At 40.1% G+C, this 57,671-nt stretch carries 58 protein-coding genes (2 of these 58 running past the window's edge); 44 read left to right on the forward strand and 14 right to left on the reverse strand.

Annotated features, from left to right (window positions below; translation table 11 throughout):
• Positions 1-159 carry the 3' end of a DUF6159 family protein gene (locus tag VGT41_01260; GenBank protein ID HEV2600902.1) on the forward strand. Its footprint begins 588 nt before the window's first position, so only the last 159 of its 747 coding nucleotides appear in the window; the start codon falls outside the window, past its left edge; its stop codon occupies positions 157-159.
• Between the two features lie 133 nt (positions 160-292).
• Here the strand turns inward: VGT41_01260 and VGT41_01265 are convergent, their stop codons facing one another.
• Positions 293-2,023 (reverse strand): DEAD/DEAH box helicase, encoded by a 1,731-nt coding sequence (locus tag VGT41_01265; protein HEV2600903.1) that lies wholly within the window; start codon positions 2,021-2,023, stop codon positions 293-295.
• Positions 2,024-2,328: 305 nt separating this feature from the next.
• Between VGT41_01265 and VGT41_01270 the strand changes: the two genes are divergently transcribed.
• From VGT41_01270 to VGT41_01355, 18 genes are all read left to right on the forward strand, one after another.
• Positions 2,329-4,161, forward strand: coding sequence for a 30S ribosomal protein S1 (locus VGT41_01270; protein HEV2600904.1), 1,833 nt, complete (start codon positions 2,329-2,331; stop codon positions 4,159-4,161).
• 30 nt (positions 4,162-4,191) lie between these two features.
• Complete coding sequence (ndk, locus tag VGT41_01275; GenBank protein HEV2600905.1) at positions 4,192-4,707, forward strand: nucleoside-diphosphate kinase; 516 nt, start codon at positions 4,192-4,194, stop codon at positions 4,705-4,707.
• A gap of 177 nt (positions 4,708-4,884) precedes the next feature.
• Positions 4,885-5,337 (forward strand): hypothetical protein, encoded by a 453-nt coding sequence (locus VGT41_01280; GenBank protein HEV2600906.1) that lies wholly within the window; start codon positions 4,885-4,887, stop codon positions 5,335-5,337.
• Between the two features lie 161 nt (positions 5,338-5,498).
• Positions 5,499-6,257 (forward strand): hypothetical protein, encoded by a 759-nt coding sequence (locus tag VGT41_01285; GenBank protein HEV2600907.1) that lies wholly within the window; start codon positions 5,499-5,501, stop codon positions 6,255-6,257.
• Between the two features lie 365 nt (positions 6,258-6,622).
• Positions 6,623-7,111, forward strand: coding sequence for a hypothetical protein (locus tag VGT41_01290; protein ID HEV2600908.1), 489 nt, complete (start codon positions 6,623-6,625; stop codon positions 7,109-7,111).
• A 61-nt stretch (positions 7,112-7,172) separates the two neighbouring features.
• Positions 7,173-7,643, forward strand: a complete 471-nt coding sequence (locus VGT41_01295) for a hypothetical protein (GenBank protein HEV2600909.1) — start codon at positions 7,173-7,175, stop codon at positions 7,641-7,643.
• A 479-nt stretch (positions 7,644-8,122) separates the two neighbouring features.
• The gene (locus tag VGT41_01300) at positions 8,123-9,487 is read left to right on the forward strand and encodes a hypothetical protein (protein HEV2600910.1); all 1,365 of its coding nucleotides are present in this window, start codon (positions 8,123-8,125) and stop codon (positions 9,485-9,487) included.
• A 233-nt stretch (positions 9,488-9,720) separates the two neighbouring features.
• The gene (locus VGT41_01305; protein HEV2600911.1) at positions 9,721-10,392 is read left to right on the forward strand and encodes a hypothetical protein; all 672 of its coding nucleotides are present in this window, start codon (positions 9,721-9,723) and stop codon (positions 10,390-10,392) included.
• 649 nt (positions 10,393-11,041) lie between these two features.
• Positions 11,042-12,109: a hypothetical protein gene (locus VGT41_01310; GenBank protein ID HEV2600912.1), complete on the forward strand. Its 1,068-nt coding sequence runs from the start codon at positions 11,042-11,044 to the stop codon at positions 12,107-12,109.
• A gap of 157 nt (positions 12,110-12,266) precedes the next feature.
• A complete protein-coding gene (locus VGT41_01315) occupies positions 12,267-12,812 on the forward strand; it encodes a hypothetical protein (GenBank protein HEV2600913.1) in 546 nt (181 codons plus the stop codon).
• A gap of 39 nt (positions 12,813-12,851) precedes the next feature.
• Positions 12,852-13,634 (forward strand): hypothetical protein, encoded by a 783-nt coding sequence (locus VGT41_01320; GenBank protein ID HEV2600914.1) that lies wholly within the window; start codon positions 12,852-12,854, stop codon positions 13,632-13,634.
• A 92-nt stretch (positions 13,635-13,726) separates the two neighbouring features.
• Complete coding sequence (locus VGT41_01325) at positions 13,727-14,380, forward strand: hypothetical protein (protein HEV2600915.1); 654 nt, start codon at positions 13,727-13,729, stop codon at positions 14,378-14,380.
• A 176-nt stretch (positions 14,381-14,556) separates the two neighbouring features.
• Positions 14,557-15,036 carry a hypothetical protein gene (locus tag VGT41_01330; GenBank protein ID HEV2600916.1) on the forward strand — a complete coding sequence of 160 codons (480 nt, stop codon included), beginning with the start codon at positions 14,557-14,559 and terminating at the stop codon, positions 15,034-15,036.
• Positions 15,037-15,105: 69 nt separating this feature from the next.
• Entirely contained in the window at positions 15,106-16,071 is a 966-nt protein-coding gene (locus tag VGT41_01335; protein HEV2600917.1) for a hypothetical protein, read from the forward strand.
• A 76-nt stretch (positions 16,072-16,147) separates the two neighbouring features.
• A complete protein-coding gene (locus VGT41_01340; protein HEV2600918.1) occupies positions 16,148-17,131 on the forward strand; it encodes a hypothetical protein in 984 nt (327 codons plus the stop codon).
• Between the two features lies 1 nt (position 17,132).
• On the forward strand, positions 17,133-17,450 hold the full coding sequence (locus tag VGT41_01345) for a hypothetical protein (protein ID HEV2600919.1): 318 nt from the start codon (positions 17,133-17,135) through the stop codon (positions 17,448-17,450).
• 88 nt (positions 17,451-17,538) lie between these two features.
• A complete protein-coding gene (locus VGT41_01350) occupies positions 17,539-18,240 on the forward strand; it encodes a hypothetical protein (GenBank protein ID HEV2600920.1) in 702 nt (233 codons plus the stop codon).
• Between the two features lie 94 nt (positions 18,241-18,334).
• Entirely contained in the window at positions 18,335-20,233 is a 1,899-nt protein-coding gene (locus tag VGT41_01355; GenBank protein HEV2600921.1) for an ABC-F family ATP-binding cassette domain-containing protein, read from the forward strand.
• Between the two features lie 51 nt (positions 20,234-20,284).
• Here the strand turns inward: VGT41_01355 and VGT41_01360 are convergent, their stop codons facing one another.
• Complete coding sequence (locus VGT41_01360) at positions 20,285-22,171, reverse strand: transketolase (protein HEV2600922.1); 1,887 nt, start codon at positions 22,169-22,171, stop codon at positions 20,285-20,287.
• A gap of 23 nt (positions 22,172-22,194) precedes the next feature.
• Positions 22,195-22,395, reverse strand: a complete 201-nt coding sequence (locus VGT41_01365) for a hypothetical protein (GenBank protein HEV2600923.1) — start codon at positions 22,393-22,395, stop codon at positions 22,195-22,197.
• Positions 22,396-22,516: 121 nt separating this feature from the next.
• Here VGT41_01365 and VGT41_01370 point away from each other — a divergent pair, with 121 nt between their 5' ends.
• The 11 genes from VGT41_01370 to VGT41_01420 all read left to right on the forward strand — a co-directional run bounded on the left by VGT41_01370 (position 22,517) and on the right by VGT41_01420 (position 33,009).
• Positions 22,517-23,542, forward strand: a complete 1,026-nt coding sequence (locus VGT41_01370; GenBank protein ID HEV2600924.1) for a hypothetical protein — start codon at positions 22,517-22,519, stop codon at positions 23,540-23,542.
• Positions 23,543-23,583: 41 nt separating this feature from the next.
• Entirely contained in the window at positions 23,584-24,108 is a 525-nt protein-coding gene (locus VGT41_01375; protein ID HEV2600925.1) for a DJ-1/PfpI family protein, read from the forward strand.
• A 174-nt stretch (positions 24,109-24,282) separates the two neighbouring features.
• The gene (locus VGT41_01380) at positions 24,283-24,846 is read left to right on the forward strand and encodes a hypothetical protein (protein ID HEV2600926.1); all 564 of its coding nucleotides are present in this window, start codon (positions 24,283-24,285) and stop codon (positions 24,844-24,846) included.
• Between the two features lie 5 nt (positions 24,847-24,851).
• A complete protein-coding gene (locus VGT41_01385) occupies positions 24,852-25,037 on the forward strand; it encodes a hypothetical protein (GenBank protein HEV2600927.1) in 186 nt (61 codons plus the stop codon).
• 448 nt (positions 25,038-25,485) lie between these two features.
• Entirely contained in the window at positions 25,486-26,448 is a 963-nt protein-coding gene (locus tag VGT41_01390) for a hypothetical protein (GenBank protein ID HEV2600928.1), read from the forward strand.
• Between the two features lie 188 nt (positions 26,449-26,636).
• A complete protein-coding gene (locus VGT41_01395) occupies positions 26,637-27,866 on the forward strand; it encodes a hypothetical protein (protein ID HEV2600929.1) in 1,230 nt (409 codons plus the stop codon).
• Positions 27,867-27,903: 37 nt separating this feature from the next.
• Complete coding sequence (locus VGT41_01400) at positions 27,904-29,049, forward strand: WD40 repeat domain-containing protein (protein ID HEV2600930.1); 1,146 nt, start codon at positions 27,904-27,906, stop codon at positions 29,047-29,049.
• A 111-nt stretch (positions 29,050-29,160) separates the two neighbouring features.
• Positions 29,161-29,457 carry a hypothetical protein gene (locus VGT41_01405; GenBank protein HEV2600931.1) on the forward strand — a complete coding sequence of 99 codons (297 nt, stop codon included), beginning with the start codon at positions 29,161-29,163 and terminating at the stop codon, positions 29,455-29,457.
• 318 nt (positions 29,458-29,775) lie between these two features.
• Positions 29,776-31,392: a WD40 repeat domain-containing protein gene (locus VGT41_01410; protein ID HEV2600932.1), complete on the forward strand. Its 1,617-nt coding sequence runs from the start codon at positions 29,776-29,778 to the stop codon at positions 31,390-31,392.
• Between the two features lie 173 nt (positions 31,393-31,565).
• Positions 31,566-32,345 (forward strand): hypothetical protein, encoded by a 780-nt coding sequence (locus VGT41_01415; protein HEV2600933.1) that lies wholly within the window; start codon positions 31,566-31,568, stop codon positions 32,343-32,345.
• A 145-nt stretch (positions 32,346-32,490) separates the two neighbouring features.
• A complete protein-coding gene (locus VGT41_01420) occupies positions 32,491-33,009 on the forward strand; it encodes a hypothetical protein (GenBank protein HEV2600934.1) in 519 nt (172 codons plus the stop codon).
• Between the two features lie 80 nt (positions 33,010-33,089).
• Here the strand turns inward: VGT41_01420 and VGT41_01425 are convergent, their stop codons facing one another.
• From VGT41_01425 to VGT41_01440, 4 genes are read right to left on the reverse strand one after another with little or no spacing between them, the layout of a single operon-like run.
• Entirely contained in the window at positions 33,090-33,713 is a 624-nt protein-coding gene (locus VGT41_01425; GenBank protein ID HEV2600935.1) for a cyclase family protein, read from the reverse strand.
• A gap of 17 nt (positions 33,714-33,730) precedes the next feature.
• The gene (gnd, locus tag VGT41_01430) at positions 33,731-34,630 is read right to left on the reverse strand and encodes a decarboxylating 6-phosphogluconate dehydrogenase (GenBank protein HEV2600936.1); all 900 of its coding nucleotides are present in this window, start codon (positions 34,628-34,630) and stop codon (positions 33,731-33,733) included.
• On the reverse strand, positions 34,627-36,027 hold the full coding sequence (gene zwf, locus VGT41_01435) for a glucose-6-phosphate dehydrogenase (protein HEV2600937.1): 1,401 nt from the start codon (positions 36,025-36,027) through the stop codon (positions 34,627-34,629). Before zwf ends, gnd begins: the two co-directional genes overlap by 4 nt.
• Positions 36,014-37,336, reverse strand: a complete 1,323-nt coding sequence (locus VGT41_01440; GenBank protein ID HEV2600938.1) for a hypothetical protein — start codon at positions 37,334-37,336, stop codon at positions 36,014-36,016. Before VGT41_01440 ends, zwf begins: the two co-directional genes overlap by 14 nt.
• A 158-nt stretch (positions 37,337-37,494) precedes the next feature.
• On the opposite strand from VGT41_01440, the gene VGT41_01445 reads away from it, so the two are divergent.
• Entirely contained in the window at positions 37,495-39,075 is a 1,581-nt protein-coding gene (locus tag VGT41_01445) for an AAA family ATPase (protein ID HEV2600939.1), read from the forward strand.
• 24 nt (positions 39,076-39,099) lie between these two features.
• Positions 39,100-39,576: a hypothetical protein gene (locus VGT41_01450; GenBank protein ID HEV2600940.1), complete on the forward strand. Its 477-nt coding sequence runs from the start codon at positions 39,100-39,102 to the stop codon at positions 39,574-39,576.
• A 30-nt stretch (positions 39,577-39,606) separates the two neighbouring features.
• On the opposite strand, the gene VGT41_01455 is transcribed toward VGT41_01450, so the two are convergent.
• Positions 39,607-40,695: a Fic family protein gene (locus VGT41_01455; protein HEV2600941.1), complete on the reverse strand. Its 1,089-nt coding sequence runs from the start codon at positions 40,693-40,695 to the stop codon at positions 39,607-39,609.
• 176 nt (positions 40,696-40,871) lie between these two features.
• Positions 40,872-42,845: a sodium-translocating pyrophosphatase gene (locus VGT41_01460; GenBank protein HEV2600942.1), complete on the reverse strand. Its 1,974-nt coding sequence runs from the start codon at positions 42,843-42,845 to the stop codon at positions 40,872-40,874.
• A gap of 94 nt (positions 42,846-42,939) precedes the next feature.
• Between VGT41_01460 and VGT41_01465 the strand changes: the two genes are divergently transcribed.
• Complete coding sequence (locus VGT41_01465) at positions 42,940-44,199, forward strand: glycosyltransferase family 2 protein (protein ID HEV2600943.1); 1,260 nt, start codon at positions 42,940-42,942, stop codon at positions 44,197-44,199.
• Here the strand turns inward: VGT41_01465 and VGT41_01470 are convergent.
• On the reverse strand, positions 44,186-45,106 hold the full coding sequence (locus tag VGT41_01470; protein HEV2600944.1) for a hypothetical protein: 921 nt from the start codon (positions 45,104-45,106) through the stop codon (positions 44,186-44,188). The two genes, VGT41_01465 and VGT41_01470, sit on opposite strands and share 14 nt — an antisense overlap.
• 236 nt (positions 45,107-45,342) lie before the next feature.
• Here VGT41_01470 and VGT41_01475 point away from each other — a divergent pair, with 236 nt between their 5' ends.
• The 10 genes from VGT41_01475 to VGT41_01520 all read left to right on the forward strand — a co-directional run bounded on the left by VGT41_01475 (position 45,343) and on the right by VGT41_01520 (position 51,967).
• On the forward strand, positions 45,343-45,807 hold the full coding sequence (locus tag VGT41_01475) for a hypothetical protein (GenBank protein HEV2600945.1): 465 nt from the start codon (positions 45,343-45,345) through the stop codon (positions 45,805-45,807).
• A gap of 176 nt (positions 45,808-45,983) precedes the next feature.
• On the forward strand, positions 45,984-47,105 hold the full coding sequence (locus tag VGT41_01480; protein HEV2600946.1) for a hypothetical protein: 1,122 nt from the start codon (positions 45,984-45,986) through the stop codon (positions 47,103-47,105).
• A gap of 11 nt (positions 47,106-47,116) precedes the next feature.
• Positions 47,117-47,440, forward strand: a complete 324-nt coding sequence (locus tag VGT41_01485; protein HEV2600947.1) for a hypothetical protein — start codon at positions 47,117-47,119, stop codon at positions 47,438-47,440.
• A 22-nt stretch (positions 47,441-47,462) separates the two neighbouring features.
• Entirely contained in the window at positions 47,463-47,924 is a 462-nt protein-coding gene (locus tag VGT41_01490; protein ID HEV2600948.1) for a hypothetical protein, read from the forward strand.
• Between the two features lie 28 nt (positions 47,925-47,952).
• Entirely contained in the window at positions 47,953-48,294 is a 342-nt protein-coding gene (locus VGT41_01495; protein ID HEV2600949.1) for a hypothetical protein, read from the forward strand.
• 31 nt (positions 48,295-48,325) lie between these two features.
• Positions 48,326-48,763, forward strand: a complete 438-nt coding sequence (locus tag VGT41_01500) for a hypothetical protein (GenBank protein ID HEV2600950.1) — start codon at positions 48,326-48,328, stop codon at positions 48,761-48,763.
• A 173-nt stretch (positions 48,764-48,936) separates the two neighbouring features.
• Positions 48,937-50,088: a hypothetical protein gene (locus tag VGT41_01505; protein ID HEV2600951.1), complete on the forward strand. Its 1,152-nt coding sequence runs from the start codon at positions 48,937-48,939 to the stop codon at positions 50,086-50,088.
• 66 nt (positions 50,089-50,154) lie between these two features.
• Positions 50,155-50,523 (forward strand): hypothetical protein, encoded by a 369-nt coding sequence (locus tag VGT41_01510; GenBank protein ID HEV2600952.1) that lies wholly within the window; start codon positions 50,155-50,157, stop codon positions 50,521-50,523.
• A gap of 43 nt (positions 50,524-50,566) precedes the next feature.
• Positions 50,567-51,139 (forward strand): hypothetical protein, encoded by a 573-nt coding sequence (locus VGT41_01515; protein ID HEV2600953.1) that lies wholly within the window; start codon positions 50,567-50,569, stop codon positions 51,137-51,139.
• A gap of 576 nt (positions 51,140-51,715) precedes the next feature.
• On the forward strand, positions 51,716-51,967 hold the full coding sequence (locus VGT41_01520) for a hypothetical protein (protein HEV2600954.1): 252 nt from the start codon (positions 51,716-51,718) through the stop codon (positions 51,965-51,967).
• A 410-nt stretch (positions 51,968-52,377) separates the two neighbouring features.
• Here the strand turns inward: VGT41_01520 and tyrS are convergent, their stop codons facing one another.
• The 4 genes from tyrS to VGT41_01540 all read right to left on the reverse strand — a co-directional run bounded on the left by tyrS (position 52,378) and on the right by VGT41_01540 (position 57,234).
• Positions 52,378-53,574, reverse strand: coding sequence for a tyrosine--tRNA ligase (gene tyrS, locus VGT41_01525; protein ID HEV2600955.1), 1,197 nt, complete (start codon positions 53,572-53,574; stop codon positions 52,378-52,380).
• A 16-nt stretch (positions 53,575-53,590) separates the two neighbouring features.
• Positions 53,591-54,274: a hypothetical protein gene (locus VGT41_01530; protein ID HEV2600956.1), complete on the reverse strand. Its 684-nt coding sequence runs from the start codon at positions 54,272-54,274 to the stop codon at positions 53,591-53,593.
• Between the two features lie 189 nt (positions 54,275-54,463).
• Positions 54,464-54,775 (reverse strand): hypothetical protein, encoded by a 312-nt coding sequence (locus VGT41_01535; protein HEV2600957.1) that lies wholly within the window; start codon positions 54,773-54,775, stop codon positions 54,464-54,466.
• Positions 54,776-54,789: 14 nt separating this feature from the next.
• Positions 54,790-57,234 (reverse strand): hypothetical protein, encoded by a 2,445-nt coding sequence (locus VGT41_01540; protein ID HEV2600958.1) that lies wholly within the window; start codon positions 57,232-57,234, stop codon positions 54,790-54,792.
• Positions 57,235-57,450: 216 nt separating this feature from the next.
• Between VGT41_01540 and VGT41_01545 the strand changes: the two genes are divergently transcribed.
• Positions 57,451-57,671, forward strand: partial view of a tetratricopeptide repeat protein gene (locus VGT41_01545; GenBank protein HEV2600959.1) — the 5' end (the start) only. It continues 1,678 nt past the right edge of the window; only the first 221 of its 1,899 coding nucleotides appear in the window; it begins with the start codon at positions 57,451-57,453; its stop codon lies off the right edge, out of view.

A 57,671-nucleotide genomic window follows, 5' to 3' on the forward strand; every position in this document is an offset into this window, starting at 1 on the left:
CTACTTGCAACAATAATTCCATCCCCACTCGCTGTAGCTTTTTTAATGAGCACGCTTTCAACAACCATTGCTATCTTCCAAACAAAGCTCTACTACAATCATGAGAAAAACACGCTACAAGAACTAGAAGAACTGCAACGAGAAAGCTTATTCGAATAATGAAGGCCTTAGTTCATCGACCGCACTCTTTTGCCACGAGAATTCGCACCAAAGGAAAAGCCACCCCCAAAGGGAGTGGCTTTATTATATTACATTTATATGCGTATTTTCAGATAAACTCTAAAAAATAGAACTATCGCTGTGCAATGTTAACACGAACTTTCTTACCACAAAGATGCACACTTTTCAGTTGCTGCAACAATGCTGGTACAACTTTCGTTGGCACGTGAACAAAACTACGTTTTTGAATAATACGGATTTTGCCAATTGCATCATTAGTAACTGCACGCGATTGTGTCAAAAACTGAATAAGATCTGATTTGGTAACTCCATCAAGCGATCCTGCATGAACCATGATTTCTTTGCTATTAGGGTCAACTTCATAACGACCACCACCATCGCGACTACCACCATCATCTGAACGACGATCTGACGATCTACCACCACGACGAGGTTTATCAGAATCAAAATCACGGTCTCTTGAAAAATCACCACCACGGGATCTACCAGAAGAAGAACGTTCTGTTGATTTTTCTACAGCGAACGAAATATCTTTCTGCTCATCAACACCTTGCAAGATTGTTGTGTACAACAATGCATGCAACGCACTTGATCGCTGCGTAGGTGTATATTGCTCAAGCAATGTTGTTAGTTTTTCTGTATGGATTGATGGCGTAAGATTTTTTTCAATCAACTCAGTCACGTAATTTTTTACTTTTTCTAAGCGAACTTGTGCAATCGATTCAATGCTCGGCACTTCAATTTGATTAATCGTCATGTTAAAACGATTTCCAATTGCTTGCATACGACGCACATCACGAGCTCCCGCAAATGTAATTGCCACACCTTGTTTACCTGCACGGCCAGTTCGACCAACACGATGCACGTAACTTTCTTGATCATCAGGTATACAATAGTTCACGACATGCGAAAGACTATCAACGTCAATACCACGAGCTGCCACATCAGTTGCAACTAACACTGAGAATTTTTTTGCTTTAAATGCTGCGATAACGCTATTACGCATAGTCTGATTTATATCACCATGCAATGCACGCGCAGAGTACCCTTTTTTACCAAGTTCTTGTGCAATTTCAGCTGCCAATATTTTGGTCCGACAGAACACAATACCATAAAATTCTGGTTCACTATCAATAAAGCGCACTAACGCCTGTAATTTATATTTAGTTGGCACCACGCAATAAAATTGCTGCGTATTTACTGAACCAACCTGCTCTCTGCTCGCCTGAACAATTACCGGATCTTTCATATACTGCTTCTTGATTGCAGTAATTCCAGGTTTTACTGTTGCAGAGAATAACCAAATTTGTCTGTCATATGATGCATTTGCCAAGATCTCATCAACTTCCTCTTTAAAGCCCATATCAAGCATGATATCCGCTTCATCAAGAACCAAAGTCTTTAATCCTTTAAGAGATAATGTGCGACGACGAATATGGTCATTAAGACGCCCTGGGGTACCTACAACAATATGAGCCTTGCCGCGCAATGCCTGCATTTGTCGCTCAATAGACACACCGCCATAAACGGTTACAATGGTGCATCCGGTATTTCGAGCAACAGACTGTAAACTTTCTGCGATTTGTAAGACCAATTCACGAGTAGGGGCAACAATCAAGCCCTGAACAGCTGAGCTGCTTGGATCGATCGATTGAATTAAAGGAATACCAAAAGCAAGGGTTTTCCCTGTTCCTGTTTGTGCCTGACCATGGAAATCTATACGGTCTTTAGAGAGAAGATGGGCAAATGCCTTTTCTTGAATTTGTGTGGGAGTCGTGAAGCCCTGCTCGCTAAGAGCAGCGAGAATTAGAGAATTAATAGGAAAATCATTAAACGTTTTCATAAAAGCCACCATGTTTTAGCTGGTTACTGCCCGCATGATAGACGCCTATTACATTTTCTTATTAAACGATCATACAAGCATATTGATATATTGAATTAAATACAGAAGTCCACTTTCATGGACTGATTAATACCATAACAGAATTAATACTTTTTGTCAAAATGTCCCATAGATCCCATTATTTGTAAATATTTAATTCTTATGATAGATTTCCATTGTTATTATATTATAATCCTTTTACCCTCCTTAATCTATAATAAGGAGTAGGCTACACCCAAGCGGTGATAGTCACGGAGCTATATCACATGTCAAAAACAGTCATACGTCCTAATCAATTTGCCAAAGTCGATGTTGCCATGCTGGCAGTCCATGACGATCTTGCCTTAAACCAGGCACAAATTGATGAGCTTTCCCAGTTATATGGCGAAGCGCTCAACAGTTTAAAATCAGGAAAACTGGTTACTGGAAGAATCATCAGAATCGATTCTGATGGAGTTCTTGTAAACATCGAATACAAATCTGATGGACTTATCTCACGACAAGAATTTTCTGAGCATGAACTAAAACAGTTAAAAGTTGGCGATCCAATTGAAGTCATACTTGATAACTTAGAAAATGCTCAAGGTAATGTCATCCTCTCTTACGAGAAAGCAAAAGCAGTTAAAGCATGGGATGCTATTACAAAACTATTTGAAGAAAATAAGCCGGTTGAAGGTGTGGTAACACACAAAGTTAAAGGTGGATTAAACGTTGATATCGGAATCCCAGCCTTTTTACCTGGTTCACAAATTGATCTACACCGTGTACTTGATTTTGATCAATACGTTGGACAAACAATCGTTGCAAACATCCTTAAGATCAACAAAAAACGTGGTAACGTTATTATCTCTCGTCGTAAATACCTTTCTGAAATGCGATCCGAAGAGCGTAAGAAGATCCTTGATACGCTTACTGAAGGACAAATTATCCAAGGTGTTGTTAAAAATATCACCAACTATGGTGTATTTATCGACATCGGTGGCGTAGATGGCCTTCTCCATATTACTGATATGACCTGGGGACGCATCTCTCATCCAAGCGAGCTTGTACATATCGGCGACACCATTTCCGTGAAAGTACTTTCATTTGATAAAACAAATGAGAAAATCTCTCTAGGATTGAAGCAACTCAGCGACAACCCATGGAAAAAAGTAAGTGAAACACTCAAAGAAGGTTCACGTATCAAAGGTAGAATCTCAAGCATCACTGATTATGGTCTATTTGTAGAAGTAGAAAAAGGGGTAGAAGGACTTATCCATATCTCTGAAATCTCATGGACTGAACGTATCAGCGATCTTTCTAAACGATTCCACGTTGGTCAAGAAATCGAAGCACTTGTTGTTTCATTTGATAAAGACAACAGACGTATGTCGCTCAGCATCAAACAATTGAATAAAAACCCATGGGAATCTCTGCATGAACAGTTTGCAGTTGGCCAAAAAATTAAAGGCGCAATTAGCAACATTACCGATTTTGGTATCTTCATCCAGATCTTACCAGGTATCGATGGTTTAGTGCATATCTCTGATCTTTCATGGACTGAGCATATTGATCACCCAAGCGACATGTTCAAAAAGGGTGATGAAGTTGAAGCGATCATCCTGAACATTGATAAAGACAACAAGAAGATCTCTCTTGGTATCAAACAGTTAACTGAAGATCCATGGGAATTGATTGAAAAACAGTATCCTGTTGGTGCTATCATCGAAGGTGAAGTTTCTAAAATCACTAATTTTGGTGCGTTTATCAAGCTTGCATCGGGCGTTGAAGGACTCGTACATATCTCTGAATTATCAAACGAAACTGTTGATAAAGTAGAAGATATATTAAAGGTTGGTCAAAAAACCCAGTTCCGCGTGATCAATGTTAACAAAAATGATCGCAAACTTGGTCTCAGCTTGAAACTAACTCCTTCTCAACCAAAAGAAGAGAAAGAGCACGCTGCACCAAAAACACAAGCTGCTCCTAAAAAACAGGCTGCACGCAAAGAAGTACCGCAACAACCAGTTCAGCCAAAAACAAAAAGCCAGTTCCAGCTTGAACTAGAAAAGCATACTTCTCGCCCACGCCAAGATGATGAAACAACAAGCGAAGAATAATATATAACGCACATAACAAGACGGTGAATTATGAATAAAACAACAATATCAATAATCATACTTACAGCTTTTGTAGTGATTGCAGCAGTGATTTATTCTATTCACCGTCAACAAAAACAAGGAGCATCCACCGTGGTTGAAAAAACATTTGCAATAATTAAACCTGATGCAGTTGCTGCAAAAAATAGTGGCCCTATCATTGCCGCTATTGAGCAAAACGGTTTCAATATCGTTGGCATGCGTAAACTACAGATGAACAAAGAAACTGCAGAAACATTTTATGCAGTTCACGCAGCTCGTCCATTTTTTGGCGAGTTAGTGGAGTTCATTATCTCTGGTCCAGTGGTGGTCCTTGCGCTTGAAAAAGAAAACGCTATCAAAGCATGGCGTGATCTTATGGGCGCAACCGATCCAAAGCAGGCTGCTGAAGGAACATTGCGTAAGCAATTTGGTGCTAACATTGGCAACAATGCTCTGCACGGTTCAGATGCACCAGAAACAGCTGCCACAGAATTAGGCATCTTCTTTCCTGAGCTGAACAAATAAGATCTGAATAAGATCTACCGATTCGAAAAAGAGCAGAAATATTTCTGCTCTTTTTTTTGGCGCATTGCACTCAATCATAAAAATGATATACATATAAACCATTGTCTTTCTGATGAATGTATGCTAAAAATTGAAGCACATTTATACACATTAACCACAATTCATTAAAGGAAAGATATGAAACTTTTGAAACAATCTTTATTATTTGTTATCGCTATCACCATCATTACCACTTCACCTGTATGCGCTATGTCACCGGGTGAAGATGATAACGACAACTCATGTGCTTCTATCCCCCTTGATCAGTGGGAAATCGCATTCCAGATACACAACATCTTATCCGAAAAAACTTACCAAAATCCTTTATTAACTGCTGGCGCAGGAGGAGTGGTCTATAAAGGCTTGGGTTATGTATCGCCTCGCAATCCCATGATCCGCCATCTTAAAAACGCTGTTGCGTTCGCTACAGTTGCAAAAACTGGAATAGAAATAGGAACAATGCTTGCTAATCAGGGAGAGAACTACAAAAAATCAGAGTTGCATCAAAGTTACGTAATAGCCAAACAACGGAATGGTCAAAAAGCTGCATTACAACTACTGCAACCCTCAAGACAAAACCAAGCAAGATAAGAAAAACTTTCATCGACAAAATCATAAAAAAGGGTTGCCTCATGCAATCCTTTTTTTATATCCAAAATTCCTAATTTTTTAATCATATCTTGACTCATATATCATTTTCATGCATTGTAGTGCCACCAACTGTTTTTAAACCTAATTACAAAAGGATAATAATGAAAATCAAAAACTCTATTGTACCGTTGGTAATTGCGATATTCACTATCGTCAGCACTCCTTTACACAGCGCAAATGAAGAAAGATTTGACGGACGCCGATCACAGCGCTCAGGCTCTTATGCCCCCGGATATAATGTACTTAATGATGCTCAACAAGGAAGCCTTGGCTCCTCAAAACACGGCTCAACATACGGCGTAACACCTCTGCAGGAAGAACAACAAAGAACTCCAATACAAAACCCTCATCTCCCAACTGAAAATGATAGTGAAAATGATGGTGAAAATGAAGGCGATGATGAAGGCGATGAGAGTGAAACTGGTGGCGGCACATCTCGCAAAAAAAAGAAAAAGCCACAACCGCAACCAAAAGGTCGAGAAGAAGACGCCAAAGAAGAGCTCACATGGTTTGACTCTCTCTGTATATTCGCACGCGCTACAGCGTGGACCACTCCGCCTAGGGGAGATGGAACAGTTGCATGGCCGGCACCAATAATACCTGCTATTCTTGTGAAACCGACATTACAAAGAACGCAAAATCAGGGCACTACTATCAAATGGCTCGGACGCGCTGCTGCCGCAGGGGAAGTTGGGTTCGCTGCGCACCTTCTACGTAGCCGGTGGGGTGCCGCAAGAGCAAATCATATACAATGGCTTGATGAGCAAAAAAAGGCAAGTCAACAGAGCCTGCGCGATCCACGCTCAAGCCAACGCTCAAGCCAACGCTCAAGCCAACGTTCAGACCGTGACCGCAGATAATACAGTAATATACGAGTAATCACGTACAAACAGGGTTGGCAAACGTCAGCCCTGTTTTATTACAAATGCCTCCACCCCCTTTTGCCAACTGCACGCCCGGAAATGTACCACTCCCCGAAGGCTTCTAACTTAATCGCCATATAACAAACAAATTGATTGTTTTATTTTTTATATGTATTATTTTTCCGCACTCATTGAAACAATCGCTATCACAAAGGCATAAAATAATTGTTAGAAAAAGCTTCAGACAGAAACAAGCGCATCTTGAGTCGAACTGCTACCATTGCACATGATAAAGATCCTTGTATGGTTTATAACGACTAATTATAATGGGTATCAAAAACCATTACACTCAAAGGATTTTAATGAATACAATACGGATTTTGCTACTAGTAATCACACTCTCCCCTTGTGTACTTTCAATGCATGCCACCGCACCTGAGGCAACAAAAACTACACTCGAAAAAAAACAGAATGACGCAACCAATAATTCAGGAAGAGCCAGTAGATTATTAAAACAAAGTGCAGACGGAATCCACTGGTTCGCAAAACATCTTGAAGCCAATCCCGACAGTGTAAACTTTCTCGCAAAGGCTGTGTGTTGCGTAGCTGCTCAAGCCCCTTACCTATTATTACCCCAAGATACGGCACCCATCATAAGAACCTTGGCTCTCCATCTGTCACGTTGCGGCAGATATTATATGTTTGTTGAAACGGCCATAAAAACGCTACCTCATCTATCACAAAATATAAAAATAAAAATGCCTAATAACATACATTCTCGGATAACAGCATTGATTAATTATGGCATAGCGGATGATACCAAAACAAAACCAGTAATTGATTCAAAATAATACGAAATTTTTACACCATTATTTAAGCAATATTTTATTAACTCATATCAAAAGGACTCATATGAATATTTCAAAACAATTTGTTTTATTGGCACTACTTTCAGTAGTTGTTATACCGATGGAAGCAGCGCATAACCATCGCGGCGGCAGACCTACTACTTTCCAAAGATTTATTGGATTAGGAACTCGATTGTTTCTCGGAGAAGGAAACAGGAGCGCAGAAGTGCACATGGAAGAACTCGCTCACCAAGGAGCCGACCTCGCACAGTCAGCAAAAAACAGAACTAAAAAGACTGGCAATATGATTGTAGCTGGCGGTGTAGCAGCTCTCGGATTCGGTACAAAAGTACTTAAAACAGCTGGCAACCGTCCCGCTCTTGGTAATCCTTTTGTGTGGCTTGCTGGCGCTGCCGGTCTAGTAGTCTATGATCAAGCAACTCCTAAACAAAAGAAATTAGTTAAACAAGGTGCCGTAGGAGCCTCTGTCGGACTTCTTATCCTCAATATTGGATTAGCGGCTACTGGTGCATAATTCGTATTACATTGCACGTTATTGGGAGTGATCACCAGTCACTCCCTTTTTCATAGCCGTTTATATGATGGTATAACCTTCCTACTTTCCTCTCTCATCTTTGCTTGAGAATATTTTATATCAAATCAGGATTTCTCAAGTTATGCAGCCAATCGCCATCCTAAATCCCCCTGCTTTCTATGCGCTTTGGTCGAGACCCGTGGCCGCAAGGGCCGGCCTTCCCATATTTTTTACAAAACGCAACCAAAAACCACCCTCAAAAAACCACTAAAATGCTGGACAAATCGACATTTTGGGCATATCCTGTGTCATCAAATGGCTTGAATCCGAACAAATTTTTTTTCTTTTTTAAGCAAAAATGTCACCATTTGACAATAAATCCAAATCGGCCTACGATAAATACATGTAGAAATAAATTAACAACACCAATGCATTATTTTTAATAAAAATATTATTAATTCAAAATAAAGGGATAAAAAATGAATTTTATCAAAAAATTATCGCTTCTGGCGGCTTTGCTCGCCACATTCAACGCACAGGTACAGGCGGCGGCAGCGCCAGGGGATCAAGCGCCAAAACCAACTGCCCAAGAGCAAATGCAAAATCTATTACAATCAATCAGCCAATTGCCTAGAGCCATACAGGCGAATGTACAGGCGGAACTAGCTGGGCTAAATGCTCTAGTTGCTCGATTAGAGCAAAACCCTGCAGTCACTGAAGCTGACCTTCATGCAGTAGATCAGGCTGTTGAAACATCATTGAGACAGCACTCTCGATCAGTAGAGCAACTTGCAGACTCAAATCGCGAGCTTATCGCTACCTCGCATGCGAATACAGCTGATGTGCGGTCAGTGTTAAAAATAAATGCAACTGAAATTCGAGAAAAGCTAACAGAATTAGAAAGACAGGTTCAAGAACTTGCAGCCGCAAAAAAAGATAATGGCGCAATGGAAAGTAGCTTAAGCAATCTCCTTAAAGCAACGATTAAAAATTTGACCCTACAGCCTGAGAATATAAAGCAAGCAATAACGAACGTAAATCAACAAAATGCAAATCTCACGAGAACGTTACAAGAACACTGTGTATACGCACGGGAGGCAACAACCGAATTACATCGTGCCGTAGCAGAATCCGCTACGGAAATTAGAACAGCAGGCCAAGATCTCATTAACGCGCAAAGACAATTGCAAGAAGATCAAAAAGAGCACGGTGAGCATGCAGAATTATTTATGCAACATCTTGATAATCATTCGAGGGCGATTGGGGGGTTGCATGCAAATCAATCAGCTGCCCAACAGACTCTGACAGAAGTGCTGGCTGCTCTTGCTACTATAAACGCACGTCAAGAAGCACTAGAAAAAAAACATGATGACTCTTCAGCTCTGTTACTACTAGGAATCGAGCGCCTTGAACAGGCAAGCCTATTGCTTTTCGATCAACAAAAAACCAACGCAGATGCACAAGCAGAAATACAAAGACAAGCAGCCGCACAAGCAGATGCCGAAATTGATGCGCAAGTACTGCAACAAAACACCCGATTTAATCGTGTAAAGCGAGCAGGATGGGCAATATTTGAGCGAAATCTTCGGGTAACAACGCCGAGAGGTCTTCTCACTAATCCGTTGGCTAACGCTGCGGGCGGTGTAGCAGTACATGAACTTCTGCCTGAGACTCCTATCAGAAATCTAGCCGCTGCTGGCCTTTTAGGTAATGCAGTTGTTCAATTTGGACTCAGCGTAAGAAATGCCTATACGCAAGTTAAGCAATTTGAGAGCATCACAAGAAATGCTGTTGTAGCAGAGCGCCAACAAAGACTACTGCAACATAGTAACAAGCAAAAGTAAATCCGCTTACGGATCCATGCACAGCATGATTGCTATGATGCAATTATAGTAATGTGAATAAATAAGGTGCCCCCGCTTTCTATGAAGGCGGGGGCACCTTATTTACAAAAGCTCTGGACAAATTGGCCTTTTGCTCATATCATAGCTCCTCATTACGAACACCCACAATACAAACAACATTGTTTACTATTAATGCACATATTTTAACCACAACAAAAAAAGGTATTCTCTATATGATTTTCAAAAAATCTCTTTTACCATTACTAACATTATTACTTTCTATTACTCATCTAGACGTTCAAGCGGCAGCAGCAGGCGATTTGAATGCAGCGGCGGCGGTTGATGTTACAGGAAATCCAATAGTACAGCTTAGCACTCTCTTAGCTACTAATACTGATGAGATTACCGCTCTATCAAGAGGAGAACAGTTCGCATTGATAATGCAATTGAAACAGCTTCAAGCATTAGAGGCCCAGCTCAAATTGATGGCAAGCAGCAACACAAATGGCGAGAATGACACCGAGGAAAAAGAAAAGGGCGATACAGTAACAAACGCTATGGATGCACTCAAACGCATGCCAAGAGGAGAATTCGCTAGCAAGCACTTAAGGGATCTAAAAGTATCTCCTGTTATTCCTGGATTGCTAACGGCCGTGACCGGTGGACTGAGCTTAACGGATAGGATTTCATCTGGAGCTAGAACAAAATTGAGAACCCTTGCTCTTGTATCTGGTGTTGTTACTGCCGCATCTGGTTTGTATACTGTTGCACGTACAATTGTACCACCATACAGCAAAGCAGCAGCACAAACTCCTCCTTTGCTGGCGGCAGGGTCTAGAAGACAAAGTTTGTCATCATCAAGCAACTCTAGTAGTCAGTTGACCACAAACAACGTGAGGAAATAACTTACATTAAATTACTAAAGACGAGGGACAGAAAGTGTATTATATCTTTCTGTCCCTCGTCTTTATATTTCGAATGAACTGCGAACTAAGAGCTTATCCGAAAACTAATCCATGGTGCAAAATGTTGCAATAGATGAATATTGTAGAATGCTTTTGACATCCGATCGTCTTCACGAGTGTATACGTGGTGATCCAGGAAATCGTGCGCCGGTAAGGCGCGACAAAATAGTTTATTATTTAATTGAATTCACTTAAATATCTCTTTATTAACCTGGATCGCCACGCACGCCAATGGCGGCTCGCGAAGACGATCGGAGGATCTTTCTCTTTAATACTATGACAAGAATTTTCGGATGAACTCTTAGATCGAACTCACGTTACTTAGGAGCCATACGAAGCCAACTGTGCATTAATCTTCGTAAGGCAGAGTGTGGCGATCCATTTTTACAGGAAACAATGTTAGCGGTGGTAACAAACGATCATAACAAACTAGTTTGTTATTAACACGAAACAACCTTGGCTCATCACAAGAAATTCTAGACAAGTCCCCTTTTACATCATATCCTTTTCCCCCAACATACACACTGCAATGTTAATAATTGCTTATTATTAATCTCATTTTTTTAATTCTAACAGGGAGGAGTCCTTTATGATTCTCAAAAAAATATCCTTAATGTTGTTGACGGTGCTGTTTTCTACTTCTTGTCTGGAAATTAAGGGCGCAGACGACACGCCTGGGCATGCATCCAGCTCATCTAGCGCTCATGCAACTCCACCTCATATAACTGTTGATACACCACCTCAAACCCCTGCAAGTCCAGGAGCCCCGGATCTTTTGAGCGCTCGTACTAATCAAGCTGAAGAAGGTCACGCTCAAAAATTATCAGGAAGCGCTGATAGCGAAGCAGAGACTGATGAGGAAACAAAAGCAGCGCATGAAGCTGCACGCGCATCAAATGCTCTACTCCAAATATTGCGGGAACAAACTGAATCGCTAGGACAACTCCCAGCACAATCCGTACGGCTATGTGCAGCTTTAGAAAGAATTGCACAGGCAACAGAAGAGCATGCACGGGCGTCAAAAGCATCTGAAGAAACACAAAAGCAACAACTGTATACACAAAAAAAACAATTCGCTCTCGAAGTAGCCATAGCGCTGCAAGACGTTTCACCAGAAACAGATGTAACCGACATTTATAGCCGGATAGAGCAAGACCCCCTCTTTCTCGCTAAAATTAACTACGCTGCACGTCTAGAAGAAGAGCAAAAAGAGCGGCGGCAGAATCCGAAACCCGAACCAATACCGGGAAATGGTCCTGGTGCTGGAAGCCCTATAGTTCCTGACGACTTGCCGCCAGCAATACCAACACGGTGGGCAGCGTTTAAATATAGTCTAACTTACGTACCTTATTCTCCAGCAGCTTATGGATTTGTAACAGCGGTCGCGCATACTGCGAGTAATTCTTCTCGGGTACCACAAGCTATTAGAGAGAAATTATCATTGTTGACTCTCGGTAGTGGGTTTGCTACCGGTCTAGCAACGGTGAGAACTCTTGCGCATACTGTATCCCCACAAAGATCTGATCTCTTGAAAAGACTAAAGGCTGCGCACGCGAAACAACAACTAAATGGTTCACAATCAGGACTGAGAGGCTCTGCTCTTAGTAAGAGTCTCACAAGCCAACCGACTGGTTTCACTGATACGGTCAGAAATTAATACACCATAGATGGCGCAATACAACGCAAGCGTTTAAAGGAAAGAGGCCGAGGTTAAAATCAGCCTCTTTCTTTTTTGCAACCGTATCACATCGCAACAGGCTCTCTGATAGAATTTAGTCACTCGCTTATATCACAAATCGTCATAGGGAAAAATAATGAAATCACTCGTCATTTTTTTTAGCATCATATTGCCTGTTTTACCACTCTCATCGCTCCATGCTGCCGCAGAGGAAGTACCTCCTGCCAACGAACAAGAACTCGCTCAAGAAATGTTAGGCTTATTTCAAAACCCTGAACTATTACTTTCTGTACTAAGAACATCACTCGCATTAGCGCAGACCAAAGCCGATGCCGTCACAAAAATGTTGCTCGCGCAATCAATCAGTATAGTAGAAGAAAAAGAACCTGCGTCTGATCCAGCGCAGCAAGAACATGAACAAAACATTCACTATGCTACGATGTTAAGCGTACAAAAACAACGCCTTACTAATTGGTGCAATCATCTGAAGACTCCTGATTGGGGAAAACACTCACCAGAACAAAAAATAGCACTGTTAACACAGATGCTTAATGCAGAAAGAACATCTGTCAAAGCAATCCTCAGCTCAACCCCGAAAGGTAGAGCTGACGGATCCGCTGCCGCTTATCAATTACAACCAAAACCACGATCAAGTCTTTACGCACCATATCAAGAAAAATAATAATAAATTATTACTACACACCACCGCAAAAGGGAAAAAATGAATTTTAAAAAACAATTTTTTTTATTGTTAATCAGCGTTGTTTTCAATTGTAGTCCATTGCTGGGCGCTGAGCTTCCTATAGTGACTGCTGCTAACGCAGCCATAGCCGCTCTTAAAGCTGATTCAACGCTCACATTTTCAGGACTCCTAAATTATACGACGGCCAACTGCTCTTTACAGCTTGATGCAGCACGCAGGACATCCCCTGATGACGATACCCCTGTTGCAACCACAGAAGAAATAGCTTTAGGATCTGCACTTGAAAGATTAGAAGCAGCCCACCTCGCACTCAACTATACAACAACATGGCCTGAAGAAGAAACGAAAGATAGCCAGGATGCTGGACACACGCCTCTTCGACATTGCTTAAATGATATCCATACGGAAACCTTAGGACATAAAAAAATGTTACAAAAGGATTCAAGCAACTACAATGATTCTGGAACTATAATAAGCACATACGGCGAAATACTTGCGACCGCATGCAATGAGTTAAACATCAAGCCAAAAACCCCAACTGCGCCATCACTACGGCAAATATTACTATCAACTGGCCTACCCTCAAGAGCGAACGGTCCTGGTTTTCTCGCCAATCCGACCCTCGGCCTGATGGGAGCGGTTGCTTCTTTCGGCATTGCAGATAAGGCTTTAAGAAGACTCGTTGGAACTGCATCGCTCGTACAAATTGCCTGTGGCGCAACCTATCATCTTGGCAAATGCATACAGCAATACAATGCTCTTATCGCTAACAACCACGTTATACCAAAAGCAAAAAAATAGTCGCAATTCTCCTGGGCACCTCTATAGAATGAACGTGCCCATCTATCCCGTAATCGAATAGCTTCCACCCAACACACATTAATAGGAATGTCATGAAAGTAAAATTCACCCATTACGTGACCGTGCTATTGTTTACAACATACATGCAAGCGTCCCTATTTGCATCATCCGATCAACCACATGAAAGTACCACACACCAATCTTCTCCAAAGCTGGAGTTAACCAAAAAACTGACGAAAAACGATAATACATCTTGCGAATCAGAAGCAGAAAAATCTGCTTCCACACACCACCTACAAATCAACTGGCCCGATAAATCAGCCTCCCACTTAAGTGGCGCACAATTTACTATAAAACTCCCTCGACAACCAAACGATATGAGCAATCCATTGCAGCCTGGTTCTACTGGCCACCATTTTTATGGAACATTAATTTCTAAACTCAAAAGAACACAAGAAGTTCTGGACCATATGAACTCTGACCAATGGAACAACTTATCCGCAGCAGCACAAGAAGAATTCATTGATAATCATTACGCACAAGAGCAGCAAGAGATCGCACATCTGCAGAAAAAACCCTCTATTTTAAAAAGATTATTTACACAACCATTTGTAGGTGTTGCTTTATTTATGTTATCAAACACAAAGGCCCTTACTAACCATGCGCCATTATTAGAACATGCCAATATACAAGCAGTTGCATGCATACAGGCTGTCGCAAGCATGATATATCAGCTGCTACTATAACGTGGCTCTATATCAGAAGATGGTAAATACCTCCGAATATGGTGCGTTCGCCGAGGCTCTCTTCCGTCTTCGTTAAAATTCCGCATGCAAAAAATAACGTCTGACTCCATAGACAAAAGCACTGAATGTAATTATATTGCTGCAAGTAAATTCAACCCAATACTACAAGGAATCAGATGAAAAAAATAACCCTCACCGCATTATTGCTTTCTACATACGCATGTACCAATGCACATCAACAAAAGGCAACAGTGGCATATGATGAGAGCGAAACAGATACAACCAAAACAGAAGTGCAAACCCCTGCCGCCAGCCCATCTACTCCCCTGCAAACAAATTCTGCTACTCCATCGAACACATTACAATCATCGACTAAGCAACCGCTGACTGTGGATGCATCATTCCATGCCATTTTAGACACAGAGATGACAGCAGCACAGGATCAAATAGCATTCTTGACATCACCTCATTGGAAGATTCTCACACCAGAACAGAAATCACAGGTAATCATTGAACATCACGCAAAACAAAAAAGCGCATACAACAAATTATTTAATATTAAAGAAAAATCTAAGTTCAGGAGATTTGCAGAAATGGCTTGGGTGGGTGTGATAGGCTACTTTGCTGGAAACGCGTTCCCTTTGAAAAGAAGATAATTCATCTATCGAAAATCCCTATCCGTTATTGCTAGACTAAGAAAAAAAGTAGCAATATGGGTAGGGAATATGGTAAAAAAGAGAGTATTATATATAATTTTTCTGTGCAGCATAACGGTACTGCACTATGTTGATGCAAAAAAAACGCATATTAAAAAAACAGTTATCATAACTGGTACTAATCAACAGAAATCTCCCGCACCTACTAACACAGAAAACATATCCACAGCTCCAATCACCATCACCATTTGGATACATGGCACGACTCCATCAATTGCAAAACTACCGATCAACAGTATTCAACAGTTTTTTTATACTAAGCAGGGTATTTTTGACCCACGCACCTTGAATCCTACAACTCACCGTCATCAAATTGGCACAACGCTCACCGAAAGCCCTCTCTTTCCTGCGCAACATTTTTACATGTTTGGTTGGTCCGGAACATTATCATTTGCTGCTCGGCAAAAAGCCGCTGAACAGCTCTACGCAGAGCTCATTACACTCTGCGATCACTATCAAAAAACATATAGTACAACCCCACGCGTCCGGCTGATCACGCATAGCCACGGTGGAAATGTCGCTCTGAATATGGCAACCATGACGCAACGCCCAACAGATCCTCTGGCGATCGACGAACTTATCCTCCTTGCATGCCCCGTACAAGATCACACCGCACAGCACATCAATAACCCCATGTTCAAACAGATATATTCGCTTTATTCCACCAAAGATTTTTTACAAATAATCGACCCGCAACAGTTATATAGCCCCACCAAAACATCCTCTTTCTTTTCTCGACGGCGCTTTACGCCCCATCAAAAAATACGCCAAGTGAAAATTCAGATAAATAAACGATCTATCTCTCACATTGAATTCATTTTATCCCGTTTTGTCCGTATGCTACCCAAGGTCTTATCTGAAATAAAAACATGGGCATCTGACGCCTGGGATGATCCGTCCACCGAGCATACACTCCGTATCTCAACCCATAACCAGAAAAAAAGAAAGTTTCAGAGCGAAAACCCATCTGTTTGACAAGACAGCAATAATGAGGAAAGATGAACTTATATAATCAGAGTAATTGAATATAATTTTATACGGTTGTTAAATCATGAACCAACGCAATTTTTTTCGTAAACCATATCTCACCCTTTTAACGTTTACCGCGATGCTTTCTGGTTGCGCTGGCTCATCTGCTAAAAAACAACAAGTTAAAAAAACGATCTGGATGGCCGATTCTACCCCCCGCAAACAACATGCTCCAATCCAGAATGATATCTCTGCACCACAAACCAACTGCCAGCAAATGGTAACTATTTGGGTCCACGGGACCTGTAAAACCTATCATTTTGCACCATATGGCCCGATTAAAAAGTTCTTTTATACTAAGCCAGGTATCTTTGACCCACGAACCCTTACCACTGACATGCACCATCACACCATCGGTAAAAAAATATGCCAAAGCGCACCTGAACAGTTCCCTGCAGATCATTTTTATATGTTTGGATGGTCAGGAATATTATCATTTGAGGCACGAGAAGAAGCTGCACATCAGCTCTACCAAGAAATTATCACACTGCTTGAACAGTATGAGCAAACACATGGCTACCGTCCACGCATTCGTCTCATAACCCATAGTCATGGCGGGAATGTGGCACTAAATCTTGCCCGAATTGCCTCTCAATACAGTACACCGCTCCGCATAGATGAACTCGTCTTGCTTGCATGTCCCGTACAAGACCTCACGGCACCATACACACAAGATCCAATGTTTACTACAATATATTCACTCTATTCCAGCACCGATTTGATTCAAATTGCAGACCCACAGGGTTTATATGCGCAGCAAAAAAATCATACCACTTCCCTCTTTTCTCGCCGCAAATTCAGCCATCATCCAAAGATTCGTCAAGTGAAAATTCAAATCAATAAACGATCTCTGGCACACGTAGAGTTTATACTATCTCAATTTGTAGATATGCTTCCCCATCTATTAGATGAGATCGATACATGGTCAGAAGAAATATGGCATAATGAAGAAGCACAACCAACGTTGTCTATTATGACGAATAAAAATGAGAAAAAAGGGAATTGAGATGTTAAAATCGCTGCCTCTGGCCACTATCTACTTAGCTCTGCTGAGCACAGCAATGGTGCATGCTGCAAATCCAGGAGAACGATTTGTTCCAAATTCGTCACGATGGGTTGATCCAGAATCCGGCGAAATACAGAGCTCGTCACCGATAAGATCATATGCAGAATCGCAGCGTTTGCTACTTTTCGAAAGCCAACTCCGTTGGCGCCTTACCGATCGCCCAAATCCGAAACGTCGATTAAGCGAAAGTGACACAACTCTGAACGCCTGCCGATTGACATCCGAACTCATAAGACCACGCACGAAATCATTGAGCTAAAATAAAAAATAGACAGCCTCTCTTTTTGCCTATAATATACCCAACCGCACTATCAGTTTTACCTATACAAAAATAGAAAGAGGACCCGATGAAACTAAATTTACTGACGTTAACCGCGATACCGTTACTGATTATTACTACCAGAGCCCTACCTGCCGCTGGCAACCTATTAGAAGAAGCATTTATACATGCAGAGGCATTAGGCGCAGATGGACTTGAGGCAGCTTATGCAGGAGCAGCCGATGCTGCGGAACAAGCAATAACTCGCGGCTTGATACAGATCTTTGGGGATGGAAATGCAAAAAGACTAGCATGGCAACTCAATGAAGCAGGCGCTGCTATACTTGCTGACCCAGACCAAAGCGATGACACAAGAAGCACTGTGACGCGTTTGATGGCAATACATGCCATAGTAACTACACCGTTTGACTCTGAACAGTTTGATAATAAAAGTGAACCACAATCTCCAACTTCTTTTTTTGAAGATATTTTAGGTAGACAAGAAGCAGAACTGGCTGCAAAAAGAGCTTTTTTACTATCACCGCAATGGCGTGAACTATCACCATCAATACAAAAAAAAAGAGTGAGAAAAATGCTCCGTCTCGATCTCTCTACAACAACGAAAGACTTAAGCGCTGCTCTACAACAGTTTCCCCTAGCACCTCTACCGGCGCATAAACACAAAAGAAACGGCAGCGTCAGCCCACAAAGAAGATTATCTGACTCACCGTCAACGCCTCGCGCTCGATCAGCAAGCGCTCCATCAAGTCCTCGCTTGCAACAGAACTAAATATATATAATTTGATTAAAAGAGGGGCTTGCAATGTCCCTTTTTTAATTTTTACCGTTGTTTCCTCACAAATATATGGTATAATAGACGTATTATGATACACGCAGATAATATTAATCTTTCATTCGGATCACAAGTAGTCTTCAACGATATATCGTTCACTGTTCAACAGGATCAAAAAGTTGGACTCGTTGGCCGCAATGGATCAGGAAAATCAACCTTACTTCATGCAATTATTGATAATTCACAACTGGATAGCGGATCGCTAAAATATTTAACCAGTAAAAAAATTGCATATCTCCCCCAAAACGTGGTCCTCGAATCTGACCGCTCGATCATCGATGAGACAGTGCGAGCGATTAAGGAAATTGCAGACTTACTTGATAAAGCAGCTCTTTTGCAACATCAAATGACATCGAGCAATGACACTGCAATAGCAATCGAATATGCACAAGTGCAAGCAACTTTGGCTGATTATAACCTCGAGCAAATGCAGGCGCAAGCAAAGCGAATTTTACAAGGCCTTGGACTTTCTACAGAGCAATTTGACATGCCCGTATCTACGCTGAGCGTAGGATGGAAAATGCGTGTTGTACTTGCAAAGCTCCTTCTGCAAGATGCTGATTTCTATCTATTTGACGAACCGACAAACCACCTTGATTTAATTGCAAAAGAGTGGTTTTTAGAATTTTTAAAGAATGCATCTTTTGGATTTATGATTGTTTGCCACGAACGGTACTTTTTGGATGAACTCTGTAGCCATATCTTAAGCCTTGAACGAGGCAAGGGCATTATGTATACCGGAAATTATTCAAAATTCCTTGCGCAAAAAGAACATAATGACGCATTATTACGATCTGCATACGTGAACCAACAAAAAGAGATCAAACAGAAAAAAGAAACTATTGAGCGATTCCGCGCATCTGCAAGCAAAGCAAAGATGGCGCAAAGCATGATCAAAGCGCTCGATAAAATAGAAATCATTGAACTACCACCTTCTGACAAGATTATTACATTCAACTTTGGATCAATAAAGCCTTCAAGCCGAACCGTGCTGGAAGTGAAAAATGTTGCTCACTCATTTGGCGACAAACAGATTTTTAAAAATGTATCATGTGAAATTGAACGAGGACAAAAAGTAGCCATCGTTGCTGCTAACGGTGTCGGTAAAACAACATTGCTTAACATCATCAACGGTAAAATTCCTTGCCAACAAGGCACGATCAATGTCGGTGGACAAGTAACTTCTGCTTTATTTGAGCAAGATCAAAACAAAATGCTCAACAAAGATATGAGCATTTTAGAAAATGTAACTCAAAGAGCTCGAGAAAAAACAGAACAGGCTGTACGATCTCTTCTTGGTGCATTTTTATTTAGTAATGATGATGTAAAGAAAAAAGTTGGCGTACTGAGCGGTGGAGAAAAAAACCGGGTTGGTATGGTGTGCACGCTCCTGAATGACGCAAATCTACTTATGCTTGATGAGCCCACCAACCATTTGGATATTCAATCAAAAGAGATTTTGCTCCGTGCGCTGAAAACGTACACCGGTACTATGATCTTTGTTTCTCACGATCGTGATTTTGTGAATGATCTTGCAACTCACATTCTTGAACTTACTCCTACTGGCGCATTTTTATACCATGGCAACTTTGATTCATTCTTGTACCAAAAAAAATATGCAACAACTCCTGGAGCAGAATCGAACGGAGCTAAGCCATCGAATAAGCAAAAAGATTTTAAAGAAGAGCTAAGCGCTGGTCCTAAGAAATCAAACAAAGAACTCTTCTTACTCCGAAAAGAATCGAACCGTCTTGAAAGAATGGTTACCAAAGCTGAACAGAAAGCTGCTGATCTACAAACTGCGATCACTGCGGCAACATGGGGTTCAGATGAGGCTACTGCACTACAAAAACAGTTAGTCGATGCTAAAGCAACCCTTCAAAAGTTAACTGCTGAATGGGAAGCGGTAGAAAAGTCGATCAACGAGTAAATAATAGATATCTCCAGAAAACGGTACCAGGAAATCTCCCGGTACCGTTTTTTATTTCTTCTTTTTCACCGCACGCATGATTCCTGCGGCATCAATACCAGCCCATGCAAGCAGCTCTTCCGGCAATCCAGATCGAGGCAACGCGGTGACCGCCAAACAATCAACCGTGATACCACTATTTCTTAACGCATAGGTAACTAACTGTCCCATGCCACCCTGCAGATAATGATCTTCCACCGTAATAAGACGATTGCCTGATTTTTGAGCAACCGAAAGCACCGTTTTATAATCGAGCGGCTTGATTGAATATAAATCAATCACAGCAATGGAAATTCCTTCTCGCAGTAATTGATCATATGCTGCAAGTGCTTGGTGCAGGGTGACCCCGGCAGCAACTACGCATGCAGCATCCTGATCGCTCTGGCGCACTACTTTGCATCCACCAATATAAAAATCTTCGTACGTTGGATACAGCACTGGCGTTTCCATGCGCGTGGTACGCAAATAACTAATTCCCTGATTATATTCAGCCATTGCACCAACTAACACATGCGTACTAATTGCATCACTCGGATACAGCACCACAGAACCTGGCAATGCCGCCATTAACGCAATATCTTCCAACCCCATTTGCGAAGGGCCATCTTGACCGATCGAGATTCCCGCATGGGAACCAACCAGGCGTAGATTTGCATTGCTGATTGCAGCCATTCGAATCTGATCATATGCACGACTGAAAAAAACTGAAAATGTAGAAATGAATGGCATTTTACCCCGTCGCTCAAGTCCAACCCCCATGCTCACCATATTTTGTTCTGCGACAAAACATTGTATAAATCGTTTTGGAAAACGATGTTCGAAAATCTCTGCGAAAGTAGAATTTTTTACTTCTGCATCCAAACAGATCACCTGCTCACAAACACGCCCAAGGGCGGTCACCGCATCTCCATATGCTTTACGCGTTGCGACCATATCACCAAGTGCATACACCGGATCGTGAAAATCAACCCCCACGCATCCAGCTGGTACCGTTTTTTTTATTACCTGCGGCAATTGTGGCGCCCACACATACTCATCATTTTTATACTGCGCTGCAGCTGGAAATGTATGCGCAAGTTGTGTCACCGCAACAGCAAGCTGTTGTTCATCTAATGCTTTGCCATGAAAGTTTTCTTTATTTTCAAACAGTTGTACCCCATGGCCTTTAAATGTTTTTGCCAAAATAATAACCGGCTGATCAGACTGATCCGCATGGGCAAGAGCTCGATGTAAGGTGCCAATAATCTCCTGCATATCGTGACCATCTATACTATACGTCTGACAACCAAATGCTTTAAATTTATCGGCAAATCGCTGAACATGATGACCGTGTAATGATTCATCACTCTGCCCCAACCGATTACAGTCAACAATGCCAATCAAATTATTGAGCTTATAATGTGCAGCGAGTTCAACCGCCTCCCAAATTGATCCCTCTGCTATCTCAGCATCCCCCATCAACACAAACGTACGATAGTTCCGTGCATCCATTTTGGCGGCCAATGCCATACCTGCACCAATTGATAGTCCAATACCCAGCGAACCGGTTGCGCTTTCAGTATATTTAAAACGACGCGTTGGATGGCCTTCTAACTCAGAATCAAACCGGCGGTAAGAAAGTAAATCGTGCTCAGTCAGCACACCGGCCTCTTTCCATGCTGCATACAAAATAGGCGCTGCATGCCCCTTTGATAAGATAAATCGATCATTATCAGGATTGTCAGGATCACGCGGGTCATACTGCATTGCATCAAAAAAAAGTGCTGCCACAATATCTGCTGCAGAAAGACATGACGTTACATGCCCTGATCCGGCTTTTGTGGTCATTATCAAAGAAGAAAGGCGCATGTTATACGCCTTATATTCAAGAAATAGTTTTTTTGTATCCGGTGCGCCCATTGCAATTCTCCAAAAACAAAAACCTATTTTTTATCATTACGATGATTATGCTGATAATGATCATGTTGACTGTGATGCTGGTGCTCACGCTTACGCCAGTTTTCCTTACGCGCATACCCAATCATCTTTGCAATCCCTTCAGCACCACGGGATATTTTACAATGCACTGAATCCACAGTACTTCTCCAATAATCTCTCAATTTGCTAGATCGTATATTTTTCATCCGCTCTCCTTTACCTATTACTACCCAAGATTAACAGACCGTCACCAGGATAATGACACAATCAACCAAACAGCAATAGTTATACTGACTTACCCAATAAATCATGCTACTATACAGCTGTATGAACATAGGAAATTATACACGCAAAACTACTGAGTGGTTGCAAAACTGGTTGTTAGATTTTTTGCAATTACAACTATTTCTGACCATTTTTTCTTTACCGATTTTGGTCGCATGGGGTCTACCCGTATCTGCATTAACTATTTTGGGTAATTTGATTTTTACCCCATTTCTAACCGTTTTCTTATCACTCTCTTGCCTCATCTTTTTTTGCGAGCTGCTGTATATTCCGCAAGGATGGCTTATCTATGCGCTAGAAAAAATCACTATAGTATGGTTCAAAATACTGAACATCCCACAACTTGATTGGCTCGTCGGATTTATCGCACCACCAATGCCGCTCTTACTTCTTCTGCCAATTGTGGCACTTTTTATTATAATTCATCAGAAAACTCGCACCCAATGGTTGAGCATTATCTGTTTTATCGCCCTTTTAATTACCATCTGCGGATATAGCTACTTTGCACGGCCAGCAAACAACCACACCACCATTGCATGTAATAAAGGACAGCTCCATATCATATCTAAAAATAACTGCACTACCGTTATTGATCCTGGTTATCTTGGACAACGCATTTCCGCCGAATCATGGGTGCAGTACCGATTTTTACCGCAGTTCATGCAACAGACAGGTCAAACAACCATCGATCATCTGATCCTACTACAGCCAGGAATCAGCTTATTTAACGCCATTACGCGCCTTACCCATTGCGTTACCATTAAAAATATCTATCTAGTCTGCTGGGAGGAGACCATGAAAAAATCTGGGTTATATGCTTATGGAGCTATGCGAAGAGCATGTATCGAAAAAAAAATAAATCTTGTACGATTTGCGCAACACTCGGTAAGCATCCCAATGTCACCAGACACCACAATTGTCATAACCCCATTATCAGAAAAGATTAAGACTCCCACCATTTCATATCCCGCGTGTGCCATCCATACACAGATTGACAACAACGACATTACCTTCTATTCTGCAAAGTATATAAACAATAAAGAACTATCCGATAATCGTTTATCTTAGTGACAGTAGCAACCTTCTTTGTAGAAAAACGAAAGTGAACAATGGCGACAAATACTATTCTTTTTGTTATTGCACATCAGGGATATCAACCAGTTGAATATGAAGTTCCCAGAAAGCTCATTGAGCAGGCAGGGTTTCAAATATTCACCGCAAGCAATAACCTCGGCACTGCGGTCGCCTCTGACGGCTCGACTACTGAAGTTGATTTTTTAATTAATAGTGTGAATGCTGCAAATTACGATGGCATTTTTTTCATCGGCGGCCCCGGAGCATTAGAAAATCTTGATAATCAAGATAGTTATAATCTGCTTACCGCTGCAGCGCATCAAAAAAAAGTAATCGGAGCAATTTGCATCTCTACTCGCATCCTTGCACACGCAGAAATCCTAAAAGGAAGACATGCAACTGGATGGAATGGTGATAATCTTCTGGGCGGAATTTATAAAGAATATGATGTACACTATGACCCAAAAGAAGTAATTGTTGATGACGCAATCATCACGGCAATCGGTCCAAGCGCCGCACGCGAATTTGGTGAACGCATCATTACCCTGCTACAGGGATAAGAGTTTCTGCAGATTTAAAACATGTGATTAGGTAATACACCCGTATAAAAGCGGGTGTATTTTTGTATATCAAAGCACAAAACCCTTGTTTTATTACCACGAATCATGATACTATGTTTTCATATAGAATAATCCATAGTTAAATAAAAAGACCATTCAAACAAAAGGATAATTATGAAAATGACAAAAAAATGGTATTTTATGAGCTTTGTTGGCCTCACTTTGTTGTCAGGCGTAATGCAATCAGCGTATGATCTTTATAATGAGGAATCAGGATACCAATCTGAAGAGGAAGATCCTGAGGTAAGAGCATTATTGGCATCTACAAGACAAGAATATGAAGAGAAACAACGCGAAGACTATAAACGCGCACAAAGAGCTGGTGGCAGGGCTGAAGAAGAAGAAGAAGAAGAGAAAGAATCCGAGGCTACCGTCCATCCTAGACAGCAAACACTATATGGCGAAATGGGCCAAAGAGTCCTTGCAGACATTCAAGATAAATTAACGCAAGCCGCAGGCATGGCATACTTCCCCGTATTCAACAAAAATATGCTCAATCGCTATCAAACACATATTTTAAATGGCAGTTATCAGGCGCAAGACCTCTCCAAAATTTCAAAGACCGTTAATGATTTATTTGAAGCCGGAATCGAGGTACAGCATAAGGAAGTTCTTGAAAGAAAAAACCCGCCTAAGGAAGAAGAATTGCCATCATACTTCGATACAGCTGGTTTCTAGTCGACATGTATTTTACGGTAATTATCATTACTATTTCCCTTATTATTATGCTTCAGAAAAGGATTCTTAATGACAAGTCTATTAAAAATGAACTTGAGAACGGAAAAGTAGCCGCTGAGCACCTCAAAAAACAAAAACATCAACAAGCTGATTTTGCTGCTGATATAACGGGCATGGGCGGATTTTATTAATAGCGATATACACACAACGCTTTTTATAGCATAAGAATTGATAATCGGTTGCCTAAAAAACAACCGATTATTTTTTTCAGATCATCATTTGCAAGCACTTATTTTCTATCAGTCCTTGTTTTGTTTGCATATTTTAAGCATAATTAAGCCCGTACAAACATATAAAACATCTTACAAATCAAAAAAATATGCTTACCAATAAAACAACACGCGCTCTGCTATTCAGCTTCTGCACGCGAATTTGGTGAACGCATCATTACCCTGCTACAGGGATAAGAGTTTCTGCAGATTTAAAACATGTGATTAGGTAATACACCCGTGTAAAAACGGGTGTATTTGCATTTTTAAACATACAAAACACTGTCTTTTTATCATTACTTTTGCTATTATCATTCAGATGAAAAATTTTTAATCACAAATAAAAACGCAATATCAAAGGATTTTTTCTATGAACATTACAAACAAGCGATACCTCGTTGCCAGCTTAGCAGCTCTCCTTTTTGCACCATGCATAATACAATCTGCTGCGGAAGCCGCGGAAGAAGTTGATCCAGAACTACAACATGTGCTCGCTCTCTCTCAGCAAGCATATGAAGAGGAAACCGCACGATATAACCAAGAATTAGAACGAACATTCTGGCGAAATTGGGCAACAACCCAGCTCGAGGACGACGAAGAAAGAAAAGAACGAAATGCAGCGGCAGCCATTCCAGCAGCACATGAGGATGAAAGAAAAGAGCAAGACAACATTGACCCAGAAGTATCAAGTGATGAAGATGAGCGCCCTGAAGTCATAGAGCTGCGTACCGGAACCCGTTACACACCAGAACGATATATAGGCTACCAACCCGAAGTCATTAGACCGAGGGTAGCGCAGCTACTTGCTGCTGCCAGAAACGCGGCTTCTGCTATGTTGCAACAGGCTACCTATCTCTCCTCTGAAGAAGCAGTTCACCGTGCAATAAAACAAGATATAGAGGACTTTAGCACACTCCCTTTTGAATTTTATCAGACAGAACGTCGTTCGCTCTTTGATGCTATTAATCGAGAAATTTCTCTTCTACACGATTCCATTGAACAAAGATTAGTGGTACCAAGAGCAGAGCATCTAAGAAATATTATCATTCGGGAAGCCCAAGACAATATTCAAGAAGCACAAGCAACCGAGCATTTTAATGAAAGCACTGTTGGACAAATGCAGCAAGATTTAGCCAGATTACAACGTCAAACCAACGTTGTTAGAGACATAAAAGCGTTTAAAACATCTCTCACAACAAACAGAAAGCTTATTCAAGAAACACTTGCCATAGGAAAAGTAGCCGCTGCTGAAAAATCTCAGCAACTCAAAGCCCAGCAACAACAACGGGCTGATTTTGCTGCTGATATAACGGGCATGGGAGGACTCTATTAATAGCGATATACACACAACGCTTTTTATAGCATAAGAATTGATAATCGGTTGCCTAAAAAACAACCGATTATTTTTTTCATATTCTCATGTGCAAGCACTTATTTTCTATCAGTCCTTGTTTTGTTTGCATATTTTAAGCATAATTAAGCCCGTACAAACATATAAAACATCTTACAAATCAAAAAAATATGCTTACCAATAAAACAACACGCGCTCTACTATTCAGCTTCTGCATCATTTTTCCATCTATCCTATACCCAGCCGCTGAGCAAGAAGAACAAAAAGAAAAAATGAGCCTCGACCAAAAACATATTGCATTAATCCGCCGTATCAGTAACCTTGCTGCACCGCTCGGAGACAAGATTGATAGTTGTTTAGATTACAAAAGCCTCTTTGATCCAGAAGCAACCACGTTATATCCAACAACCATTTGGAATAATCCCGCAGATCCTGCACAACTGGTTGCGTATAGCAATAATGATCAATTCATTGTCACTAAACACGCACGCTTAATACGCGTATGGGATACCATCGCTAACACATTACATCGAAAATTTGAACACAATGACATACTGCGCTTACTCGCTATTAGCTCCGACGGACAAACCATAGCAGCAGTCCCTGCTGATGAAAATGATCTTGAAAGAAATGCATCAATTCATCTTATTAACAGCACAACCGGACAGCTTGCTCACGTTATAGCACCTGATCATCTTAAAAAAGATGCTATACGGTGTTTATCTGCGCTCGCCTTCAATAATAATGATGAAGTTCTGAGCACAGGCCATAATGCAGTATATACATGGGACCCTCAGTCACATTGCATTAAACACACACACCATGCAGATCATGATTGTTATATAACAATGATAAAAGCGTTTGCCAATGGTAACATCGCCTCATCTTCAAGTACTGGTATAATGATAGGCCCCGAGAGCGATAACGCTAATCATTTTTTACCTGACTCTGCTACAGCACTCGCTGCTCATAGTGACATAATTGTTCCAGCAATACCTGTGCCGAAAGCACAGCGCCATTATCCTATTGCTTATAAATCAAACAAAAGACATACAAGAGTTCCGATCTATGGTCATAATCCTAAAAAAGAGTATGGAGCTGTGGAGATTTTCACCGAAAAAGTACATTCCTTAGCCTTAAATAATGATTATAAACTCATTGTCGGAGACGACAAAAAGATAAGCATTTGGAACTGGAAACAATTTCCCACTCGCTTCCTTCGCGCGTTCAATTTCAGCGCACAAGGTATACCCACAGTAAGCTCAAATGGCGGCTACGTTCTTACCAACGCAAATGACGGCACGAAGTTAGTCATTTTTAAACCGAACCCTCCATCAGCCGCCATCGCTCGTTCCGCACGTTCGGCTGAACAACGCCTTGCTCAAGCGACAGCACAATAAGAAATAGATTATAAGCAATTATTAAATCGGAACGAATATGATAATACCGCGCTCTAAAATTCTTTTATTCGCTCTTTGCATCTTTTTTTCATCTGGCCTACACCCAGCAGCTGGGCAAGAAGAACAAAAAGAAGTTATTGCGCCAGCAGAAGAAGAGTTCATTAAACTGACTGGCGGTCTTAGAACGCTACCACCCCCCATCTTTCAGATGATAAAAGGCTTTGTCGCGTACCAGCCGAAAGATCTTTTTGATCCCCTAGCAACGACCGTATGTCCCACAATGGTCTGGGATAATGCACAAGACCCCGCTCGACTAATAGCTTGGAGCAAAAATGGCAAACATATCGCAACAAAGCATATAGCTAAAATACGAATCTATAACACCGCCAATAAAACCGCACGCGATATTAAACATACAAAGCATATTAGATTGCTTGCAGTAAACTCTGATGGCAGCTCTATTGTGGTAGCACTAAAAAAAATTAATGTCATACATGTCATTGATGGTATAACGGGGATCATAAAAAGAAAGCTTCGACAAAACAAACGTGATAGAATCGGGGTAATTACCTTCGATCATGCTGATCACATTATTTCTACTGGCGGCAATATGAATGTGCATATGTGGAATACAAACAATCAAATCGCCCATTCGCAGCTCATGAATCATCAATATCCCATCTGTTTGCTCAGCACCTCCTCCGATGGTCACACCATGGTCACTGCAGCAATTACTGATTCTTATGCTAAAACTCCAACCTGCGAGATGGGATTAGACAGTGATCCTACTACAATCGCTTGTAGCAATACCTCGATTGCTATCGGATATGACGAATCAGCAGGAGGCCTCTGCAACCGCCGTATGGCCGACAATGCTCGTCATGAACATTATATCAAGGCATGCCTCTCAGATAATCTCGCAAATTATCATCGAAACCAACGCATTGGTTCCTTTCCAGGTATACTACACTCACTGGCAATTAACGATACGGGGGGCTATGCAGTTGCAGACGCTTATCAAGTAACTGTTGGTAATGCAAGAGACGGGATAAGCAATAAACGCGTTTTCAACTTTATGCGTTATGGAACCCCCCAGGTAAATGAATCCGGAACAAGGATTCTTACCAAAAAAAATAAAGGAGCTTGCTTGCGCCTCTGGAGGCCTATGCATGAGCAACATTAGTTTTTGACCGTTAAAAAAATAGAGCCGGTTGTTTTTGTATACAACCCTCTCTATTTTTGTCATCATATGCGCAATAATTTTATTAATAATCTTCTATTTTGGAGTAACATAATGGTTTTCAAGACTAATCATACTGCACTATTCATGATCACCTTACTAACAGCACTGAGCATAACTCAGTTTGTTTCATCAGCTTCGCCAGAAGGAACAGTGTTATTATGGAGCATTCAACAAGGAAGATCTAAAAAGTCATTACCATGCTCTATTCTGTATCTCGTAAAACCACAACCATTATCACAAAACCCCTTAAAACTCTTCATCAATACAGCCACTGTTGTAAAAGCCTGGAAACCACAAAAACTTTCTGTACTGCAAAATATCCGTGCTGAAGTAACGCCTGCCACGTAACTAAAAAAATCGCGCTCATACAATCGATCTTTTCCAAGGACCTACCCGAATAGGTCCTTTCTTTTAAAAACTCGCACATGCATGCGCAATAGGAGGCCAATAAAGGCTTACTCATGCTGCTTGCGCAATAGAATGATGAAATAGAGCTCTTGCGAAACTGCACTTTTGACAGCCATATAATGCATATTCTATAACAAAGTTGAAAAAGATTCGCAATAGATCCAATAAAAGCCTTTAAACTATTGAATCCAATGTATTAAAATTTGTATAATTATTCTTAATAAGAAACAAAGGTAAAAATAAAAATGGAGGTTTATCTTGAAGTTTTTAAAACAAAAGCTCTTTGCAATAAGCTGTATCCCCATTTTACTATTCACTCCATACACTATGCAATCTGCAGCAGCTGCTGCGCTATACCAAGAAGAAAAAAAAGAACGAATCTATACTGATGCCGAATTGCAGAAGCTTATTACAAAACTTCCTCTTGAACTGGGTGAACATATCGAAGGTTTTGCCCAACAGAATCTTTTTGAAAATAATGGCGTTGAACAATTAGACGCTATCACACTTCCTAATCATAAAATATCCGCCATTGCTATCAGCCCAAATAATAAAATTCTTGCTACAGGATCATTTAACGGAGTAGTACAAATTTGGGATCTCGCTACCACAGCATTGCTTCACACAATAAAAGCTCATACCGAACGTATAGAAACAATCGCATTCAGCCCAGATAATCGATTCATAATAACGGGAGGCGAAGATTATATTGCATGTATTATTGATAGCGCAAAAGGTGCGATTGTACATAAACTTGTAGGACATACTGACATGATATCCACCATTGCCATCAGTAATAATGGTGCAATCATAGTAACTGGGTCTCGTGATCAAACTGCTCGAATATGGAATATGAGTACAGGAACACTCTCATTTGTTCTCAGTGGGCATACCGATAAAATCTCTGCTGTAGCAATCAGTAATGACAGCAAAATAGTTGCAACTGGATCTTTTGATGCCACTGCACGATTATGGAATGCTGCCACTGGCGAACTGATTGGACTGCCTCTCACCGGTCATGAAAACGGTATTGATGGGATACTCATCAGTGCAAATAATAAACTGATTGTCACCAGTTCATGGGATCACACTGCACGTATTTGGGAAACTAAAACAGGTGAGCTTCTGCATACTCTTACCGGTCATACTGATGCAATCTATTGTATGGCACTCAGCCCAAATAACCGATTCATTGCTACAGGATCGAAGGATCATACTGCACATATATGGAATATCAACACCGGCAAATCCATTCTTACCTTAACTGGCCACACCGGCGCACTCCGATCTATTGCAATCAGCGATGATAATACATATCTTGCAACGGGAGCTGCTGATGGCACCATACGCCTCTGGTCTGCAAATACGGGCATGCCACTCAGAGTAATCAAAAGTGATTCTGCTGACACCATCATAAAAATCATCATTAGCTCGCACAACCAATCATTGATCACGCAAGATAGCAAAGGAATAGTGCATATATGGAAAGCGAAGCCAATAGAACATATCGCAGCAGAATTACAAAAAAACAGCATAACACAACCAAGTATTATTGACGCCCAACAATTACTTGCTACCGCACAAACAATGCCTCACTTTCCTCCTAAACAGATTCAAGCAATACAAAAAGGAATTGCGTTACTCAAATCCGCTAATCCATCAAGAGCAGATCTGCCAGAATGGATTGAAAAAATTAATACCCGTATCAAAGATGAATTTGCTCGAGGAGCACGTCAATCAGATTATCAAAACCTGCTCTCTCGTATGGAACAACCCGCTGCTACTCCAAAACAAGAAGAAAACGCAAAGCCCAAGAAAGAAACAAGGCTCCAAAAGCTAAAAAATCGATTGAATCGCAAAAAAGAGGCTAAATAAGCCTTTTAATCAATAAATTATCATTTTATCTCTCAATAAGTAGGTGGTTATACCCTCAACCACCTACTCATTGAGAGATTTCTTATAGAAACAATAACCATTGATTTTAATATCATAAGAATGGTATAATTGTTTCATATGGAAACATTGCGCTATAAATAACAAGGAGTCTTATGAAACATCCAATACAGCAATCAATTAAGAAATTCTTAATAATAAGCCTTTTTCTTACTCCATTCATAACAAAATCAGCCGCACAATCAGAAGATATGGCTGAACAGGAAATACAATGGGAACTAAAGCAGGCCAAAGCTGCTGGTTACAACGCAAGTGAGCTCAGAGAACTTGAAAGAGTTCTTCGTCAACCACAACCAACAGAGCCACAAGCAACATTTGAACCATCCGAAATACCCTCATCAGCAACTGAAAGGGACGATCTGAAACAACAAGAAGAAGAAAAAGAACGAGATGCACGCTTGCTGAGCACTGGCGTCTTACGTATACCGTTTATCGATCAGGATGCTGAAACAGAATCTACAGCAATGAAAGACGAAGAAGAGACAGAAGAAGATCCTGAGATGAAAGCTGCATTTGTTGCATCGCTAACATCAGCCGCACGTGATGAAGAAGAACGAAAAATGAGAAGATACCAAGATAGTTTGCGTGCTGGGAGCCTTGATATAATAAAAATTTTAAATAGAGCACAACGCAAGCTCAATATTGCAGAAAGTAGTAATAACTTTCCTCTGTCTCGTATACGTGCAATCGAAGAAGGCATTAAGAATTTAAAATCCGCAACTCCTGATACAGAAAACCTGACAGAATTTATTACAGCAATTGAAGATACTATAAATGAAGAATTTGAGCAGGGAAAAAAAGAAGCACAAGAAGAAATGAACCTACAAAACATCACCAGATCAATGACTGATCTTGGCGGCATGGGATATTATTAAAAATAATATAAATATAACCATTTAATAACAATACGAGGAGGCTCAATGAAATTATCACTAAAACAATTGCTACTTACTGGCTTGATAGGATGTATGTTAACACCAAGTGTGACGAGCACCCGCAGCTGAAGAGGAAGATGATCAGATGCGAGCAATATTAAATCAATCTGCGCAAGAGTATGATGCGTTCTTAGAACGACAATTTGAAGAAGCACAACGCGCCCGTAATATCGGATATCTCGGCGAACAAGAAGAAGAAAGAAAAGCTCATAGAGAAGCCGCAGAAGAAGGCGAAGAAGATATAAAAGAAGAGCGCTTTTTAAAAGCACAAAAAGTAAATCCGCCCGTTGTTAAAATGCGTGAAGAACGAGCAGATCAAGTAGCAAAACCGGCTAAAAAAAGAAACATCGGGGAATATTATCTAATCGCAGGTCCACTATTGCGAGAAGCAAAATCTATTCGAAACTTCCCTTTCCCTCAATTGCAAACCATTACCGAGAACGTCAGGATAATCGAGCGCTCTGGTTTTAAAGAACAGGAGCGTCCGATTTTAGAAAATGCTCTGCAAGACGCACAGCAAGCTCTTCAACTGGGAAAAGAAATAGTTAAAGAGGAAGAAGAAGCTGCGAGACGATACATTCCAACAGCACAAGGCTTCTTTTAAAGAATCGTAGCATCATAAAATAAAGCCAGCGGATAGTGGCAAGTTCACTATCCGCTGGCTATTTTTAATTCAAAATCGGGTCATTCTTCTATCAATATCGCACGCGCTGGAGCAGCCTCAAGACCGACTACTGCAAGTGGCACGCACCATAAGAAAAAACTACCCGCTGGCACATGGCCAAGGCGCAATCCTTCAATAACTGCAATATCATGCTGCATCAAAACCATATGAGTTTCATGATTCGGCTGATTCCGTTCTATCCCCAAATAATCAATCCCTACGGCTTTCACTTTTTTTGATACTAAATATTCCGCCGCTGATCCATCCAAATAAATAAATTGCGATGCAAATGGTTGCGTACAATCGTGCATGCTGTTGGCAGTTTTGCACAAAACGATATCATCTGCCTGTATTTCAAACCGCTCTAAATCAGCACGAGTGATGACATCAAGGACCGTCTGCAAATCAAGTACTCTGCAAAAACCAATGGTGGCTGTGAATGGCATTTGATCAATCGTTGCCCCATCTTTTAAAAAATGTGACGGCGCATCAATATGGGTACCGGTATGACTACCCAAATGAATAATTGATTCACGTACATTATCTCGTTCAAACGTTTTGACCTGCTCTAATGCAACTGTTTTTTTATCTTTATATTCCGTAACATCAGGAGTTATCGGCCAACTAATATCATATAATTTCATGAAAATTTCACTCCTAACTATTGCTGTTTAACCGCATGCCCACCAAAGGCCTTTCTCAACATTGCAACCACTTTAGTTCCATAGTTACCGCCCGTTTTACGAGACTGCGCTCTCACAACCAAAGATTGCTCGATCACTGGTACTGGAACCGCATGTTTATGCGCATCATCTACTGTCCATTTACCCATACCGGTCTCATCAACTGATCCAGAAATGGCATCCAGCTGCTGATCTTTTTTAAAAATATCATGCGCAAGTTCTAACAAAAATGAGCGTATAACGCTCCCATTATTCCACACCGTGGTTATCTGTTCTAAATCTAAATTATCTGCCTTAAAGCTCCCATCTTTAATGAGATGAAAACCTTCTGCGTATGCCTGCATCAACCCGTATTCTATACCGTTATGTACCATCTTTACGTAGTGCCCTGCACCTGCTGGCCCTACTAAAGCAAAACCATGTGGCGCAGCTATAGCAGTAAAGAGTGTTATCAATGTTTCATACGCAGTTTTGTCTCCACCGATCATTAATGAAAACCCAACATCTCTGCCACGCAATCCACCCGATGTACCACAATCTAAAAATGCAACATGATCTTTTGCACAATCAGCATATCGACGGATCGAATCACTAAAATTACTATTGCCGCCATCAACAATAATTGCTCCTGCACGTAGCACCGGTTTTATTGCAGCAATTACCTGATCAACGGGATCTCCTGCTGGCACCATTAACCAAACAATATCGGTTGCGCGTGCAACAGCTTCAACTGACTCAACGATCTGCACGCCAGCTTGCTGCGCTGCTCGGCATGCGTCTGCAGAAAAATCAAATCCAACAACTTCATGCGCACCTTCAAGAGATCGTTGCGCTATAGCAAGCCCCATTCTGCCCAATCCAATAATCCCTAATTTCATGAACGCCACCTTATACCATGTTTTTTATCAAATTCTACTGATTCTTGAGGCCCATCTGAATTCTTCTTGTATGCATATACGGGCAAATGCATCTCGGCAATCTGATCAACTACGGTCCATGCAGCTTCTATTTCATCGAACCGTACCGAAATTGATTGCTCGCCTCGTAATACTTCTTGTAAAACCACTTCGTATGCTTCGGGAGTTACCGCCCCAAAAGTACAGCTATGGCAAAAATCCATGCTCACCGGAATAACTTCATCAGTCTCGCCCGGTTTTTTCGCATTTAAGCTTAATGAAAAAGTAGCTTTCGGACCAATTTGAATAGTTAAATAGTTTGAATCGCTGGGACAATTTTTAGACAATAAACAATCGACCTGTTTAAATTTGACATGAATCACCGCCTCTTTCTTTTTTAGGTATTTTCCCGTCTTTAAATAAAAAGGTACTCCATTCCATCGCCGGTTATTCACGCGCAAATATGCCTGCGCAAAGGTTTCTGTATGAGAGTGGGTCGCAACATCTTGCTCATCTGTATATCCCTCATATTGCCCAAGCATTGCATCTACCACTTGAATCTGCTTAATGATCGTCACCCGCTCATTGCGAATATATTCGCCCGATAAATGCTCAGGAGTTTCCATACCAATTAATGCAACAAGCTCAAGCATATGATTCTGCACCATATCTTTAAGGGCGCCATACTTATCATAATAACCACCCCGCCCACCAATACCGGCATCTTCACTTACCACAATTTGCACACTATCGATATACCGATTATTCCAAAGCGGTTCAAAGACACAGTTAGTAAATCTGATTAATGCAATATTACCAACCACTTCTTTGGTCAGGTAATGATCCACTCGATAGATTTGATGCTCTTGGAAATGGGATGCTATGCACGTATTAATCGCATGTGCTGATGCTAAATCTTTACCAAATGGTTTTTCATACACAATACGATGCCACGGATTTGTGGAAGGAGATGTTTTTTGTACCAGTCCAGACTTAGCACAATACTCAGTAATAGGAGAAAAATATTCTGATGCCGTTGCACAGTATACAATACGGTTTCCCGCAAGATTATAGTCGGATTCAACTGTTTGCACGTGCGCGTATAAGCGATCAAAATCTATCGTGTGAGTAAAATCAACACGTACATAAGAGCTGCGACTTTTCAACTGACTTAACACTGCTTCATCTATATCCGCAATATGAGTAGCAACGGATTGGAAAATTTCATCGATGGTTACATCGCCCCATGCAGCACCAACCACCGCAAAATTACTTATTTTTTTCTCTTTAACTAACACATACAATGCAGGAAAAAGTTTGCTACTGGCTAAATGACCAGATGCTCCAAATATAATAAAAGTACATTCATTTAGATTCATGTGATAAAATCTCTCGAGTTTTTTGCTTATACAATTCTACATTCGGTTGATCAAACGGATTTACATCCATAAGAAACCCAAGATACATTATTTCGATCATTTTGTACTGCATAAAATAGCCAAGATCCCAACTATTTTTTTTATTGATCTCGATTTTTATAAAGGGGCGTTTTGATGCAATATATGCCTGCATTACACCGTCACCAATTGCATGAAATAGATCTGCCACAGAAATATCGTGCACCGCTTCTGGCATGGATGAAAATTCTTGTAATCGTGGTATTGGTAACTCGGCCCCCTCTTTAACAAAAACAAAAGAGCTAAATGTATCTCGCCGTCCGCCCAAATGTAATTGCGCTAACGAATGCAAGTCAGTAGTTCCTATCGAAACTGTTGGCGTGATACCAGCTTCAACTCGATTTCCGGTGCGATCATATTCTTTTGCAACACTTTCTGCTACTAACTGCTGATACCAACGGCCAAGATCTTTTAGATCTGTTCCAAACAAAAACAAATCATGAATGGTGTATCCTTGTTTGTACTGCAAAAATAAAATAGCCGCCGTTAACGCTGCACTATTAGTTTGTATATCCATACCAGTACAAACATCTACTGCCATCTTTGCACCTGCAAGCAGTTCATCAATATCAACACCCAACATTCCTAACGGAAATAGACCGATGGGAGAAAAAACCGAATACCGACCGCCAACCTGCTTTGGCACTGCAAGCGCGGTAAACTGCTGTGCTGATGCTAACTGCCATAATGCTGATCCATGATCAGTAATAACGACAACACAATCCGCATAGGTATCTGGTTTATATTTTTTAAGTAATGAAAGAAAGATTTCAAAGTTTACCGTGGTTTCTACCGTGGTGCCCGATTTACTGGCCACTACAATCAGCACACGTGCGTGGTTTCGTAATGTACGCTCGACCAGAAAAACAAGCTGTTCAATGTAATCTGGATCAACCGTATCAGCGCAATAAAATTGTGTGTCTGGGGAGGTCTCATTAAAAAAGGAACCTTTTAGTGTGCTCAAAAGCGCAATAGTTCCCAAACTCGATCCCCCCATGCCTATTAATAATAACAATGTTGGGCGTAATTTTTTTTTCGCTGTAAGCACTTCATGTATTGCGCGTAACGCTCCTGCGTCTGCCGGAAGATTGATCGATGCATAATCAGATTCATATCCCGTGGCACACGCTTGGTTTACTCGTTCGATTTCTGGTTGCAATCGCTTTCCAACCGCTGCAATTTCATCAACGGTCACTCCACTATTTTCGTACGTAATTATTATCTTATCCATACCCAAACTCCTTTCACTTCACTGATATCATACCTATATCAGACAGTAGCACCCCTAGACCCACAAGCCAACAAGAGAGCGGATGGCAAAAAAAAAGACTATTGGTAGACTGATTAAGAGATAGTAAAAATCTAATATATAAGCAAAGGTCGATTGTTATGACTAATCAGCCAAAAAGTCTGGGGATACACTACAGCATATTTGACGATTTTGTTAAAGAAAATCGCATCTATGTTGACAAAACCAAACATATCCATGCCCTCATAACCGCACCTAACAAAAAACATTTTTATTTTGTATCTCGCCCCCGCCGTTTTGGAAAATCCCTATTTATCTCTACCCTTAAAGCAATATTTTCAGGGAAAAAAGAATTATTTAACGAATACTGGATTGGCAGAAACGGTAATTATGATTGGCCAACGCATCCCGTTATACACTTAGACTTTGGCAAAATCGGACACAGAACCTCAGAACAATTTGAACAAAACTTTTGTCTCGCTTTACAAAAAATCGCACAAAACAATAATCTTAAAGAATTAATGATCAGCACCCCAGAAAACATGTTTGATGACCTCGTTCAACAACTCAGATTGTCTGGACCAATAGTATTACTTATTGATGAATACGACAAGCCAATCGTTGATCATATTGATAACCTTCCCATTGCTGAAGAAAACAGAAAAACACTGGGCGCTTTTTATGCTACGGTAAAATCACTCGAAGCAAACTGGCGTGCTATTTTTATAACCGGCGTCAGCAAATTTGCAAAAACATCTTTATTTTCTGGCCTAAATAATCTTACAGAACTATCTTTAGATCCCATAGCCGCGGAGCTATTTGGCTACACACACGAAGAACTAACTACCTATTATTCTCCTCAAATAGAGGTGCTTGCACAACATATAGGCAAAACAAGAGAAGAAGTCCTTAGAGATTTAAAAAACTGGTATGATGGATACCGCTTCTCAAAAGATATGCAAAAACCTCTTATGTATAACCCCCTTTCCGTTACAACATGCTTAGACAATAAAGAATTTGCGAACTATTGGTTTAACACTGGATCACCCGGTTTTCTGATAGCCCTGTTACGACAAAAAGGAATCAACCTTGAAATCCATAGTATCATTGAAGTTTCAGCACGAGGCTTGGATTCAATTGATATTCATAATATTCCTCTGTTTACTCTGCTTTTACAAACCGGTTATTTAACGATTGTTGATTATGACTCTTTGACTGAAATTTTTACATTAGATTATCCCAACCAAGAAGTGCGTGAATCATTCAAAGACTATCTGATGCAGGCATTTGCGTATACTACACCCGACGTGTTACAAATGGAACTTGTGCGTATGCGCAGAGCCCTTCAAACAAAAGACTTTGAATCGTTTTGTAATGCAGTTAAAACTCTGTTTGCCAGCATCCCGCATAATTTGCATATTGCGCGAGAAAGCTACTACCATTCATTATTTCACTTCATGTTTGATTTACTTGGCATGCGGCCACAATCAGAAGTTGCCTCAAGTCGTGGCAAGGCGGATCTTATTTTAGAAACAGCAAATAGCTTTGTTGTTTTTGAATTTAAGTATGATAGCTCAGCGCAAGAAGCGCTCAACCAAATTATGCAAAAAAAGTATTATGAAAAATATATGCATAAAAACAAGGCGATTATTTTGGTTGGTATTAATATGAACTTTAAAGAGAAAAACGTAGAGTTTGAATGGGCACAAAGAGATGTATAACAATACTATAAGGGTAAAAACAATATGAACCATTTCTTCAAAATATCATTAATAACATGCTCCCTCGTGCTCTCTAACAACATAATGCCTTACGTACAATTTAAACAACTAGAAAATGGAGTACATGTCATTGTTGAACGTAATCCATATGCCGAAGCAGAAATCCGCTACAAACAATATCGTGATGAAAACAAAACCCCTCAAGAAATTTTGAGCGAAGTTGATACCCTAGAAAAGGGTTATAAGGAAGCATTGCCATCACTAAAAATCTTCCCAACGTACAATCCATGGGTTGATACGACAATCATTAGATCTCTGAGATATCTAGCACAAAAAGATCTGCCTGATACTGCAAACAATCGTCTGAGTAAACTTTTAGATCTATCATTTAGAGACCTTGATAAGAATTTCTTAACCCGAAAAACCGCAATTGAAGCAAAACAAGCTGAGACAGAACGTAAAGCTTTGTCTCGCTATAAAGACAAGGAAATAGGAAAATAATCATATTTTTGATTTAGATCTACCCATAAATCATTTAACAAAACTTTTGTATGCATCACCAAGCGTGTAGGTTCGTGCTTTGTTCGATGGATTAACAATTCTTAAAAATCCTTGCTCAACCCACGCAACGCACAACGCTGCACTAGTCCGGGGTTTAAAACCAAATAATTCTCCTATTTGCCGACTTGTGACTACCTCAAATTGTGCAAATAGCTCTAACGCCTTGCGTTGTTTTGGATCTAGCCTTCTCAATAGACTGCTGTGATCACTTGCGCCATGATCTTGCGCTACTTCCATCCGTGTCAAAACGGCTTCAAAAGAAGCTGCCATACCCGTAATAAAATATTCAACCCATTTTGTGGTATCAGCCTCTGCGCGCCCCATATAATAATTATGTGAATCACCTATACTGATCGCATCATAATATGCTGCTAGATTACGCGCATAATATTCCTCGAGAGAATAAAGACCTTTTAAATCGTAGCCACCTAAATGTAAAATGGCCGTAGTAAGTAAGCGTGCAGTTCTCCCATTGCCATCATCATACGGATGGATCGTTGCAAATTGATAATGCGCAATGCCTGCGACCAAAGGATAGGGTAATATAAGACGATTTTCATTAATCCAATTCACCAATGCTTTCATTAGTGCTGCAACATCTTCATGTGCAGGAGGCATATAAACAATTGCCCGTGTATGCGTGTCTCGTATCACATTTTGGCCGCTGCGATACACCGTAGGAGTAATAGCTATCTGTCCACTGGCCATAACAAGTGCATGTATTGTTTTAATCATTGCTTCTGTTACATTATGCCGTTCCGCTGCCCATTTTTCTACATACATCAATGCCGCATAGTATCCCTTTACTTCTCTTTCATCCCGTTCTCTGCCAGGAAAATGCCCTTTATGTTCAAGCACCGTTTTAATTTGATCTAGATCGAGCTGATTACCTTCTATCATTGTTGAATAATGCGTTGTATACAGACGTGCCGTTTCACGTAATGAGCGTAAAACGAAAGCCGTTAATGGTAGATGTACTACTTTTGTCTTAACAGCTTCAATACGCATAAGAGATTGGACAATTTTGGGAGTCATATGATATACAGGTTCAAATTTCATCACATCATCCTTACTTTATCTGCCTTGCTTTATATACATACACTTCATGCAGATATTATGCAGATAAACTACCGATAACGCAATTGAACACCCAAAAAACCGCAACGCGCAACAAAAAGGGGGAGTCTTTCAACTCCCCCTTTTTCAGGTTCAATCTAAATACTGAATATTAGTTATTACACTAATACCAATAATAATGACACAACAGACATCAACTTAATTAAAATATTAAGCGCTGGACCTGATGTATCTTTGAATGGGTCGCCCACCGTGTCGCCAATAATCGCTGACATGTGCGCATTTGATCCTTTACCGCCGCAGTGACCTGCTTCAATGTATTTCTTCGCGTTATCCCATGCGCCACCACCATTAGCCATCATAAGCGCAAGAAGCACACCAACAAGCGTTGATCCTACAAGGAGACCTCCTAACGCTTCAATGCCAAGGGTAAATCGCACAAACACAGGAACAGCAACTGTTAGAACTCCTGGCAAAATCATTTCACGTAATGCCGCTTGCGTACTGATTGCAATGCACTGCTGATAATCTGGATCTGCAGTTCCTTCCATCAATCCAGGAATTTCTCTGAATTGTCGACGAACTTCTAATACCATTTTTAAAGCAGCATCACTCACCGATCTCATAGTTAGTGCTGAGACTACAAATGGCATTGCGCCACCGATGCACATACCAGCTAAAATAAATGGATCTAATACATCAAGAACCGCGATTCCTGCTGCTTGCGAATATGCATTAAACATAGCAAGTGCTGTTAAAAGCGCTGAACCAATTGCAAATCCTTTACCCATTGCAGCTGTTGTGTTACCTAAGGCATCTAGTTTATCAGTAATTTTACGTACCGGCTCACCAAATCCTGACATCTCTGCAATACCACCCGCGTTATCCGCAATAGGCCCATACGCATCAACTGTCATTGTGATACCCACCGTTGCAAGCATTGATACTGCAGCAAGGGTTACACCGAACAATCCACCGCCGTATTCAAAGGCAAGAAGCACAACACCTGCTAAAATAATAATCGGCGCTGCTGTTGATTCCATACCAATGGATAAACCGTAAATAATATTTGTAGCAGCACCTGAACGGGATATATCTGCTAATTTTTCGATAGGGGTACTTGATGTATAATATTCAGTAATTTTACCAATTACCACACCAACTACACATCCTAAGATTACTGAAACATATAATCCTGATGAAATTCCAACATATGACATATATCCATATGCACCAATTAAAAAGAATCCCATAGCAATGTACGTTGCATTACGTAACATCGCAACTGGCTCTGCACGTAATACTAAGTTAGACACGAGTCCAACTACTGAGCCAACTAAACCAATTGCTGAAATAATCAATGGTAATGTTAGATACACTATATCGCCTGGATGCGCAGTGATTGCCAAAATCATTGATGAAACCATTGCTCCAACATATGATTCGTAAATATCTGCACCCATACCCGCTGTGTCTCCAACGCAGTCACCTACGTTATCTGCAATTACCGCTGGGTTACGAGGGTCATCTTCAGGAATACCGATTTCAATTTTACCTACTAAGTCTGCGCCAACGTCAGCTGATTTGGTATAAATACCACCACCAACACGGGCAAAAAATGCCACCAAACTGGCACCTAAACTAAAACAAGTAAGCAAAGTAATAAACTGTACGTGGTCATAAAAAAGATAAAAAAGAGTAGACACGCCTAAAAGTCCAAATGATGCTACGGCAAACCCCATAACACCACCACCAAAAAATGCTACCAAGAAAGCGCCATGCTCTCCCTCATTTTTTGCTGCCATTGTAGTACGGACGTTTGCATCAGTTGCAGCAACCATACCAATAAAACCAGCGAGCATGGAGATGCATGAACCTACCACAAAGCACCCTGCCGCCGCTGTACCAATAAAAAATGCAATAATCGCACCCAGCAATGCAACACCAAGTGCAATAATTTTATACTCTTCTCTGAGAAAGGTCATAGCTCCAATACGGATAGCTTTCGCTATGTGTTCCGCTTTACTATGATCAACGGTAATACTTTTTATTTTCTGTAATAAAAAGAATAAGACTGCAATCCCAAAGAGAGCAGCTCCTACGCAAACTCCAAAATAATGGATTATCGGCATAAATATCCTTAGCTATAAACATGTTAATATGATATGACTACTGAGTAATCTCTGATTTTATAGACTATATCATTGCTTGTAAAGAGGAATTACTGTGATTAGAAAAAGGTTTTTTCGATGGCTAGGCCGTTACTATGACAACCAACTGACATCTTTGTATACGCTTTTAATACCACACAACGCAACGGTTTTACGCATGGAAGCTGATCACTCAACCAATCTTGATACCGTAAGTCAAAGCCCCTTTGATTGCGTTCTTATCTCTACCATAGCCCATCAACAAGACATTCAGCTGTTTTTACAAGCCTTAAAATCATTGTGTCATGAAAAGAGTCGCATTATCATTACCACTCACGGATCTGCCTGGAGACCCTTTTTTTGGTTTACAGAAAAAATCGGTCTACGCCAAAAGCCTCTCATCGAACAATGGATCTGCCAAAAGGAATATATAAACTTATTGCATCTGGCTGGGTTTGAAATAGTAGCAACCGGACAATGCACGCTCATGCCTATCTATATCCCCATAATTTCAACGGTGTTCAACCAGATACTCGCCAAGATACCCTGTATCAACCGAATGTGCCTAACTCGATGGATTGTGGCACAACCAGCAGCGATCAAAACACAATCAACCGATTATACCGTTTCGATAATTATTCCGTGCAGAAATGAAGCCGGCAATATCATACCTGCAGTAGAACGCATCCCGACAATGGGAAAATCCACAGAAATAATTTTTGTTGAGGGGAACTCACACGATGCCACGATTGCCTCCATACAACAGGCGATTGCACAGTATCCTGGAAAAAAAATTTCATGGCACCAACAAGACGGCATCGGCAAAGGAGATGCGGTGCGCAAGGGATTTGCACATGCAACCGGGGACATTCTCATGATTTTAGATGCAGACCTTACCGTCCCGCCCGAAGAACTGCCAAAATTTTTTAATGCCTTGGCTCAAGAAAAAGCAGATTTCATTAATGGATCTCGATTAGTATATGATATGGAATCCCATGCAATGCAACATTTAAACCTTTGCGCTAACAAATTTTTTGCTGCACTATTTTCTTGGATTTTAAACCGTACCATCACAGACACGCTCTGTGGCACAAAAGTACTTTGGAGAAAAGATTACGAACGGCTTGCACAAAACCGTTCGTATTTTGGCGACTTCGATCCATTTGGTGATTTTGATTTGCTCTTTGGCGCAGCAAAACTCAACCTCACGATTATTAACATGCCCATCCATTATAAAAACCGCACCTACGGCAGTACGCAAATCAGACGATTTTACCACGGCATCATTTTGCTCTGGATGAGCGGTATTGGGATTCGCAAATTCAAATTTCGTTAAGCTCCTGTTTTGATTTTTTCTGTATATACGCACTGTGGGGAACAAAACCAGCTGGCACAAAGCTCCCACTGGTGGTGATTGCTTTTCCCGTCCAGCGCGCATTAAAATCAAACATATCACAGACGCTGCATGCCCCTTGCGCAGTTTGCAACCATCTCTCCCGTATTGGAAATATATCCAAATGTAAAAGATGCGCATATAAACTAAATAATGGCTGATCGTGCCGTGCTGTTTTGGTTGATCCATCTTCAGCAAAATTTCTTAAATCTTTTGAAAGTTCATATAATGGCATAATAAAATCATCATATAGATCACGAGTGATCCCAACAAGCCCGGCGAGCATTCCTTTTTTATGTAAAATCTGATCACGAGGGGGCTGATCTAATTCAAACTTCTTGATAACGTAATCAGTCGACATCCATTTTACCGTTCGCGCAGAACTAGATAAAAAATATCCCTTTTGCTGAATATGCATAAACAAATCATCAAGCGGTCGTCGAATCGCCAGCCCTGCATCCATATATAAAACATACGGAAACAGATCAAGCGCTTGTTTGATTACCACCGGTTTCCAAGCATACCAACCGGGCACGTTTCGTTTACCTTCGCGAGCTGAAAACTTTTTAAGCAAATCGGGATGGGTCATCTCTAAATCGTACACAGTAACTTTAAAAAACGAGTCAAGCTCATTTCGCTGCTCTTGCGTTAGCCCTAAATCGAAAACTGCTATTTGTTCTAATTGATCATAATTATATCGATGAACGCTGCCAATAGCATTAGTTAAATGCTCATAATATGATCCATCTGATGCCATACAAAAATAAAGGGGGATATAATCGCCCTGTGCATGTATTGGGGATGTGATACAAAACACCGCCACAAAAATTCTTATTATATGTTGCTTCATTCCATCTTCTCCTTATTAGTAATATCGTTATATATACCTAACGTCAGAAACAATCGTACTCACGATTTATTATTTTTTCTATACGCCAAAAACCGCCCTACGCTACTATTTCTATTTCAAAATAACTTCATTGTATCTCAAAACAAATCTGCTATACTGACGACCACTTTCTTTACTATTTAAATAATGAAACTTAAAAACATTTTATGTAACTACAAATCTAAAAGAGGTCTTTCATGAAACAACTCATCTCGTTCACCATATCCTTACTTTTGTGTTGTGCTGCCATAATTACAAAAACAATCTCTCCAGCCGTGGAAAGACCACCCTACGTGGATATCCAAGTTTTAAGAAAATCACAAAAACCAGCTGACGAACTTGGAAGACAAATATTAGCTGCCGTAGCAGCCAATACAAAAGAGGCGGAACAATTAAAAGAATTCGTTCTCTCTGAACATTGGAATCCAGTACCCGCAGAACAAAAGAGCTGTATCCTTGAAGATCATCGCGCAAAGCAAGACGCACGATACGATGCAATCCTTCACCCGTCCCTATCGAAAAAAACCAAAAATACGTTACTGACATGCGCTTACATGCTAGCTTGCGGCGCAGCAGGTCTGTATATAGGAGTGAACCCATACAACAATCAACAATTCGGCATTCTGGTCAGTAAACTGAAAAAAGGCTTGTTGGGCAAATAATAACCGAATGACTCTAAAATTCAGGTAGTAGATACACGATCTAGTACCTATAAAGTAAAAAAAGAAGGTGATAAAAAGAAGATTATCGCCTTCTTTTTTTACTTTAATCCAACAATACGGTATATTGATGGTAGTGTTATAGTATGTCTTCTTACAAAATCTTTAAGGAGTTCGCTATGTACAAAAAACTAACTCATCTTTTTCTAACCACTTCTCTTTTTATAACACCATTTCATTCCCAACAGCTACACGCACGTCATTATTCATCTGAAGAATCAACCAGTGACAAAATCATAAAAGGTACTGCCATTGGCGCCGCTGTTGGTGCAGTTGCAACCGGAGCATATATGCTCGGCAGCTGGCTATTCTCGCCTTCAAACGAGAAATTCGTGCACCAAAGCCACCAAAATCTTGATGAGCTAGAGCATCATTATGGACCAATCATGGATGCTCTCGCACCGATGGCAACAAACAGATCACATAAACACCAGCCGACACAGCTCAGCGAAGAAAAGCTAACTGCATTAGCAGATACATTTTTCAGAAATGGAACGCTGAAAATCTCTGATTATCTGTACACCTTGAACAATGCGATTAACAATATGCAGAGCCAATCTAAAGACTTACACAAACGTATGCGTAAATCGAACATAGAAAGAGGTTTGTATCGTGATATGGAGCAATTGGCTGATCGAATTGCCATGGCAAAAACAGAACTAGAACAGTTATATGATATTCTGAAAAAAGATGAATCATTTTTTGCACTATATGACGTTGAAAGCCTTCTGCATCGTGGTTATAAACAAGAGCTTGAAATAATCGGTGCCGCAAACGCACATCGTTATGAGCGGACGCAGCGTACATTACACGCAACGGTTATTGCAGGTACATCATACAACGAACATCAAGGCCTAACGTACAAAAATTATTTGTACGCTCTCGAGAATGATATTGCAGAACTACACAAACGATTATCACGGGTTTCATCACATCATCGCACGATCATTGCACACTGCACCTTGTTGTACGATCAACTGAGAACTCTTAAACATACTATCCTTACTTCGTCTGAGTATATACAAGCAGATCGTGACTACACTATCTACCTACAAAAAGAAGCATTACTCCGCATAGAACGGGAGAAAACTGCCGCTTTAGAACGTCAAAACAGTATTCTTCGTGAACAAAACAGGCTCAAAGAACAAGAGCTCCGAGAAGCACAACGCCGTGAGAAAGCAGAAATTATCATAGAACTAAATTGTAATCACGATGATTCGCGTCGATATAGCGATTATTAAAAAGGGTGCACATGCAAAACAGATTTAAAAAGATAGCAATATTGTTACCACTTTTGTGCATACTACCTTGCACCGCGCAGCAGAAGAAAGGTTCATATAAAATCGAGTCAAGGTTATTTACCACTCCCCAAGACATTCCCAGCTATAAGATTTTGACAGAAAAACTAATCGAGCTTAGAAAAAACAGTATGAGCAAACCAGAAGAAATTTTAAAATCTGGCCACCTATCAACTTTTCAGGCATATACAACGGCAGTGATCATACTGGAAAACATCATACTCGCGGCGGAATATAATAACGAAATTAAAATTACCATTGAATCCAAATCAAAATAACCTTTAGCATAAGGATAGATAGATGCAAATTAACAAAATCGGTTTCTTATCAGTAATATCACTTCTTTGTCTATTGCCTACTTGCATACATGCAGATGTGACAATCCTCCGAGCAAGACCAGATGCATACAGCGATGTGCCCTATGTACCAGGTGGCGTGCCAAGAACGCGAATTCTATACGCAACAGAAAAAAGAGTAGAGAAACATGAAAAAGAAGAAAACGATCCTGCTGTCACTGCTGCTCTACTCGACTTCCGGGATAAATTAGAAGATGCGCAAAAAACACTAAAAAATCGAATTCTAAGAATTAAAACGTATCACAGACATACCCGCATCACACCTGATTGCTCATCTTGTGAGGAAATACAAACATTAAAGGGCAAAGAAGAAGTGAACAAGAGAGTTCTTGAAGCAGTTAACGACGCCCAAAAAATCAATAGTCGAAACAAGCGTTTTCATTTTCTCGCCGCGGAACTATATTAACAACGAACCATACTTTTAAGAATTAACTATGAAATCTCAATTTTTTATATTATGTCTTCTTGCATTGGCCAACACAACATGCGCGACTCAACTCTGCTCTACTCCTGCATGTGAAAAAGCTTCATGGAATCGACTCGAAACTCTAAAATTGGAAGCTGTCCAAGCGGAAACAGAATTTACAAAACGTAAGAATCAACATGTACATGAGCAAATGGTAAAAGTATGCCTTCTTTGCAAATATATTGAAGACCTGCGAAAGCAAGCTGACGAGGCACATAAAAAAGTACAAAATTTCATAGAACAAGAAAAAACAGCCTCCCGGTCACACCATCATACAATCCTACATGAATCGGGAGTTAGTAGCCGATAATAACCATTCACTCATTTAAGGAGACCTAGTAATGACAGCAAAACAATTCTCACTTGGATTACTGATAATACTGAGCCCAATGCCTTGCTCGGCGTCGTTTCGAGACATTTTCAGAAAACAAGAAGTTCCCAAAATGCATCCTGCTAAAACTGCGGAATTTCAGGAAATTAGAGCTCTTCTTTTAGTGCGATTGCGCAATACGTCCATTGAATTAGATAAAGCACAACTCCATGCAAACCCAACTACCGAAAATGCTCATCCAACAATAGTACCTGGTTGCTTAAATTGTGAGAAAATCGAAATTCTAAAAGGACAAAAAGCGGGATCTCGAGAAGTCGCAAGCATCATAAAAGCAGCGATACTATGCTCAGAGGAAAATGGCGGTGCTGAAATCAATGCAACTTTTCAAGCGGCACGTGGCTCAGCAAACCGCTTGGGTGGCACCGGTGTATCGGATGATGAGGCATAATCGCCGCCAATCATTGCTAACAAAACAGTAGATCAAAGGGTGTTGAATATAACGTTCAACGCCCTTTTTCTCTGTAATAATGCCCCAAATTTCGGTTTTTTACTTTACCAACAATTCATGTATTCTGATTACTAAATAGTTAGATAATTATATTAATAGTATGAGGGGTCATTATGTATAAAAATGTTACACATTCTGCAATTATCCTCAGCATCTTTTTGGCGCCATTTTCTACCCATCAGATCGAAGCTCATAATAGAAAACATAACCATTCAACGTTGTATGTTGCGGGACAGGCCATATTGGGCACTGTATCCATTGCAACCACAATAGCAAGCATCTACGCATTTACCAAATGGCTCATGACTCCCTCAAATGAGCAAGTTATCGAAGCAGCAGTAACCTCAAGCAGAACAGCGTATCAACAATATATGCCCATCCTCAGCACTATAGAATCTGCTCATATGATTACCGTTACTAAAAGTGCATCTTACACCAACTTACATAACATTATTGCAAACGCTACAGAGGAACACGTTGCTGCAATAGCAGAAACATTGCTTAAATATAATACAAAAAAAATACATCAATATTTATGCGATCTCAGTGATAGCACCTATCGATTAACCACACACAATGATACCATTCTTGCGCGTATGCATGACCTACTGGTTAATGATGACAATACCGGCAACATCTATCAATCAATGCAGAAAATATCGACTGATTTAGAACAGCAACTATCGCAACTAGGTTTTTTGTATGATTATTTAAAACATCATGAACCATATTTTGCTCTTCGTGGGCTGGAAATGAATATCAAAAACCATTACCAAAAAGAATTGCTCGCCATTATACAACCTAGACAAGATTATGAGCGTTTGCCACGAGACATATATGCAGCTATCATAACTCGTAAATTGGACAATGCGCATGCAGGACTTTTATATCATAACTACCTCTACGCGCTAGATCACAATATCAAAGAATTCAAGATGCGATTGAGTAACGTGGAATACAAATATCAAGCCATTATCAGTCGCTGTACTGCATTATTTAATCAACTAGAAGCCATTCAACATGCAATTTATACATCATCTGAATACGCCACTGCACGGCGCGATTATGAAATATACCTACAAAAGGAAGAACTGCTTGCAATAGAACGGTCAAAAACTGCCGCTTTGCATGATCAAAACAGAATCTTACGGGAACAAAATAGGTTGAAAGCTCAAGAACTTCAAGAAAACCGACAGAATAAATCAGATATCATCATAGAAATAGACTGCAATAATGACGACATCCTAATTTTAGATGATCTATAAGATAGTTTTTAAACAGCACGCCAAATAAACAAAATAATTAATAACATAACACCAGAGGACCATCATATGAATTCTTTACAATTTTCTGCACTTGTATTCTTGCTATTCACTTCGGGGATTGATCTATACGCTCAAAACAATGAGGCTTCATCTGCCTGCGAGACAAAATCGGAAAAAACTATATTGTGTCCATCAAAACCAGACTCATCCACGCTGCTTAATCCTTCTGCGACCGAAATATTACGCAAACAGAAAGACAGACATCTAAGTAAACCACTTGAAACCCTCCACGCACCTCAGACAAAAACCAAAATCCAAGGTATATGGGAAAAAATAGCAAAACACCCAATGCCTGTGCTATTAGCCACAATAATGGCAATTGGATTTTTTGCAGATTCGGACGTTAGCCCTCTTTTTGATGTAAAACGTATTTAACACACAAAAACATCTAATAAAGAAATGTTTAAAGGCGCCCAAAATGAATCAATTTTTAAAAACTTTTTTTCTATCGCTCCTTGCAGTAACAACTTGGTCATACACAAAACCGCCCCACATCATTAGTATGAATACCACTCATAGTAATTCCTACTCTCCATCTAGTGATGAGATAATATCACCATTCGGGCAATATTTAATTACTGAGGCTTATAAACGACAAATAAAATGTCAGCAGGCGCTTCATGAACGAATATGCACGGAAAGCCGTGCAACCGAAACCAAACAAAATTATCTAAGAGCAATCGACGTTCATCATAGCGCATTGCCTTCTCATGCATTTCCGAATGAAAAAGATAATTGCTTTGGCTGCAAAAAAATAAAAGCTTTGAGTAATAAGCTGCAAGATTATTCAGCTCAAACTCCAGGGATCGTACACGACGCAACAGAGGCCAGAAGCAAATATGACGCACTCGAAACTATTGCCTCCCAATACTCGAAGCTAACCAAAGAAAACATCATGGCTAGATTTTATCGAGAACAAATTCGAGCAACGCTCAGCACAGCACACATTACCAATTGTAAGCATTGTTTTGAATCGACTGAAACAGAATAACATTGTAAAAACTACTAAAAAAAGATGCTGCAGTTTTTGCTCAGCATCTTTTTCGTTTTCATCAGCTTTGTTATCCAACTACTTTATTTGGTAAATCCGATGTTTACCAACTTTACGGAATAACAATCGGTAAATAGCCTTCATTAAAAGAGCGTATTTTGCCGCGCCTTTTCGGCGCACAATTATCTGGATGGCGACGTTCGCGGAAGCTCTCTCACCATGACGGTTAGAGAACGCCAATAGTACTAATAATATTTATTTGTACTTCATAGTTTTACTTTTCAAATAAGTCTCTTTACTCAACTATCCCATACTACACACCAAAATGATGTCATCTACCTTCGCTACCACTCCACCTGCTCCAGAATATAAGGCATTTCATACTGTCATGGTGAGCGAAGCGTAGCCATCCAGAATCTGTGCGCTCAATCTGAGTGCGACATCATAGTTATCAAACTGTTACATCGAACCCACGTTATATAGGCTTTTTTGACTCTATCCTTCTTTTTATATACATTAATAGACATGCAATGCGATTTTAAATAAAAATAAAAATACAAAACCAAGAAGATCAATATGGATAAATTTTCAAAAAAGCGTGTCTTGCTTCTACTTGCAGCCATATCATTACCATGCACAATGTCATCATACGCTCCCTTCTTCCTTAAAAAGGACCTCCAAACAAACCCAAAAGAACACCCAACCGAAAACGTTGATGCTACAGATAAAAAAGATCTTATCGCTGCTCTAGCAAAAATGACCGCAAACGGTGAAATAGCTTTTCCCTCAGCTATTTTCCTATCCTCCTCGATTAACAACTACGTCTGAACGACGTTTAATAACTAGGCACGCTCATGCCACAAATACAATAACTCATTCCACCATTGCAAAATTACAAAGAAGAGCAAGTCTGAGGCTTGAAACAAAAAGCTATATCCCCAAAACAACAATAGCTTTAAAGGATTATATAAAAATAAAAGAATTAAAGCGTAGCGCCATTACAAGGACATCATGGATCATTGAAAATGATGGCATTGAAGATGACGGCAGTTTCAATGATGCAATCATCGGAGATGGCGGCTTCATCTGCGGCGATGATGGTTACTACTCAATCAGAGAAGAGGTTGACATCCCCCTAAATAATGAATATGTGATCGCTGACAAAGGCTACTAACGAAATTTTCCGGATAAGCCAATTAAGAAAATAGCGCTCAACAAAATCAAGCGCTATTTTTTTTTTACTTTATTTGGTAAATCCGATGTTTACCAACTTTAATAATCATACCAGGCTGCCACGTAATCTGCTGCTTAAAGTCATTAATTACAACATCATCAATGTGCACTGCATGTGATTCTATTAATCGACGTGCTTCTGATGAACTGGTAATTGCTCCTAAAGCTTTCAGCAAATCAACAATCCATAGCGGGTTTGCACAATCAGCTGGTAACGCCACTTCTTGCGCTTTTGAGTAATCATGTTTTTGGAATAATGCTTCAAATGTATCACGCGCTTGCTGCGCATCATTTTTTGACCAAAAACGAGTAACAATATCTTGCGCCATCTGTTTTTTAAGCGTCATCGGATGAGCTTGATTAGCGGCAACATCCTGTTGCATCTGACTAATTTCTGCTGGAGATTTTAACAATAATAATTCAAAATAACGCCACATCAACGTATCGGAAATAGACATCAATTTTCCAAATGCCTGGTCTGGCGCTTCGGCAAGACCAATTGCATTGCCTAACGATTTTGACATCTTTTGATGCCCATCAAGACCTTCAAGCAACGGGGTTGTGATGATAACTTGTGGTTCCATTTCCCATTGCTCTTGCAAGTAACGGCCCATTAACAAGTTAAATGTTTGATCGGTACCGCCAAGCTCTACATCTGCCTTGAGTACCACGGAATCATACCCTTGAAATAACGGATACAGCAACTCATGAAATCCAATCGGTTGATTGTTTTTCATACGATTCGAAAAATCTTCTCGTTCAATAAGCCGTGCAAGGGTCACCTGCCCACACAACTTCACCATGTCTTTGACGGCTAATGCATCAAGCCATTGCGAGTTATAGCAGATGGTCATCTTGTTAATGTCTAAAATTTTACCAACCTGCTCAAAGTAGGTTTTGGTATTAAATGCGATATCTGCCTCGGTAAGTGGTGGACGAGTTTTAGACTTACCGGTTGGATCTCCAATGCGAGCAGTAAAATCACCAATAATAAAAATAATTTCGTGACCTAAGTCTTGAAACTGTTTTAGCTTAGAAAGCACAACCGCGTGCCCTAAATGTAAATTCGGCGCTGTAGGATCCATACCTAATTTAATTTTAAGCGGTTTGCCTTTTTCTAATTTTTTTATGAGCTCGTGTTCCGGAATCAAACTTACCGTACCAACCTTAATCTGCTCAACAATATCTTTAACAACTGCCATAGCTTTTATAATCACTTTATAAAATTAAATTACCAACATACGTAATCGCTTGTTCAACATAAAACGATAAAATACCGCCAAAAATAACCAGAATGACTATGGGCGCAAATACAATCACATAGTATGCGCGATCTGCCAACTCTCGGTCATAGTAAAAAACCATAAGAACAACTGCACTAATCATGCTTTCTACCAACAATAACCACACATTTAAAGACATACATGCTCTATACAGCTGTGTCGCTAGCAACATGCTCGGTGTTAGCCCTATCACATCAGGACTCGTAAACAATAAGACAAGCTTAAAAAATAGTAATGCCAAAATAGGGATACAAAAAAATATAAATGAATTGGAAAAGAGCACTGCTGCTAATTTTAAAAACCGATGGCGTCCACCAATATTTACCGGATTTAATGGTATAATTTGTCCCCATCCAAATCCTGTATAAATAGGAATACGCATATCTCTCCACAAAATAATTCTTGTATCAAATGAAAGGAACAAGATAAGCAAACCAAATAAATTAATATGTGCAAACGGATTTAAAGTCAAAAAACCAAACTCTTCTGCTGTGTCGTCCCCCATTTTTTTCCCTACCCATGCACGGAAGCAACCTGCAGGAGTAATGGAAATCAGATATACAAAGGTAAGCAACAAAAGCCCTATAATAGATTCAATATTTTTGATACCAAGCAACATTCGTATATTTCCTAATTATAACTATAGATCGGTTTTTTAACGCAAATTCAAGTCTAAAATAAATAGAGGGTAGGGTCAATGTATCGACCAGACTTCATCTGCAAGCACTTCAAACTACGTAGGATATCCCGCCTGCGAGCACTTTGTAACTTTAGTGAAGTAGCAAGGCGTGCCACAAAAGGAAAAATGTCATGCGCAATAATCAAGGTACTCTGGAAAATCATTGCTCTTAACCGCTTTATAAGTTTGTAATATCACATAAGGGACAGCACGCAAATTAATGCTTGATTTTTTTGGTTCTATTGCAGAATCAGGATTATTAAAATCGATAGTATACATTGCTTCTTGTGTCGTATCAGATGTTTCAAAAAAATCTAATGTTTTAGAAATAGGATCAATCCTTATATAAAAATTAACCTCACCAAAATCATAAGTTGAAACTATATAATAATACATATTATTTTTTTCAAGATATTTTTTAATACCAACATATTTTCCCATAAAATCCCTTACAATTATTTAATTAATATTTCCCAATTATAAAACTGATTTATAATACCATGCGCACTTCTCCAATCCATCTGTTGTCCTTTCATAAGAATCGATTCTGCATATTCATGTAATAGCCAAGTCAAATCCGCTTGTACAAATTTATTGTCAACTAATCGATTCCATGCTTCTGCTATATCAAGATCTGGAGCAAACCGCTTAATTCCATTGGATAATATATGTTCATCAAAAAACACATGTTCTTTAATTTTTCTGATGATGTTTTGAGACAAGCCTGTATTTTTTGACACCCTGTTAATGTCATTCATTGCCTCTCTTATTGATGCATATGAGAATGCTGCTTTTGCTTCAGCGGCCTCAAATTGTTTAATACCAGTCGTTTCAGCATAATGCGTTTTAAAAATATTTTTATTTATTGTTTTCTTTAAGCGTTCTATAGTCTTTTGCAATTGACGTAATTCTCGTGATTCTTTCAAAAGCGCGTGCGCCATTTCTGGAGTAATCATTTTGCCCATATTGCCACTACCAGAAACTCCTCCAGGTATTTTACCTTCTGGTGTGATCGCTTTTTCACGCGCCTTGTCCAATACCCTCTGAGCAACTCCTTTACTCTTACCAACATCATGAGAAGCATTAAGAAGAACTCCTTCTGGTGTTGCCAAAAACCCTTCAGGAGGAGCAAGAGGATTTTTTCTTATCCAATTAAGTGCACTGGTTTTTGCTTTGGCAAATAATCCACCGAGCCCTTTTGTCAGTTGACTATGCGCTCGCCACTGCGTCATGAGTTGTGAAGTTGTTTTGACTTTATCTCGTGTAGAAACTTCTGATGAAGTAAATGCGTTTATAAGGTTGTCAATAGGTTTAATAAAGGCGTCCCATTTTTCTTTTCCTTTTACTGGATCGTAAAAATCGGCGTATGCGATATCAATAACGTTACAAGCTAATTTGCAGAGTTGATATCCCAGTACATATTTTCCGGCTATTAGATATAAGCCGGTTTGTACAGGGTGTGTGATGCTATCAACTATTGCTCCAGAAATTCCCTGTTCTATGCCTTCTGCAATGGCATTGCTACAGTCCAATAAATACAAACCAGTTTGTACTGGATGTTGTATGCATTCAGTTATTGCTCCAGCGATTCTCTGAGCGGTGCCTTGCGCAATAGCTTGAGCATAATCAAGTAATGAATAACAAAAATCGATTATATGAAATGACTTTTCTGTATGACCGACATGATTGTATTCACGTGCTGCATCAATGGTGTGTACGAGCGCTTCCTCATTTTTTCTAATGAATGAGCCTGGTCCAGCTTCTACGGTTTTTTCTAAAAGATAGAGACAATCTTGATGTGCAACTTGTTGGAGTTGATTGCCATAACAACTGGTAAAGCGGCTTTCATAAGGTATTGATGGTTTGATATGTGTTCTAACTAATTTGCGTGCCTCTTTTGAAACGGTATAAGCGCGTGTGACGTACACAGCCCCATTTTGCTGCATGTCGCCATACGCTTTCTGTCGCCGTTCAAAATGGTTGCTGATGCCATAGTCGTAATCATCGCAAAATTCCTGAAGTTCTTGATCATACACAATGCCATCATCATAATCAGGGAGTTGCTCAACAAAATTCATCTGCATTTTTTCACGACATTGCGTTTGCATTACTTGTGCTTGCGCTAGTGCAATTTTTGTTGCCTGAGAGCCTATTTTGTCTCTTGCATCTTGAGATAGCTTTTCGCGTAAATCTGGATTTTGTTTTAACTTGTTATCCAGATTTAGGATCCAATCGTTGTAATCAAAGTTACTTTTTAAAAAATCCCAAAAACCTGCATGATCATATAAGTCCCATTGTTGCATAATTTTATAGCGGTGCTCATTGTGAATGTACGCTTTATGGGACCCCATTGTGTATACATATTGGTATTCAACAGGAGTTTTAAGTTGTTGGTTTTTGGCGCGCCATTCACCAAATAATTTAAATGCAGCATCCCAGTATCTTTGTTGGTCCCATGATGCGCAGCCTCTGTGATAATACATTACGTTAGTAAGTTCAGGATCTTTAAAATGTGCTGCACGAATAGATAGGGGATCTCGCATAGGGCGATGTTGTGGAAGATTTGGTGGCAACGATCCGATAGATAGTGAAAAATTGGACTGATTATTGTTGTCTACATATGATGATGGATATGCAGGAGTATGTTCATTAGTATGTGGTGGATAATCATAATTTTGAGGAAATTCAAAAGAATGAATTTCCTCTATAATTTCGATATCTATTTCATATTCAATTGCATGAATGATCTCTGCTTGATGTTCTGTATATTCAGGGGGAATGTTACCTTCGCAGCAGAGTTTATAATTTTCCCAATCTGATCGATCGGTGGTTTTTAAGTGCGCAAAAGATGTTATGCCAGCTAAAAACCAAAAAATAGTGAGCATCTTTTTATGCATCATGATCCGCTTTATTGCTATCGCTATACCTACTTTTTTTGCAGTAAAGCATGAAGGAAACTAGAAATGCAATCTGTTACATCAAAACAATATGGCAAACCTCTAAAGAAAACCGCATAGCATATTAGCCTGACAAAATATCCTGGCTCAAGACGTGTCGACAAAGAGCCAATTACAAACTAGGCTACAAAGCAGAGCACCAGAAAAAGGAACTAATGCATGCTTAATAACAATACATCTCAAAAAAACTCACGAATGTATCAATCACTTTCTACTGCAATGCTAGCCCTTGCAACGATAATCACATACTATCCATCACTGCATTACGAATTTCAATTTGATGACATTGCAAACATCAGCCGCAATTACAACATTCGCCATTACCATTTTACACAACTTTTTTTTGCAAAAACCCGTTGGATTGTTTATTGGCTCAACTC

Source organism: Candidatus Babeliales bacterium (assembly GCA_035944115.1).
In the GTDB taxonomy this organism is placed as follows: domain Bacteria; phylum Babelota; class Babeliae; order Babelales; family Vermiphilaceae; genus DASZBJ01.

What these genes read in the sequence shown, in the direction of transcription:
- VGT41_01265 (HEV2600903.1), bottom strand. Translation starts at nt 2,023, where the DNA reads ATGAAAACGTTTAATGATTTTCCTATTAATTCTCTAATTCTCGCTGCT.
- VGT41_01540 (HEV2600958.1), bottom strand. Translation starts at nt 57,234, where the DNA reads ATGATGCATAAAAAGATGCTCACTATTTTTTGGTTTTTAGCTGGCATA.
- VGT41_01470 (HEV2600944.1), bottom strand. Translation starts at nt 45,106, where the DNA reads ATGAAGCAACATATAATAAGAATTTTTGTGGCGGTGTTTTGTATCACA.
- VGT41_01405 (HEV2600931.1), top strand. Translation starts at nt 29,161, where the DNA reads ATGGTTTTCAAGACTAATCATACTGCACTATTCATGATCACCTTACTA.
- VGT41_01385 (HEV2600927.1), top strand. Translation starts at nt 24,852, where the DNA reads ATGTATTTTACGGTAATTATCATTACTATTTCCCTTATTATTATGCTT.
- VGT41_01345 (HEV2600919.1), top strand. Translation starts at nt 17,133, where the DNA reads ATGTTAAAATCGCTGCCTCTGGCCACTATCTACTTAGCTCTGCTGAGC.
- ndk (HEV2600905.1), top strand. Translation starts at nt 4,192, where the DNA reads ATGAATAAAACAACAATATCAATAATCATACTTACAGCTTTTGTAGTG.
- VGT41_01305 (HEV2600911.1), top strand. Translation starts at nt 9,721, where the DNA reads ATGATTTTCAAAAAATCTCTTTTACCATTACTAACATTATTACTTTCT.
- tyrS (HEV2600955.1), bottom strand. Translation starts at nt 53,574, where the DNA reads ATGGCAGTTGTTAAAGATATTGTTGAGCAGATTAAGGTTGGTACGGTA.
- VGT41_01340 (HEV2600918.1), top strand. Translation starts at nt 16,148, where the DNA reads ATGAACCAACGCAATTTTTTTCGTAAACCATATCTCACCCTTTTAACG.
- VGT41_01395 (HEV2600929.1), top strand. Translation starts at nt 26,637, where the DNA reads ATGCTTACCAATAAAACAACACGCGCTCTACTATTCAGCTTCTGCATC.
- VGT41_01420 (HEV2600934.1), top strand. Translation starts at nt 32,491, where the DNA reads ATGCGAGCAATATTAAATCAATCTGCGCAAGAGTATGATGCGTTCTTA.
- VGT41_01285 (HEV2600907.1), top strand. Translation starts at nt 5,499, where the DNA reads ATGAAAATCAAAAACTCTATTGTACCGTTGGTAATTGCGATATTCACT.
- VGT41_01530 (HEV2600956.1), bottom strand. Translation starts at nt 54,274, where the DNA reads ATGTTGCTTGGTATCAAAAATATTGAATCTATTATAGGGCTTTTGTTG.
- gnd (HEV2600936.1), bottom strand. Translation starts at nt 34,630, where the DNA reads ATGAAATTAGGGATTATTGGATTGGGCAGAATGGGGCTTGCTATAGCG.
- VGT41_01375 (HEV2600925.1), top strand. Translation starts at nt 23,584, where the DNA reads ATGGCGACAAATACTATTCTTTTTGTTATTGCACATCAGGGATATCAA.
- VGT41_01370 (HEV2600924.1), top strand. Translation starts at nt 22,517, where the DNA reads ATGAACATAGGAAATTATACACGCAAAACTACTGAGTGGTTGCAAAAC.
- VGT41_01325 (HEV2600915.1), top strand. Translation starts at nt 13,727, where the DNA reads ATGAAAGTAAAATTCACCCATTACGTGACCGTGCTATTGTTTACAACA.
- VGT41_01455 (HEV2600941.1), bottom strand. Translation starts at nt 40,695, where the DNA reads ATGAAATTTGAACCTGTATATCATATGACTCCCAAAATTGTCCAATCT.
- VGT41_01515 (HEV2600953.1), top strand. Translation starts at nt 50,567, where the DNA reads ATGAATCAATTTTTAAAAACTTTTTTTCTATCGCTCCTTGCAGTAACA.
- VGT41_01445 (HEV2600939.1), top strand. Translation starts at nt 37,495, where the DNA reads ATGACTAATCAGCCAAAAAGTCTGGGGATACACTACAGCATATTTGAC.
- VGT41_01500 (HEV2600950.1), top strand. Translation starts at nt 48,326, where the DNA reads ATGACAGCAAAACAATTCTCACTTGGATTACTGATAATACTGAGCCCA.
- VGT41_01425 (HEV2600935.1), bottom strand. Translation starts at nt 33,713, where the DNA reads ATGAAATTATATGATATTAGTTGGCCGATAACTCCTGATGTTACGGAA.
- VGT41_01315 (HEV2600913.1), top strand. Translation starts at nt 12,267, where the DNA reads ATGAAATCACTCGTCATTTTTTTTAGCATCATATTGCCTGTTTTACCA.
- VGT41_01355 (HEV2600921.1), top strand. Translation starts at nt 18,335, where the DNA reads ATGATACACGCAGATAATATTAATCTTTCATTCGGATCACAAGTAGTC.
- VGT41_01520 (HEV2600954.1), top strand. Translation starts at nt 51,716, where the DNA reads ATGGATAAATTTTCAAAAAAGCGTGTCTTGCTTCTACTTGCAGCCATA.
- VGT41_01360 (HEV2600922.1), bottom strand. Translation starts at nt 22,171, where the DNA reads ATGGGCGCACCGGATACAAAAAAACTATTTCTTGAATATAAGGCGTAT.
- VGT41_01350 (HEV2600920.1), top strand. Translation starts at nt 17,539, where the DNA reads ATGAAACTAAATTTACTGACGTTAACCGCGATACCGTTACTGATTATT.
- VGT41_01495 (HEV2600949.1), top strand. Translation starts at nt 47,953, where the DNA reads ATGAAATCTCAATTTTTTATATTATGTCTTCTTGCATTGGCCAACACA.
- VGT41_01380 (HEV2600926.1), top strand. Translation starts at nt 24,283, where the DNA reads ATGAAAATGACAAAAAAATGGTATTTTATGAGCTTTGTTGGCCTCACT.
- VGT41_01505 (HEV2600951.1), top strand. Translation starts at nt 48,937, where the DNA reads ATGTATAAAAATGTTACACATTCTGCAATTATCCTCAGCATCTTTTTG.
- VGT41_01490 (HEV2600948.1), top strand. Translation starts at nt 47,463, where the DNA reads ATGCAAATTAACAAAATCGGTTTCTTATCAGTAATATCACTTCTTTGT.
- VGT41_01330 (HEV2600916.1), top strand. Translation starts at nt 14,557, where the DNA reads ATGAAAAAAATAACCCTCACCGCATTATTGCTTTCTACATACGCATGT.
- VGT41_01450 (HEV2600940.1), top strand. Translation starts at nt 39,100, where the DNA reads ATGAACCATTTCTTCAAAATATCATTAATAACATGCTCCCTCGTGCTC.
- VGT41_01415 (HEV2600933.1), top strand. Translation starts at nt 31,566, where the DNA reads ATGAAACATCCAATACAGCAATCAATTAAGAAATTCTTAATAATAAGC.
- VGT41_01535 (HEV2600957.1), bottom strand. Translation starts at nt 54,775, where the DNA reads ATGGGAAAATATGTTGGTATTAAAAAATATCTTGAAAAAAATAATATG.
- VGT41_01335 (HEV2600917.1), top strand. Translation starts at nt 15,106, where the DNA reads ATGGTAAAAAAGAGAGTATTATATATAATTTTTCTGTGCAGCATAACG.
- VGT41_01440 (HEV2600938.1), bottom strand. Translation starts at nt 37,336, where the DNA reads ATGGATAAGATAATAATTACGTACGAAAATAGTGGAGTGACCGTTGAT.
- VGT41_01270 (HEV2600904.1), top strand. Translation starts at nt 2,329, where the DNA reads ATGTCAAAAACAGTCATACGTCCTAATCAATTTGCCAAAGTCGATGTT.
- VGT41_01480 (HEV2600946.1), top strand. Translation starts at nt 45,984, where the DNA reads ATGTACAAAAAACTAACTCATCTTTTTCTAACCACTTCTCTTTTTATA.
- VGT41_01295 (HEV2600909.1), top strand. Translation starts at nt 7,173, where the DNA reads ATGAATATTTCAAAACAATTTGTTTTATTGGCACTACTTTCAGTAGTT.
- VGT41_01320 (HEV2600914.1), top strand. Translation starts at nt 12,852, where the DNA reads ATGAATTTTAAAAAACAATTTTTTTTATTGTTAATCAGCGTTGTTTTC.
- VGT41_01390 (HEV2600928.1), top strand. Translation starts at nt 25,486, where the DNA reads ATGAACATTACAAACAAGCGATACCTCGTTGCCAGCTTAGCAGCTCTC.
- VGT41_01475 (HEV2600945.1), top strand. Translation starts at nt 45,343, where the DNA reads ATGAAACAACTCATCTCGTTCACCATATCCTTACTTTTGTGTTGTGCT.
- VGT41_01290 (HEV2600908.1), top strand. Translation starts at nt 6,623, where the DNA reads ATGAATACAATACGGATTTTGCTACTAGTAATCACACTCTCCCCTTGT.
- VGT41_01460 (HEV2600942.1), bottom strand. Translation starts at nt 42,845, where the DNA reads ATGCCGATAATCCATTATTTTGGAGTTTGCGTAGGAGCTGCTCTCTTT.
- VGT41_01485 (HEV2600947.1), top strand. Translation starts at nt 47,117, where the DNA reads ATGCAAAACAGATTTAAAAAGATAGCAATATTGTTACCACTTTTGTGC.
- VGT41_01310 (HEV2600912.1), top strand. Translation starts at nt 11,042, where the DNA reads ATGATTCTCAAAAAAATATCCTTAATGTTGTTGACGGTGCTGTTTTCT.
- zwf (HEV2600937.1), bottom strand. Translation starts at nt 36,027, where the DNA reads ATGAATCTAAATGAATGTACTTTTATTATATTTGGAGCATCTGGTCAT.
- VGT41_01280 (HEV2600906.1), top strand. Translation starts at nt 4,885, where the DNA reads ATGAAACTTTTGAAACAATCTTTATTATTTGTTATCGCTATCACCATC.
- VGT41_01510 (HEV2600952.1), top strand. Translation starts at nt 50,155, where the DNA reads ATGAATTCTTTACAATTTTCTGCACTTGTATTCTTGCTATTCACTTCG.
- VGT41_01365 (HEV2600923.1), bottom strand. Translation starts at nt 22,395, where the DNA reads ATGAAAAATATACGATCTAGCAAATTGAGAGATTATTGGAGAAGTACT.
- VGT41_01400 (HEV2600930.1), top strand. Translation starts at nt 27,904, where the DNA reads ATGATAATACCGCGCTCTAAAATTCTTTTATTCGCTCTTTGCATCTTT.
- VGT41_01300 (HEV2600910.1), top strand. Translation starts at nt 8,123, where the DNA reads ATGAATTTTATCAAAAAATTATCGCTTCTGGCGGCTTTGCTCGCCACA.